The sequence below is a fragment of the Serratia sp. 2C06 genome (assembly GCF_050037615.1).
Lineage (GTDB): Bacteria > Pseudomonadota > Gammaproteobacteria > Enterobacterales > Enterobacteriaceae > Serratia > Serratia ureilytica.
This window is the reverse complement of the sequence record NZ_CP188299.1, coordinates 1,427,100-1,484,770: the sequence shown is the minus strand read 5'-3', so window position 1 is coordinate 1,484,770 and position 57,671 is coordinate 1,427,100. Positions and strand designations below refer to the sequence as shown.

At 59.4% G+C, this 57,671-nt stretch carries 48 protein-coding genes and 1 tRNA gene (1 of these 49 only partly in view); 16 read left to right on the top strand and 33 right to left on the bottom strand.

The genetic code is table 11. From position 1 onward, the window contains the following. The 5 genes from frdA to blc all read left to right on the top strand — a co-directional run. Positions 1-1,763, top strand: partial view of a fumarate reductase (quinol) flavoprotein subunit gene (frdA, locus tag ACP3TA_RS07415; protein ID WP_047573004.1) — the 3' portion only. The gene continues 34 nt to the left of window position 1, outside the view; the window shows 1,763 of its 1,797 coding nt (coding positions 35-1,797); the start codon falls outside the window, past its left edge; the stop codon is at positions 1,761-1,763. Then, positions 1,756-2,490: a succinate dehydrogenase/fumarate reductase iron-sulfur subunit gene (locus ACP3TA_RS07410; RefSeq protein ID WP_033648713.1), complete on the top strand. Its 735-nt coding sequence runs from the start codon at positions 1,756-1,758 to the stop codon at positions 2,488-2,490. The genes frdA and ACP3TA_RS07410 overlap by 8 nt, the downstream gene beginning before the upstream one ends. 14 nt (positions 2,491-2,504) lie before the next feature. After that, positions 2,505-2,897 (top strand): fumarate reductase subunit FrdC, encoded by a 393-nt coding sequence (frdC, locus tag ACP3TA_RS07405; protein ID WP_025305010.1) that lies wholly within the window; start codon positions 2,505-2,507, stop codon positions 2,895-2,897. A 12-nt stretch (positions 2,898-2,909) separates the two neighbouring features. Beyond that, complete coding sequence (gene frdD, locus ACP3TA_RS07400; RefSeq protein WP_004929672.1) at positions 2,910-3,269, top strand: fumarate reductase subunit FrdD; 360 nt, start codon at positions 2,910-2,912, stop codon at positions 3,267-3,269. Positions 3,270-3,353: 84 nt separating this feature from the next. Next, positions 3,354-3,887: an outer membrane lipoprotein Blc gene (blc, locus tag ACP3TA_RS07395; protein WP_047025073.1), complete on the top strand. Its 534-nt coding sequence runs from the start codon at positions 3,354-3,356 to the stop codon at positions 3,885-3,887. On the opposite strand, the gene sugE is transcribed toward blc, so the two are convergent. From sugE to efp, 4 genes are all read right to left on the bottom strand, one after another. Then, positions 3,881-4,198 carry a quaternary ammonium compound efflux SMR transporter SugE gene (sugE, locus tag ACP3TA_RS07390; RefSeq protein ID WP_004929669.1) on the bottom strand — a complete coding sequence of 106 codons (318 nt, stop codon included), beginning with the start codon at positions 4,196-4,198 and terminating at the stop codon, positions 3,881-3,883. The genes blc and sugE overlap by 7 nt on opposite strands. A 192-nt stretch (positions 4,199-4,390) precedes the next feature. Next, a complete protein-coding gene (locus ACP3TA_RS07385; RefSeq protein WP_004929668.1) occupies positions 4,391-4,522 on the bottom strand; it encodes an entericidin A/B family lipoprotein in 132 nt (43 codons plus the stop codon). A 120-nt stretch (positions 4,523-4,642) separates the two neighbouring features. Next, positions 4,643-4,774 (bottom strand): entericidin A/B family lipoprotein, encoded by a 132-nt coding sequence (locus ACP3TA_RS07380; RefSeq protein ID WP_004929667.1) that lies wholly within the window; start codon positions 4,772-4,774, stop codon positions 4,643-4,645. 70 nt (positions 4,775-4,844) lie between these two features. After that, positions 4,845-5,411: an elongation factor P gene (gene efp / locus ACP3TA_RS07375; protein WP_004929666.1), complete on the bottom strand. Its 567-nt coding sequence runs from the start codon at positions 5,409-5,411 to the stop codon at positions 4,845-4,847. A 42-nt stretch (positions 5,412-5,453) separates the two neighbouring features. Here efp and epmB point away from each other — a divergent pair, with 42 nt between their 5' ends. Continuing rightward, positions 5,454-6,482 carry an EF-P beta-lysylation protein EpmB gene (gene epmB / locus ACP3TA_RS07370; protein WP_042783506.1) on the top strand — a complete coding sequence of 343 codons (1,029 nt, stop codon included), beginning with the start codon at positions 5,454-5,456 and terminating at the stop codon, positions 6,480-6,482. A gap of 90 nt (positions 6,483-6,572) precedes the next feature. On the opposite strand, the gene ACP3TA_RS07365 is transcribed toward epmB, so the two are convergent. The 5 genes from ACP3TA_RS07365 to ACP3TA_RS07345 form a co-directional block, all read right to left on the bottom strand. Next, a complete protein-coding gene (locus ACP3TA_RS07365; protein WP_025305007.1) occupies positions 6,573-6,917 on the bottom strand; it encodes a DUF4156 domain-containing protein in 345 nt (114 codons plus the stop codon). Between the two features lie 303 nt (positions 6,918-7,220). After that, positions 7,221-8,846, bottom strand: a complete 1,626-nt coding sequence (locus ACP3TA_RS07360; RefSeq protein WP_060660045.1) for a methyl-accepting chemotaxis protein — start codon at positions 8,844-8,846, stop codon at positions 7,221-7,223. Positions 8,847-9,072: 226 nt separating this feature from the next. Beyond that, positions 9,073-10,719, bottom strand: coding sequence for a chaperonin GroEL (groL, locus tag ACP3TA_RS07355; protein WP_004929662.1), 1,647 nt, complete (start codon positions 10,717-10,719; stop codon positions 9,073-9,075). Positions 10,720-10,763: 44 nt separating this feature from the next. Continuing rightward, positions 10,764-11,057 (bottom strand): co-chaperone GroES, encoded by a 294-nt coding sequence (locus ACP3TA_RS07350; protein WP_004929661.1) that lies wholly within the window; start codon positions 11,055-11,057, stop codon positions 10,764-10,766. Positions 11,058-11,246: 189 nt separating this feature from the next. Then, entirely contained in the window at positions 11,247-11,735 is a 489-nt protein-coding gene (locus ACP3TA_RS07345) for an FxsA family protein (RefSeq protein ID WP_069100392.1), read from the bottom strand. A gap of 369 nt (positions 11,736-12,104) precedes the next feature. On the opposite strand from ACP3TA_RS07345, the gene aspA reads away from it, so the two are divergent. From aspA to ACP3TA_RS07315, 6 genes are all read left to right on the top strand, one after another. Beyond that, a complete protein-coding gene (gene aspA / locus ACP3TA_RS07340) occupies positions 12,105-13,541 on the top strand; it encodes an aspartate ammonia-lyase (protein ID WP_004929659.1) in 1,437 nt (478 codons plus the stop codon). A gap of 249 nt (positions 13,542-13,790) precedes the next feature. Then, complete coding sequence (locus tag ACP3TA_RS07335; RefSeq protein WP_046897952.1) at positions 13,791-15,092, top strand: anaerobic C4-dicarboxylate transporter; 1,302 nt, start codon at positions 13,791-13,793, stop codon at positions 15,090-15,092. Positions 15,093-15,201: 109 nt separating this feature from the next. Further along, positions 15,202-15,525: a divalent cation tolerance protein CutA gene (cutA, locus tag ACP3TA_RS07330; RefSeq protein ID WP_206196397.1), complete on the top strand. Its 324-nt coding sequence runs from the start codon at positions 15,202-15,204 to the stop codon at positions 15,523-15,525. Continuing rightward, the gene (locus ACP3TA_RS07325; protein ID WP_206196398.1) at positions 15,501-17,216 is read left to right on the top strand and encodes a protein-disulfide reductase DsbD; all 1,716 of its coding nucleotides are present in this window, start codon (positions 15,501-15,503) and stop codon (positions 17,214-17,216) included. The genes cutA and ACP3TA_RS07325 overlap by 25 nt, the downstream gene beginning before the upstream one ends. 42 nt (positions 17,217-17,258) lie before the next feature. Next, the gene (gene dicD, locus ACP3TA_RS07320) at positions 17,259-17,834 is read left to right on the top strand and encodes a division control transcriptional repressor DicD (RefSeq protein ID WP_015376374.1); all 576 of its coding nucleotides are present in this window, start codon (positions 17,259-17,261) and stop codon (positions 17,832-17,834) included. 160 nt (positions 17,835-17,994) lie between these two features. Beyond that, positions 17,995-18,070: transfer RNA gene (locus ACP3TA_RS07315), tRNA-Phe, on the top strand. A gap of 967 nt (positions 18,071-19,037) precedes the next feature. Here the strand turns inward: ACP3TA_RS07315 and ACP3TA_RS07310 are convergent. The 10 genes from ACP3TA_RS07310 to ACP3TA_RS07265 form a co-directional block, all read right to left on the bottom strand. After that, positions 19,038-19,322 (bottom strand): hypothetical protein, encoded by a 285-nt coding sequence (locus ACP3TA_RS07310; protein WP_046688092.1) that lies wholly within the window; start codon positions 19,320-19,322, stop codon positions 19,038-19,040. 137 nt (positions 19,323-19,459) lie between these two features. Then, positions 19,460-20,005 carry a helix-turn-helix transcriptional regulator gene (locus tag ACP3TA_RS07305; protein ID WP_071845104.1) on the bottom strand — a complete coding sequence of 182 codons (546 nt, stop codon included), beginning with the start codon at positions 20,003-20,005 and terminating at the stop codon, positions 19,460-19,462. Between the two features lie 138 nt (positions 20,006-20,143). After that, the gene (locus tag ACP3TA_RS07300) at positions 20,144-21,106 is read right to left on the bottom strand and encodes a hypothetical protein (RefSeq protein ID WP_128868668.1); all 963 of its coding nucleotides are present in this window, start codon (positions 21,104-21,106) and stop codon (positions 20,144-20,146) included. Positions 21,107-21,332: 226 nt separating this feature from the next. After that, complete coding sequence (locus tag ACP3TA_RS07295) at positions 21,333-21,860, bottom strand: fimbrial protein (protein ID WP_033641600.1); 528 nt, start codon at positions 21,858-21,860, stop codon at positions 21,333-21,335. A gap of 11 nt (positions 21,861-21,871) precedes the next feature. After that, complete coding sequence (locus ACP3TA_RS07290; protein WP_050594395.1) at positions 21,872-22,459, bottom strand: fimbrial protein; 588 nt, start codon at positions 22,457-22,459, stop codon at positions 21,872-21,874. Further along, entirely contained in the window at positions 22,452-23,066 is a 615-nt protein-coding gene (locus ACP3TA_RS07285; protein WP_033641599.1) for a fimbrial protein, read from the bottom strand. Before ACP3TA_RS07285 ends, ACP3TA_RS07290 begins: the two co-directional genes overlap by 8 nt. A gap of 49 nt (positions 23,067-23,115) precedes the next feature. Continuing rightward, positions 23,116-23,865 (bottom strand): fimbria/pilus periplasmic chaperone, encoded by a 750-nt coding sequence (locus tag ACP3TA_RS07280; RefSeq protein ID WP_033641598.1) that lies wholly within the window; start codon positions 23,863-23,865, stop codon positions 23,116-23,118. Positions 23,866-23,922: 57 nt separating this feature from the next. After that, positions 23,923-26,454: an outer membrane usher protein gene (locus ACP3TA_RS07275; RefSeq protein ID WP_050594394.1), complete on the bottom strand. Its 2,532-nt coding sequence runs from the start codon at positions 26,452-26,454 to the stop codon at positions 23,923-23,925. 29 nt (positions 26,455-26,483) lie between these two features. Then, positions 26,484-27,029, bottom strand: coding sequence for a fimbrial protein (locus ACP3TA_RS07270; protein ID WP_033641596.1), 546 nt, complete (start codon positions 27,027-27,029; stop codon positions 26,484-26,486). An 85-nt stretch (positions 27,030-27,114) separates the two neighbouring features. Then, complete coding sequence (locus ACP3TA_RS07265; RefSeq protein ID WP_033641595.1) at positions 27,115-27,675, bottom strand: fimbrial protein; 561 nt, start codon at positions 27,673-27,675, stop codon at positions 27,115-27,117. Between the two features lie 414 nt (positions 27,676-28,089). On the opposite strand from ACP3TA_RS07265, the gene ACP3TA_RS07260 reads away from it, so the two are divergent. Beyond that, positions 28,090-28,845 carry a winged helix-turn-helix domain-containing protein gene (locus ACP3TA_RS07260; protein ID WP_033641594.1) on the top strand — a complete coding sequence of 252 codons (756 nt, stop codon included), beginning with the start codon at positions 28,090-28,092 and terminating at the stop codon, positions 28,843-28,845. A gap of 67 nt (positions 28,846-28,912) precedes the next feature. Here the strand turns inward: ACP3TA_RS07260 and ACP3TA_RS07255 are convergent, their stop codons facing one another. The 11 genes from ACP3TA_RS07255 to fes form a co-directional block, all read right to left on the bottom strand. Further along, complete coding sequence (locus ACP3TA_RS07255) at positions 28,913-29,404, bottom strand: hypothetical protein (RefSeq protein WP_046688087.1); 492 nt, start codon at positions 29,402-29,404, stop codon at positions 28,913-28,915. Further along, positions 29,385-30,119 carry a winged helix-turn-helix domain-containing protein gene (locus ACP3TA_RS07250; protein ID WP_332105416.1) on the bottom strand — a complete coding sequence of 245 codons (735 nt, stop codon included), beginning with the start codon at positions 30,117-30,119 and terminating at the stop codon, positions 29,385-29,387. Before ACP3TA_RS07250 ends, ACP3TA_RS07255 begins: the two co-directional genes overlap by 20 nt. A gap of 326 nt (positions 30,120-30,445) precedes the next feature. Next, entirely contained in the window at positions 30,446-31,066 is a 621-nt protein-coding gene (locus ACP3TA_RS07245) for a DUF2238 domain-containing protein (protein ID WP_050594393.1), read from the bottom strand. Between the two features lie 121 nt (positions 31,067-31,187). Further along, positions 31,188-32,252 (bottom strand): YncE family protein, encoded by a 1,065-nt coding sequence (locus tag ACP3TA_RS07240; protein WP_089195375.1) that lies wholly within the window; start codon positions 32,250-32,252, stop codon positions 31,188-31,190. A 61-nt stretch (positions 32,253-32,313) separates the two neighbouring features. After that, a complete protein-coding gene (locus tag ACP3TA_RS07235) occupies positions 32,314-33,174 on the bottom strand; it encodes an isochorismatase (protein WP_046898181.1) in 861 nt (286 codons plus the stop codon). Between the two features lie 3 nt (positions 33,175-33,177). Then, positions 33,178-34,806 (bottom strand): (2,3-dihydroxybenzoyl)adenylate synthase, encoded by a 1,629-nt coding sequence (locus ACP3TA_RS07230; RefSeq protein WP_089197596.1) that lies wholly within the window; start codon positions 34,804-34,806, stop codon positions 33,178-33,180. A gap of 7 nt (positions 34,807-34,813) precedes the next feature. After that, a complete protein-coding gene (locus ACP3TA_RS07225; RefSeq protein ID WP_046688082.1) occupies positions 34,814-36,019 on the bottom strand; it encodes an isochorismate synthase in 1,206 nt (401 codons plus the stop codon). 212 nt (positions 36,020-36,231) lie between these two features. Then, a complete protein-coding gene (gene entS / locus ACP3TA_RS07220; RefSeq protein WP_206196399.1) occupies positions 36,232-37,488 on the bottom strand; it encodes an enterobactin transporter EntS in 1,257 nt (418 codons plus the stop codon). 176 nt (positions 37,489-37,664) lie between these two features. After that, a complete protein-coding gene (locus ACP3TA_RS07215) occupies positions 37,665-41,609 on the bottom strand; it encodes an amino acid adenylation domain-containing protein (protein ID WP_206196400.1) in 3,945 nt (1,314 codons plus the stop codon). 32 nt (positions 41,610-41,641) lie between these two features. After that, positions 41,642-41,848: an MbtH family protein gene (locus ACP3TA_RS07210; protein ID WP_033644173.1), complete on the bottom strand. Its 207-nt coding sequence runs from the start codon at positions 41,846-41,848 to the stop codon at positions 41,642-41,644. Beyond that, complete coding sequence (gene fes, locus ACP3TA_RS07205; RefSeq protein WP_089195372.1) at positions 41,823-43,202, bottom strand: enterochelin esterase; 1,380 nt, start codon at positions 43,200-43,202, stop codon at positions 41,823-41,825. The genes ACP3TA_RS07210 and fes overlap by 26 nt, the downstream gene beginning before the upstream one ends. A gap of 282 nt (positions 43,203-43,484) precedes the next feature. Here fes and ACP3TA_RS07200 point away from each other — a divergent pair, with 282 nt between their 5' ends. Next, on the top strand, positions 43,485-45,767 hold the full coding sequence (locus ACP3TA_RS07200) for a TonB-dependent siderophore receptor (RefSeq protein WP_206196401.1): 2,283 nt from the start codon (positions 43,485-43,487) through the stop codon (positions 45,765-45,767). A gap of 220 nt (positions 45,768-45,987) precedes the next feature. Here the strand turns inward: ACP3TA_RS07200 and ACP3TA_RS07195 are convergent, their stop codons facing one another. The 3 genes from ACP3TA_RS07195 to ACP3TA_RS07185 all read right to left on the bottom strand — a co-directional run bounded on the left by ACP3TA_RS07195 (position 45,988) and on the right by ACP3TA_RS07185 (position 52,349). Next, positions 45,988-47,220 (bottom strand): YncE family protein, encoded by a 1,233-nt coding sequence (locus tag ACP3TA_RS07195; RefSeq protein ID WP_206196402.1) that lies wholly within the window; start codon positions 47,218-47,220, stop codon positions 45,988-45,990. Between the two features lie 47 nt (positions 47,221-47,267). Beyond that, on the bottom strand, positions 47,268-50,177 hold the full coding sequence (locus ACP3TA_RS07190; protein ID WP_206196403.1) for a condensation domain-containing protein: 2,910 nt from the start codon (positions 50,175-50,177) through the stop codon (positions 47,268-47,270). 78 nt (positions 50,178-50,255) lie between these two features. Beyond that, the gene (locus tag ACP3TA_RS07185; protein ID WP_033641581.1) at positions 50,256-52,349 is read right to left on the bottom strand and encodes a TonB-dependent receptor; all 2,094 of its coding nucleotides are present in this window, start codon (positions 52,347-52,349) and stop codon (positions 50,256-50,258) included. A 535-nt stretch (positions 52,350-52,884) separates the two neighbouring features. Between ACP3TA_RS07185 and ACP3TA_RS07180 the strand changes: the two genes are divergently transcribed. Continuing rightward, a complete protein-coding gene (locus ACP3TA_RS07180) occupies positions 52,885-54,495 on the top strand; it encodes a condensation domain-containing protein (RefSeq protein ID WP_206196404.1) in 1,611 nt (536 codons plus the stop codon). 64 nt (positions 54,496-54,559) lie between these two features. Continuing rightward, complete coding sequence (locus ACP3TA_RS07175; RefSeq protein ID WP_206196405.1) at positions 54,560-57,655, top strand: amino acid adenylation domain-containing protein; 3,096 nt, start codon at positions 54,560-54,562, stop codon at positions 57,653-57,655. The last annotated feature ends 16 nt before the right edge of the window (positions 57,656-57,671 follow it).

Here is a 57,671-nt window from a genome sequence, read left to right as displayed (position 1 = left end):
GGGCCGGGGGCGCTGGTTTACGTGCAGCAATAGCCGCAGCGGAAGCCAATCCCCAACTGAAAATCGCGCTGATCTCTAAGGTCTACCCGATGCGCAGCCACACGGTCGCCGCCGAGGGGGGCTCCGCCGCCGTCACCCAGGATCACGATACCTTCGACTATCACTTCCACGACACCGTCGCCGGCGGCGACTGGCTGTGCGAGCAGGACGTGGTCGATCACTTCGTGCATCAGTGCCCGCGCGAGATGACCCAGCTTGAGCAGTGGGGCTGCCCGTGGAGCCGTAAACCGGACGGTTCGGTCAACGTGCGGCGCTTCGGTGGCATGAAGATCGAACGCACCTGGTTCGCCGCCGATAAGACCGGCTTCCACATGCTGCACACCCTGTTCCAGACCTCGCTGAAATACCCGCAAATCCAACGCTTCGACGAGCACTTCGTGCTGGATATCCTGGTGGATGACGGCCAGGCGCGCGGCCTGGTGGCGCTCAACATGATGGAAGGCACCCGCGTGCAGATCCGCGCCAACGCGGTGGTGATGGCCACCGGCGGCGCCGGGCGCGTTTACCGCTACAATACCAACGGCGGCATTGTGACCGGGGATGGCATGGGCATGGCGTTCCACCACGGCGTACCGCTGCGCGACATGGAGTTCGTGCAGTATCACCCGACCGGCCTGCCCGGTTCCGGCATCCTGATGACCGAGGGCTGCCGCGGCGAAGGCGGCATTCTGGTGAACAAAGACGGCTACCGTTACCTGCAAGACTACGGCATGGGCCCGGAAACCCCACTGGGCGAGCCGAAGAACAAATACATGGAGCTGGGCCCGCGCGATAAAGTGTCCCAGGCCTTCTGGCACGAATGGCGCGCCGGCCGCACCATCGCCACCCCGCGCGGCGACGTGGTCTACCTCGATCTGCGCCACCTGGGCGAGAAAAAGCTGCTGGAGCGGCTGCCGTTCATCTGTGAACTGGCCAAAGCCTACGTCGGCGTCGATCCGGTGAAAGATCCGATCCCGGTGCGCCCTACCGCGCACTACACCATGGGCGGCATTGAAACCGACCAGAACTGTGAAACCCGCATCAAGGGGCTGTTCGCGGTCGGCGAGTGCTCCTCCGTCGGCCTGCACGGCGCCAACCGCCTCGGCTCCAACTCGCTGGCGGAACTGGTGGTGTTCGGCCGCGTCGCCGGTGAGCACGCGGCGCGCCGCGCGCTGGAAACCGCGCCGGCCAACGGCAGCGCGCTGGATGCGCAAACCCGCGACGTCGAAACCCGCCTGGGCAACCTGATGAAGCAGGAAGGCAACGAAAACTGGGCGAAGATCCGCGACGAAATGGGGCTGTCGATGGAAGAAGGCTGCGGCATCTACCGCACGCCGGAGCTGATGCAAAAAACCATCGATAAGCTGGCCGAGCTGAAAGAACGTTTCAAGCGCGTCAAAATCACCGACAACACCAGCGTGTTCAATACCGATCTGCTGTACACCATCGAGCTGGGTTATGGTCTGGACGTCGCTGAATGCATGGCGCACTCCGCATTTAACCGCAAAGAGTCGCGCGGCGCCCACCAGCGCCTGGACGAAGGCTGCACCGAGCGTGACGACGTCAACTTCCTCAAGCATACGCTGGCATTCCACAATCCGCAGGGCGCGCCGCGTCTTGAATACAGCGACGTGAAAATCACCAAGCTGCCGCCGGCCAAACGCGTCTACGGCGCAGAAGCCGAAGCGCAGGAGAAAAAGAATAAGGAGCAGGCAAATGGCTGAGATGCAAACCCTGAAGATCGAAGTCATGCGCTATAACCCGGAAAGCGACGCCGAGCCGCATTTCGTCACTTACGCCGTGCCTTACGACGAACAGACCTCGTTGCTCGATGCGCTGGGCTACATCAAGGATAACCTGGCGCCGGACCTCTCCTACCGCTGGTCTTGCCGCATGGCGATCTGCGGCTCCTGCGGCATGATGGTCAACCGCGTGCCGAAGCTGGCGTGCAAAACCTTCCTGCGCGACTACGTCGGCGGCATGAAGGTCGAAGCGCTGGGCAACTTCCCGATCGAGCGCGATCTGGTGGTCGACATGACCCACTTCATCGAAAGCCTGGAGGCGATCAAACCGTACATCATCGGCAACGATCGCAAACCGGAGGATGGCCCGAACGTGCAGACTCCCGCGCAGATGGCCAAATACCACCAGTTCTCCGGCTGCATTAACTGCGGCCTGTGCTATGCGGCGTGCCCGCAGTTCGGCCTCAACCCCGAGTTTATCGGCCCGGCGGCGATCACGCTGGCGCACCGCTATAACCTGGACAACCGCGACCACGGCAAGAAACAGCGCATGCCGCAGCTCAACGGCCAAAACGGCGTCTGGAGCTGCACCTTCGTCGGCTATTGCTCCGAAGTCTGTCCGAAACACGTCGATCCCGCCGCCGCTATCCAGCAAGGCAAGGTGGAGAGCGCCAAAGACTTCATGATCGCCATGTTGAAGCCGCAATAAGGGAGAAAATTGCCATGACAACTCAACGTAAGCCCTATGTGCGCACCATGACGCCCACCTGGTGGCAAAAGCTCGGCTTCTACCGTTTCTACATGCTGCGCGAAGGCACCTCGGTGCTGGCGGTCTGGTTCAGCATCGTGCTGCTCTACGGCGTGTTCGCGCTGAAGGGCGGCGCCGAGAGCTGGGCCGGCTTCGTCGGTTTCTTGCAGAATCCGCTGGTGCTGTTAATCAACGTCGTCGCATTGCTGGCGGCGGCGCTGCACACCAAAACCTGGTTCGATCTGGCGCCGAAGGCCGCCAATATCGTGGTCAACAGCGAGAAAATGGGACCGGGCCCCATCGTGAAAGGGCTGTGGGCCGTCACGATCGTCGTCAGCGTGGTCATCCTGGCCGTGGCCCTGTTCTAATCCGGAGGAAACATGATAAATCAAGCACCTAAACGCTCCGACGAGCCGGTTTTCTGGGGATTGTTCGGCGCCGGCGGCATGTGGGGCGCGATCGTCGCGCCGGCTATCGTACTGCTGGTCGGCATTCTGCTGCCGCTGGGGCTGTTCCCCGGTGAAGCGCTGGGTTACGAGCGCGTGCTGGCGTTCTGCCAGAGCCTGATCGGCCGCCTGTTCCTGCTGCTGATGATCATTCTGCCGCTGTGGTGCGGCCTGCACCGCATCCACCATGCGATGCACGATCTGAAGATCCACGTGCCGGCCGGCAAGTGGGTGTTCTACGGTCTGGCGGCAATCCTCAGCGTCGTCACCGTCATCGGCGTCGTCACTCTGTAAACCGCTCGGGTGGCCAACGCCCGTTGGCCGCCCTTTTCTCATCGGCTACACTGTCTACTCGCCCCCGGTAAACAGGAGTCACCGATGCGTTTATGGTCAAAGCTTTGCGTCATGCTTTCCGCACTGCTCTCCGTCGCCTGCAGCGTCTCCCCGCCTAAAGACATCAAGGTCGTGAACAATTTCGACAGCCAGCGCTATCTCGGCACCTGGTATGAGATCGCACGTCTGGATCATCGTTTTGAACGCGGTTTGCAGCAGGTGACCGCCCATTACAGCCCGCGCGCCGACGGCGGGCTGAAAGTTATCAATCGCGGCTTCAATCCGCAAAAACAGCAATGGCAAGAAAGCGAAGGCAAAGCCTACTTTATCGGTTCACCGCAGGTCGCGGCGCTGAAAGTGTCGTTCTTCGGCCCCTTCTATGGCGGCTACAACGTCATTGCCTTGGATCCGGCGTATCGCTACGCGCTGGTTTGCGGCCCGAACCGCGACTATCTGTGGATCCTGTCGCGCACGCCGACGCTTGACGCCGCCGTGCGCGACCGCTTATTGCAGACAGCCAAAGGCTACGGTTTCGCCACCGACAAGCTGATCTGGGTGCAGCAGTCCGCCGATCAGTGACTGCTGAACTTCAACCCGAGTATGCCGACCACGATCAGGCACAGGCTGATGATGCGCGCGATATTGGTCGATTCGCCCAACAGCACCATGCCCATGATGGCCGCGCCCACCGCGCCGATGCCGGTCCACACCGCGTAGGCGGTGCCGGCGGGCAGCGTTTTCATGGCGTTGGCCAACAGCAACATGCTGACCACCATCGCGGCGATGGTGATGATGCTCGGCGTCAGCCGGGTAAAACCGTGGGTGTATTTCAGACCGATAGCCCAAACCACTTCGAGCAAACCGGCGATAAGCAGAATAATCCAGGCCATGAGACGGCCTCCCTACCACTGGGGTCGTCCCCGATAAAATGACGCGTAAACGGGTCGTCCCGTTTAGCGAGGTGATGCATGACGGGTAACCTCACCCGCACTGCGGCAGGATAGCAGCAGCGTTAACGCTCAGGCAAGGGATAGAAATGTGGCGGCTCTCCGCAGCCGGAACGCCGCCGGGTGGAATGCGGATTATTCCGCGCTGCGCTGAATAGCCTTGCCGCCGGCCTGAATGTCTTCACCCACACCGCGGGTGGTATTGCAGGCGGTCAGCGAGCTCAAAATCATCAAAGAGAAGATCGCGATAATACTTTTCTTCAGCATAAGAAAGTCCTTATTTGTCGTTGATGAAAAAGTACGGCTTTCTAAGCGTAGTCAAAATTGACGGAGGGTGTGGGATCGTGACCGGCTTTGTGGCGCAAATACATCGGGTTAAAGGCGGGATCAGCTGGCCGTGCGGGAGATGGCGCCGCCGAGATGCTGAACGTCTTCGCCGAAACCGCGAAACGTATTGCAACTGCTGAGGGAGAAAAGGAACAACAGGGAGAGCACGGCCAACAGCGTTTTCTTGAACATGCGGATTTTCTGCCAACGAACGGGGATGGGATAAAACAGAGGAACCGCGGGGGTTCCTCTGTTTTGAAACTTACTTAACGCGAGAGACGTATTCGCCAGAGCGAGTGTCAACCTTGATCACTTCGCCGATCTGGACGAACAACGGCACTTTTACCACGGCGCCGGTGCTCAGGGTAGCCGGCTTGCCGCCAGTCCCTGCTGTATCGCCTTTCAGGCCAGGATCGGTATCGGTGATTTCCGCTTCGATGAAGTTTGGCGGCTGAACGGCGATTGGACGGCCATCCCACAGGGTGATGATGCACTCTGCGTTATCCTGCAGCCATTTGGCCGCGTCGCCGACGGTTTTGCCGTCAACCTGATGCTGTTCGAAAGACTCAGGGTGCATGAAGTGGTAGAACTCACCGTCGCTGTACAGGTAGTTCATGTTGGTGTCCATCACGTCTGCGCCTTCGCAAGAATCGGTAGACTTGAAGGTTTTTTCCACGCGGGTGCCGGTCAGCAGACGGCGCATTTTCACGCGCGCGAACGCCTGGCCTTTGCCCGGCTTAACGAACTCACTGGCTTCGACGGCGTAAGGTTCGCCCTCGAACATGATTTTAAGACCCGGACGGAAATCGTTGCTAGAATAAGTCGCCATGATGGCCCTCTGAATATTTGAACTGGTAGCTTAGCCAAAAAAATGGCACACATTATAACCCAAAGTACGGCACATAGAGAAGATTGGTTGCATCAACTCGCCGATGTTATTACCGATCCCGATGAATTACTGCAGCTTTTGTCACTGAATACGCACCCGGAACTGCCGCAGGGGCGCGATGCCCGTCGGCTGTTTGCCCTGCGCGTGCCGCGCGCCTTCGCTGCGCGCATGCGCCCCGGCGATGCCAACGACCCGCTGCTGCGCCAGGTGCTGACCGCCAGAGAGGAGTTCATCAACGCCCCAGGGTTCACCACCGATCCGCTGGATGAACAGCGCAGCGTGGTGCCGGGCCTGCTGCACAAATACCGCAATCGCGCGCTGCTGCTGGTCAAAGGCGGCTGTGCGGTCAACTGCCGTTACTGTTTCCGCCGTCACTTCCCCTATCAGGATAATCAGGGCAACAAGAACAACTGGCGGCAGGCGCTGGATTATATCCGCCAACACCCGGAACTGGACGAGATCATTTTTTCCGGCGGCGATCCGCTGATGGCCAAAGACAGCGAGCTGGAGTGGCTGGTCGGCGAGCTGGAGGCCATCCCGCACCTGAAACGCCTGCGCATTCACACCCGTCTGCCGGTGGTGATCCCGGCGCGCATTACGCCGGCGCTGTGCCGCCTGCTGTCGGCCTCGCGCCTGCAGGTGCTGATGGTCACGCACATCAACCACGCCAACGAAATCGACCGCGAGCTGCAGAGCGCCATGGCCCAGCTGCGCCTCGCCGGCGTCACGCTGCTCAACCAGAGCGTGCTGCTGCGCGACGTCAACGACGATGCCGATACGCTGGCGGCGCTCAGCAACGCGCTGTTCGACGCCGGCATCCTGCCCTATTACATCCACGTGCTGGACAAGGTGCAGGGCGCGGCGCATTTCATGGTCAGCGACGATGAAGCGCGCGTCATCATGCAGGCGCTGCTGAGCAAGGTGTCCGGTTATCTGGTGCCGCGCCTGACGCGTGAAGTAGGCGGCGAACCGAGCAAAACGCCGATCGACCTGCGCCTGATGCAGGAGTGACGCGCGCGCCACAGGGCTCGACGAAACGAAAAGAGGAATGCCGTGGCATTCCTCTTTTTTTATCTCTTCGCGGCGTTAGGCCTCAGCGCCTTACGGGCACTTGTAAACCTGGCCGACCATTTTGCTGTCCAGCGGCGCGAAGCTGGAGAGCAGGTTCTGGCTTGGGCTGTTGGCGCCGTAAATGACGTTGCCGCCCATCGCCGCTGCCTTGTTGCGCAGATCGTTGGCCGCACCGCGCATGGAGCTGCCTTCACCGCCGTTGCCGGACAGCCAGTTGCTCTGGGTGCCGGTCACTTCCCCCAGCAGCTGGCATTCCGCCGCCGGCTTGCTGTCGGTGAACTTGATCTGCTGACCCGCAGCGGTCAGTTCATGAGTGGTGCTGCAACCCGCCAGCAGCATCGCTGCCGAAAGACCCAGTAAGGCTTTAATCCGCATCTTGTTCCCCATTCGATGTTGAGAATTACGCAAAATCTTCTACCCGTCGCCTTTCAAGCTGTAGCGTTGTTGACTGCACTCGCTCACCCCAGTTACTTACTCAAGTAAGCGCCTGGGGACTCACGAGCTGGCCGCCTAGCTACAACTTGAAATTCATAGGGTATATCAGAAAGCGATGCCATCTCTTAAGCATCCGTTGCCACGCGAGCGGGCCAACGTCTTGAGCGACAGCTGATGACTTACCAGTTTACCAGCTAAATCGCCCCGGGCGGCAAAAATATCATCAAATACAGTGCGGCGGCGTTATACCCAACCGGCAACGGCCGCCGATGCCTGCGCCAGCTCTTCGCCCTGACGCGGTTCCCCCTCCGCCAGTTTGAATACCGCCACCGCCTGCGCCAGCAGGGCCGCCTGTTCCTCCACGCCGACGGCGGTGGTCGCCACCTCCTCCACTAGGGCGGCATTCTGCTGGGTCACCTGATCCATCTGGGTCACCGCTACCCCGACCTGCTCGACGCCTTTGCTTTGCTCTTCCGACGCATAGGAGATGTTATCCATCAGCGACGTCACCTGGTTCACCGAGCCGACGATGGCATTCATCGTCTCGCCCGCCTGTTCCACCAGCCGCACGCCGGCGGCGATATCGCCGGTTACGCCGTCGACCAGACCGCTGATCTCCTTGGCCGAAGTCGCGCAGCGCTGCGCCAGATTGCGCACTTCGCCAGCTACCACCGCAAAACCCCGCCCCTGCTCCCCAGCACGCGCGGCCTCGACGGCGGCGTTCAGCGCCAGAATGTTGGTCTGGAAGGCGATGCCGTCGATCACGCTGGTGATATCCCCCACCTGACGCGCGCTGTCGTTGATCGCCCGCATCTTGTCGACCGCGCTGGCCATCAGCGTTTCGCCGTTGCGGGCAATGGCGGCGGTCTGATTGACCATGCCGGCGGCCTGAGTGGCGTTATCGGCGTTTTGCCGCACCGTGGCGGTGATCTGCTCCATGCTGGCGGCGGTTTCCGTCAGCGCGCTGGCTTGTTCTTCGGTGCGGCTGGAGAGATCGGCGTTGCCGACGGCGATCTCGTGCGTACCGTGGTTGATCGACTCCACACCGTCACGCACCTGCTGCACGGTGGCACTCAGCTCCTGCTGCATCGTCCGTAGGCTGGCGAACAGCATGCCGATCTCATTGTTGTTGCGTACCGCGATCTCGCTACGTAGATCGCCGCGCCCAACCTTTTGCAAATGTTCGGCGATCTGGCGCAGCGGCAGAATCAAGCGCCGGCGGAAATCACGCTGCACGGCGACCAGCAGCAGCAGGATCGCCGCCAGGGTGCCGCTCAGCAGACGGGCGAAGACTTTTTGGGTCTGCTCCGCCTCTTCCACTGCCAGACGGTGGGCGGCCACCGTGGCCCGCATGTAGTCGGCAAACTGGTTATCCAGCCGCTGGCGCACCTGGCGCTTCTCTGCCGCCATGGCGTGCAGCCGCTCGATCAGCGCCGCCTGCGGCGTGTCGGCCAACAGCGTCAGTTCTTGCTTCAGCACCGCCTGCTGCGCCAGATAGACCTTTTTCATCGCCTCGCCCAGATCCGGGCGCGATACCGTCAGGCCCGGCGTCTCCCAAAACAGATTGAAAGCGACGTCGGCGCTGCGCAGCTCACCGCGCGCCTCATCGATACCCTGTTGAATATCGGCTCTGCTGGTCTGCGCCCAGCGCTCGAACGCCATGTTGTCGATCAGCGTCTGCGTTTGCAGCAAAGCACGCCAACTGCGGTTCAGCGCCGCTTCCTCGTCGGAGAAGGTGCTCATCCTGTCGATGCTGTGGCCGTTTTGCTGCATGAAATAGAAGGCGATGGCGCCGGTTCCCATGGGCATCAAGCCCAGCAGCAACAGCATTAACATCAGCCAGGTGGCTATTTTCATATTTTTCAGCATAAGTCGTCTCCGTTGACAGTCACACCGGCGAGGGGAAATTCCCCGCTCGGTAAGGGCTATATCGGTACGAAACGACAACGGTTTAGGGTAAAAGAAAAATAATGCAATAATTCATTCAGTGAACTAATAACAAGCTAAATAAACATTCTTTTTATTGATTTTTAAGCTAAAAAAAAACCCCGGTCATTTGACCGGGGCCTTCAGCACACAAGCGTGTGGGGGATGATTACATCATGCCGCCCATACCGCCCATGCCACCCATGCCGCCTGCTGCGCCCAGATCCGGTGCGTCAGCCTTCGGCAGGTCGGTGACCATGCATTCGGTGGTGATCATCAGGCCAGCCACGGAAGCCGCGTACTGCAGAGCAGAACGGGTCACTTTGGTTGGATCCAGGATACCCATCGCGATCATGTCGCCGTATTCTTCAGAGTAAGCGTTGTAGCCGTAGCTGCCTTCGCCCGCTTTCACCTGGTTGGCGATAACGGAAGCTTCTTCACCGGCGTTGACCACGATCTGACGCAGAGGGGCTTCCATTGCGCGCAGCGCAACTTTGATACCCACGTTCTGGTCTTCGTTGTCGCCTTTCAGCGCGGCGATTTTGCCTGCAACGCGGATCAGCGCTACGCCGCCGCCGGCAACCACGCCTTCTTCCACTGCGGCGCGGGTCGCGTGCAGGGCGTCTTCAACGCGGGCTTTCTTCTCTTTCATTTCAACTTCAGTGGCTGCGCCAACCTTGATAACGGCAACGCCGCCGGCCAGTTTCGCTACGCGCTCCTGCAGTTTTTCACGATCGTAGTCAGAGGTCGCTTCTTCGATCTGCTGACGAATTTGAGCAACGCGGCCCTGGATGGTCGCTTCGTCGCCCACGCCATCGATGATGATGGTGGTGTCTTTGTTGATGACAACGCGTTTCGCCTGACCCAGGTCTTCCAGGGTGGCTTTTTCCAGCTCCAGACCGATCTCTTCAGAGATAACGGTACCGGCAGTCAGGGTAGCGATGTCCTGCAGCATGGCTTTACGACGGTCGCCGAAGCCAGGCGCCTTAACGGCAGCCACTTTCACGATGCCGCGCATGGTGTTGACCACCAGGGTCGCCAGCGCTTCACCTTCAACGTCTTCAGCGATGATCAGCAGCGGTTTGCCTGCTTTGGCAACGGCTTCCAGCACCGGCAGCATTTCGCGGATGTTGGAGATCTTCTTGTCAGCCAGCAGGATGAACGGGCTTTCCAGCTCAACAGAACCGGTTTCCGGCTTGTTGATGAAGTATGGGGACAGGTAACCGCGGTCGAACTGCATACCTTCAACCACGTCCAGCTCGTCTTGCAGGCCGGTGCCTTCTTCAACGGTGATGACGCCTTCTTTGCCCACTTTCTCCATCGCTTCCGCGATCAGTTTACCCACGGTTTCGTCGGAGTTGGCGGAGATGGTGCCGACCTGAGCGATAGCTTTGGAATCGGAGCAAGGTACGGACAGTTTTTTCAGTTCCTCAACCGCAGCGACAACCGCTTTGTCGATGCCGCGCTTCAGATCCATCGGGTTCATGCCTGCAGCAACCGCTTTCAGGCCTTCGGTGATGATGGATTGAGCCAGTACGGTTGCAGTGGTGGTGCCGTCGCCCGCCGCGTCGTTCGCTTTGGAGGCCACTTCTTTCACCATCTGTGCGCCCATGTTCTCGAACTTGTCTTCCAGTTCGATTTCACGCGCAACGGAAACGCCGTCTTTGGTGATGGTCGGTGCGCCGAAAGATTTATCCAGCACTACGTTGCGGCCTTTCGGGCCCAGGGTCACTTTTACTGCATCAGCGAGAACATTCACGCCGCGGAGCATTTTCACGCGAGCGTCATTGCCGAATTTTACGTCTTTAGCTGCCATTGGTATTTCCCTTCAACTCGTTCAGTTCAGAAGATAAAGCGCAATTACGCTTCAACAATTGCCAGAATGTCGCTTTCGGACATGATCAACACTTCTTCATTGTCGATCTTCTCTGCTTTCACGCCGTAGCCGTCGTTGAAAATCACGATATCGCCAACTTTCACATCCAGCGGTTGGATGTTGCCGTTTTCCAGCACACGCCCTTTACCCACTGCAACCACTTCACCGCGAGTGGATTTACCCGCAGCAGAGCCAGTCAGGACGATGCCGCCAGCAGATTTTGATTCAACTTCTTTGCGCTTGACGATAACGCGGTCATGCAATGGACGAATACTCATTGAACGCTCTCCTGTAAGAAGGTCTCTATCAGATTTAGGGTTGTACACCGGATGGTTGTTATTACCGGCCTCGTGGCATTTGAGATGGGGGCGTTCCAGCCCCCTTCAAGGGGGCGAACAAAAAAAATTTCGCATTTTTGGTCCGACGAGTGCCGCAGAGATGAAAAACGCGGCCAGAGCCGCGTTTGCTTAACGATCGTGAGGTTTGCGACCCTCGTCCGGGCGGTGTTCCAGCACCGGGCGTTCATCGTCCTTGCGCTGGAATTCGCCGTCGAAGGTATTGCCGTTGGCGGCGTCACCGCCCGTCCAACCGCCGGGGCGATACACCGACAGGTGCGGCATCAGTTTCAGCGTCAGCGATTTTTGCACCGGCGGCAGCAGCAGCAACAGGCCGAGGAAATCGGTGAAGAAACCCGGTATCAGCAGCAGGAAGCCCGCCAGCACCAGCGAAACGCTTTTCACCATTTCCGCCGCCGGGCTTTCGCCGGCCGCCAGTTTTTGCTGCATCTGCACGAAGGTTTTCATGCCCTGATTGCGCACCAGCGAAATGCCGACGCAGGAGCTGAACACCACCAGCAGCAGGGTGACAGCCACGCCGAGCACGGCGGCGACTTTGATAAAGATGGATATTTCTATGTAAGCCAGCAGAAATATCAGCAGTAGCGGTAACCAGCGCACCTGGTTCTCCTATCGGTAGGTAAGGCACGGCCGCCACGGGGCGACGGCGCGAAAAAAGAGGCCGTAAACGGCCGACACTATTACAATGAGGGCATCCCCCCACCATTTCAACCGAGAGCCGGTTTTTATTGCTAAAGTTCACAAACGTGAAAGAAGTCACAGAACCGAAAAAGGGCATATCCTTAAACACCATAAGGTGATCTGGATTCAGTCATTTCTTACCAACCAGCATATGATCTGGGCAGCTACGGGCGATTTGGTTAATCGTTTCACGCCCCAAGCCTTCGGCAATATTAATTTAGGCTGTGCCCTTACTAGCCTTGACCTGACAAATTATTAATTCGGCAGCAACACATAGAGAAGGTTCTCATGTCAAACAACATTCGTATCGAAGAAGACCTGTTAGGAACACGTGAAGTCCCCGCAGACGCTTACTACGGAGTTCACACTCTGCGTGCGATTGAAAACTTCTACATCAGCAACAGCAAAATCAGCGATGTCCCCGAGTTCGTTCGCGGCATGGTGATGGTGAAAAAGGCCGCGGCGATGGCCAACAAAGAACTCAAAACCATCCCGCGCAAAATCGCCGACGTGATCATCCAGGCCTGCGACGAGGTGCTGGATAAAGGCAAGTGCATGGATCAGTTCCCGGTGGACGTATTCCAGGGCGGCGCGGGCACCTCGCTGAATATGAACACCAACGAAGTGCTGGCGAACATCGGCCTGGAGCTGATGGGCCATCAAAAAGGCGAATACCAGTACCTGAACCCGAACGATCACCTCAATAAATGCCAGTCCACCAACGACGCCTACCCGACTGGGTTCCGCATCGCGGTGTACGCCTCCAACCAGAAACTGATCGACGCCATCAACCAGCTGCGCGAAGGCTTCGATCGCAAGGCGAAAGAGTTCGAAACCATCCTGAAAATGGGCCGCACCCAGCTGCAGGACGCGGTGCCGATGACCCTCGGCCAAGAATTCCACGCCTTCAGCGTGCTGCTGAACGAAGAGACCCGCAACCTGCACCGCACCGCGGAGCTGCTGCTGGAAGTGAACCTCGGCGCCACCGCCATCGGCACCGCGCTCAACACCCCGGAAGGCTACCAGCCGCTGGCGGTGCAAAAACTGGCGGAAGTCAGCGGCCTGCCGGTGGTGCCGGCGGAAGACCTGATCGAAGCCACCTCCGACTGCGGCGCCTACGTGATGGTGCACAGCGCGCTCAAACGCCTGGCGGTGAAACTGTCCAAAATCTGTAATGACCTGCGCCTGCTCTCCTCCGGCCCGCGCGCCGGCCTGAACGAAATCAACCTGCCGGAGCTGCAGGCGGGATCGTCCATCATGCCGGCCAAAGTGAACCCGGTGGTGCCAGAAGTGGTCAATCAGGTGTGTTTCAAGGTGATTGGCAACGACACTTGCGTTACCATGGCGGCCGAAGCGGGCCAGCTGCAGCTGAACGTGATGGAGCCGGTGATCGGCCAGGCGATGTTCGAGTCGATCCACATCCTGACCAACGCCTGCTACAACCTGCTGGAAAAATGCATTAACGGCATCACCGCGAATAAAGAAGTCTGCGAACACTACGTCTTCAACTCGATCGGTATCGTCACCTATCTGAACCCGTTCATCGGCCACCATAACGGTGACATCGTCGGGAAGATCTGCGCCGAAACCGGCAAGAGCGTGCGCGAAGTGGTGCTGGAACGCGGCCTGCTGACCGAAGCCGAGCTGGATGACATCTTCTCCGTGGAGAACCTGATGCACCCGGCCTATAAAGCTAAACGCTATACGGATGAAAATGAACAATAACAGACCTACCCGGTAGCCCTGAAAGGCACGCTAAATCCTCTGGATAGCGTGCCTTTTTACTTTTAGGCGCCCACAAAATTTTAACGTTTTATTTTCAATTTACACCCTAAATCATTGGGACTGCATCAAGGCGGCAAGAGCGCAAGTCCCCAGGAGCTTACTCAAGTAAGTGACTGGGGTGAGCGCTCGCAGCCAACACCGATGCAGTTTCAAGGATGACGGGAAATCTCATTTTAAGGAGTAAACACTATGCTAGCCGTAGAATTGGTTATCGTTCTGCTGGCCATCTTTTTAGGGGCCAGGTTGGGCGGTATCGGTATCGGGTTCGCGGGGGGACTGGGCGTATTGGCGCTGGCGCTGATCGGCGTCAAACCGGGCAACATTCCCTTCGACGTCATCTCCATCATCATGGCGGTGATTGCGGCGATCTCCGCCATGCAGGTCGCCGGGGGGATGGACTACCTGGTGCAACAGACCGAAAAACTGCTGCGCAAGAACCCCAAGCACATCACCATTCTCGCCCCTATCGTCACCTACTTCCTGACCATCTTCGCCGGCACCGGCAACATCTCGCTCTCGGCGCTGCCGGTGATCGCCGAAGTGGCGAAAGAACAGGGCATCAAGCCTTGCCGCCCGCTGTCGACCGCCGTGGTGTCCGCCCAGATCGCCATCACCGCCTCGCCGATCTCAGCCGCGGTGGTGTACATGTCTTCGGTGATGGAAGGCCACGGCGTCAGCTACCTGCACCTGCTGATGGTGGTGATCCCGTCCACCTTCTGCGCGGTGCTGGTGATGTCGCTGCTGGTAACCTGGCTGTTCGACTCCAAACTGTCTAACGATCCGGTGTACCTGAAACGCCTGGAAGAAGGCCTGATCACCCTGCGCGGCAACAACGCGCTGGCGATCAAACCACGCGCCAAAACCTCGGTGCTGCTGTTCCTGCTCGGCGTGCTGTGCGTGGTCGCCTACGCCATCATCAACAGCCCGGGCCTGGGTCTGGTGGCCAAGCCGCTGATGAACACCACCAACGCCATTCTGATCATCATGCTGAGCGTCGCCACGCTGACCACCCTGCTGTGCCGCGTCGACACCGACATGGTGCTGAACTCCAGCACCTTCAAGGCCGGCATGAGCGCCTGTATCTGTATCCTCGGCGTCGCCTGGCTGGGCGATACTTTCGTCCAGGCCAACATCGATTGGATCAAAGAGACGGCCGGCAGCGTCATTCAGGCGCACCCGTGGCTGCTGGCGGTGATCTTCTTCTTCTGCTCGGCGCTGCTGTACTCGCAGGCCGCCACCGCCAAGGCGCTGATGCCGATGGCGCTGGCGCTGAACGTGTCGCCGCTGACCGCCGTCGCCTCCTTCGCCGCCGTTTCCGGCCTGTTCATCCTGCCGACCTACCCGACATTGGTCGCCGCGGTGCAGATGGACGATACCGGCACCACGCGCATCGGCCGCTTCGTGTTCAACCACCCGTTCTTCATTCCCGGCACCATGGGCGTGATTTTCGCGGTGGTATTCGGCTTCCTGCTCGGCAGCGTCATGCTGTAAGGCGTAGACCGGGGCTGCGGCCCCGGTTTTCTTTCTGGCGATAAACTCGCCTTCTAGCCAATCCGCCTTCAGGGTATAGTGCCCATTCGAACCGATGAGAGGGCTGAAGATGTCTGATTGCGAAGCTGTCGTCATACTCTGTACCGCACCCGATGAAGCCAGCGCCCAGGAACTGGCGGCGCGGGTCCTGGGCGATAAGCTGGCGGCCTGCGCCACGCTGCTGCCCGGCGCCACCTCGCTGTATTACTGGGAAGGGAAACTGGAACAGGAATACGAAGTGCAGATGCTGTTCAAAAGCGATCGCCGCCGTCAGCAAGCCCTGCTCGACACCCTGAAACAACATCACCCAAACCAGACGCCTGAGCTGCTGGTCTTGCCGGTGATGGCCGGAGATAAAGACTACCTGTTATGGATCAACGCTTCATTAAACTGATTTTGCTGCTGTGCAGCCTGTGCTTCCTGCCGCAGGCGGCGCAGGCTTCGCTGTTCGCGCCGAAGGGCGGCAGCCAGTTCGTACCCGTCGATCAGGCCTTCGCCTTCGATTTCAAACAGCAAGGCGGCCAGGTGACGCTGAACTGGCAGATCCGCCCCGGCTATTACCTGTATCGCCAGCAGATCAAACTGGTGCCGCAGCAGGCGACGCTCGGCGCCTTTACCCTGCCCGAAGGGCTGAGCCACAAGGACGAGTTCTTCGGCGAAGTGGCGATTTTCAAACAGCAGCTGAATCTGCAGGTGCCGCTGCAACAGGCGGCGGCCAACGCCAGCCTCAGCGTCACCTATCAAGGCTGCGCCGAGGCCGGCTTCTGCTATCCGCCGGAAACCCGAACCATCCCGCTGGACGCGGTCAGCGCCACCGCAGCCGCGCCGCTCTCGGCCTCTGCACCGGCTGAAGCCCCCGCCGCACCGGCCAGCCTGCCGTTTTCGCCGCTGTGGGCATTGCTGATCGGCATCGGCATCGCCTTCACCCCGTGCGTACTGCCGATGTATCCGCTGATCTCCGGCATCATCCTCGGCCGAGACCGGCCGCAAAGCAGCGGCCGCATTCTGGCGCTGGCGCTGGTTTACGTGCAGGGCATGGCGCTCACCTACACCCTGCTGGGCTTGGTGGTGGCCGCCGCAGGATTGCAGTTCCAGGCGGCGCTGCAGCATCCTTACGTGCTGATTGGCCTGTCGGCGCTGTTCATCGCGCTGGCGCTGTCGATGTTCGGCCTCTATTCCCTGCAGCTGCCCTCGGCGCTGCAAACCCGGCTGGCGAGCTGGAGCAACACCCAGCGCGGCGGCTCACTGACCGGCGTATTCCTGATGGGCGCGCTGGCCGGGCTGATCTGTTCCCCCTGCACCACCGCGCCGCTCAGCGCCATCCTGCTGTATATCGCCCAAAGCGGCAATCTGTGGGCCGGCGGCGGCACGCTGTACCTGTACGCGCTGGGGATGGGCATTCCGCTGGTGATCGTCACCCTGTTCGGCAACCGCCTGCTGCCGCGCAGCGGCCCGTGGATGCAGTACGTGAAAGAGGCCTTCGGCTTCGTCATTCTGGCGCTGCCGGTGTTCCTGCTGGAACGGGTGATCGGCGATCTGTGGGGCATGCGCCTGTGGAGTCTGCTCGGCCTGGCGTTCTTCGGCTGGGCCTTTGCCCTGAGCCTGAGAAGCGCGCGCGGCTGGGCGCGCGCCCTGCAACTTCTGTTGCTGGCGGCGGCGGTGATCGCCGCACGGCCGCTGCAGGACTGGGCTTTCGGCGCCGACCAGGCGCACCTGGCGCCTCAGCCGCACCTGGCCTTTACCCGCATCAACAACGTCGAACAGCTCGATCTCGCGCTGCAACAGGCGCGGGGCAAGCCGGTGATGCTGGATCTGTACGCTGACTGGTGCGTGGCCTGTAAAGAGTTCGAAAAATACACCTTCAGCGACGCCGCGGTGCAGGCAAGCCTGGCCAACGCGGTGCTGCTGCAGGCGGATGTGACCGCCAACGGTGCGGAACAGGCGGCGCTGCTGAAACACCTGCAGGTGCTGGGGCTGCCGACGATCCTGTTCTTCGATCCGGCGGGCCGCGAGCTGACGGCCGAGCGGGTCACCGGTTTTATGAAGGCAGAAGCCTTCAACGCGCATTTGCAGAAAGTGATGTGATAACTGACACTGAAGATCGGAAGCGAATGGGAGGAAGCACAAGTGCAACGTGAACACGTCCTTGATACCGCGCTGGGCCTGTTGGAACAACAGGGCCTAGCGACCGCCACATTAGAGATGCTGGCGGAAAAACTCGACGTTCAGCCCGGCGATCTCAAACGGTTCTGGCCGGATCGCGAAGCGCTGCTGTACGACTGCCTGCGCTACCACGGCCAACAGATCGACACCTGGCGCCGCCAGCTGCTGCTGGACGAAAACCTGAGCCCGCAGCAAAAGCTGCTGGCGCGCTATGACGTGCTGGCGGAATACGTGCAGCAAGACCGCTACCCCGGCTGCCTGTTTATCGCCGCCTGCAGCTTCTTCCCGGAAACGGATCATCCGATCCACCAACTGGCGGAGCAACAGAAGCTGACCTCGCTGGAGCTGACCCGCGAGCTGCTGCGCGACATGGATGCCGACGACGCCGACATGGTGGCGCAGCAAATGGAGCTGATTCAGGAAGGCTGCCTGAGCAAACTGCTGGTAAAACGCCAGCTCCAGGACGTATCGGTCGCCAAACGGCTGGCGGAAGACATCTTGCAGGTGGCGCAGTGCCGCCGCAACGGGGCGTTGAGCTGAATCGGCAGGGTTGGCAGCGCCACCAACTCGAGGCGATAGCCCCAACAGGCGCATTTTTTGCGCCCTTTGCCTGAAAAGCCAGCAACCGGAGGCATTTTCGCGTATTTCACGCATAAAGCCGTTGACGGCTTTCGGCTAATACGGTTTAATGCTGCCCGTTGCCCGGATAGCTCAGTCGGTAGAGCAGGGGATTGAAAATCCCCGTGTCCTTGGTTCGATTCCGAGTCCGGGCACCACTATTTAGAGAACCCAGCCTATGGCTGGGTTTTTGCTTTTCAGGGACTGGACTCTCCATCGAACTGCGTTCGATTATTCGGCCTAAAGGCCTCACCCTACGGGCCAGCGCTAAAGCGCTGTTCAACGCGGCGCCAGCGCCGGTTGTCCGAGTCCGGGCACCATCTTCAGAAGAACCCGCCTATGGCGGGTTTTTTGCTTTCTGAGATACGGACTCTCCATCGAACTGCGTTCGATTATTCGGCCTAAAGGCCTCACCCTACGGGCCAGCGCTGAAGCGCTGTTCAACGCGGCGCCAGCGCCGGTTGTCCGAGTCCGGGCACCATCTTCAGAAGAACCCGCCTATGGCGGGTTTTTTGCTTTCTGAGATACGGACTCTCCATCGAACTGCGTTCGATTATTCGGCCTAAAGGCCTCACCCTGCGGGCCAGCGCTGAAGCGCTGTTCAACCCGGCGCCAGCGACATAGGGCGAATGTTCCCTTGCCTACTTGGCTCCCTCCCCCCACACAAACGTTGGCTTCAAGGATAACCGGGTTACCGTATTCTCGGCATTAAGCGTGAAAGTGGCGGCACCAGGCGAGTCGTGCCCAATTTCGTTGAGGCGGAACTCACTCTCTGGTAAAAATGCTACGCCATACATTTCCGAAGCGACGTCAATGATGACGTCGTAATGCCAACCACCTGGAAGCATGGCCGTAGCCTTGAATAGACAACTGCCTTTTCTTCATATGCTGCGCATGTTTGTAGAATGAATACATGCTTAAGCAGAATAAAAATATCGCGAAATAAAACAAATTCACTTCACCTTTCCCTTGGTGTAGATAATGCCCAGCGAAAATGACGCAAGCCACCATCACTGCCAACGAAAAAATTCACCGAGCTTATGGTCTTAGTCGAAACAACAGGCCATTTAGTCAATGAGCACAAAAAAAGCAGGGGATACCCCTGCTTGTCATTTAAAATCAATATTACTGGCATATCGGTGAGTATTTTTTCATAAACGGCGATTCGCAGATCGCATTCACGATATCACCTTTATCTTTCTCTTTTGGCTTGGCGCTTGAGTTGGTATTGCCACCACATTGCCCGCCATTTTTCCCCTGGCCATTGATGCATTGGCCAAAGTCGCTATTGCCGGCACCGCTGGCGTTGCCATTATTGCCCTGCACATTCTGATTACCGTTAAAACCGGCGTGCGCGTAAGACGCCATCATGATGCAGGCGCCGAGAAGCAAAGTTGCTGTCTTTTTCATACTTTTCCCTTTGTGTTATTTAGCAATTGAATAAAACAAGATTTAATATTCCCTTGGGGAATATTAATCATAATCCATTATCTTTTAGCATTATAAAGATAGCAGATGAGAACAACTAAAATTATTCCCCATCACGGTTAGGAATACTCTGCCTCTGGGGATAGCAGCCAATAAATAAAATCATGGCTGCGGTTTAGCATCAGCTTACCCATTACCGAACGTTTATGGCTGTGCACCGTTTTAACGCTCACCCCCATTACCCTGGCGGTTTGCGATTGGTCAAACCCTCTTCTAAGATAGTTCACTACCTGACGCTCGCGACGGGTTAGAGGCTGATATACAAATCGCGTTGTGGCTCGGCTATCACTCAGTATTTTTGCCAACAGTACGAACAATTTATCAATGCTATCCGTTCGATACAGCACGCGGGAAACTTCATCAGAAATAATCGGCCTTTCCTTTATCATGACGACAGGCGTGCACCCATTTTCATGCGCCGCGCTTCGCCAACGATGAGCAATTCGTCTTGATGAAACGAATATCACATCAGGTCGGGTTACTGCATCCTGATTTAAAAAACAAAGCACCTTATTATTGGCTTGAGCATACTGATTTAAACTGCTTTTCAGACCAGCAGAAAAATAACGATTGTCATCATCGATGATAATATTGATAACCTTCATCTTTGCCTCAAAAAATCATATGCCGATATGCCCTACAAAAATTGCAGGGCACTTTCGCTTGTCGTTATTAATGCCTAATCAATTAATTAAAGGATAATCGGCCGTCTTACTTTAGCCAATTACGCAAAAACCATATAATTAATATGAATTAATGATAAGTATGGCATTACCACTGAATGGCCCTTCCTCAACATTTCCGGTGGTGTGCAAGGTCGATTCCAGATCAATAGCGACCCCACCAGTAGGAATGTTGATTTTCTTGCCAGTGATGCCGGGAACACCATCGATAGTGACGGTCGAGAAAAGACTCCCGTCAGCTTTTAGCTCTATTTTCTCACTGGCATTATTGCTCACCACAGAAATATCCGCGTTAGCCGGATAAGTACAAGAAAGCCTCACGCTCTCTTTTTTCTTATGGCCATTAACTTCGTCAGTACTTAACTGACCGTGATCCAGTGTTACCGCCCCTGCATCGATGTTGCATTCATTATTTGGCGGCGTGGGACCAATGCAGCTTTGCCCAGGGAAAGCATTATAATATACAGATGACGAAAACTGATAAACAAGCGCATAGCACAGTTTTGAGTAGGCCTCCCATTTTTTTTTAATAATACAAAATGAGGGGCTATAATCAGGATCGCAATAATAACTAAAATTAGGGTACCCACGTGCATTAAACCCAACATCTATGGGGTTTTTAACTTTTTTAGTTATAATTTTATATAGCTCCCCCATTGTCCAGGCGGTGTTCATCTCAGGATAAAGAGTTGCTTGCCATGTAGGAGATAAGGATGTCCCTACATAAGGGGCTAGGAATTGATTGAAATTGGTAAAGACCCCAATAGTGACTATACAAGAGCGCTGAAAACAAGGGTTCTGCGTCTGATCATTAACATCAATGCTCACAAGCCGGCCTGAGGCGCCTGCACCAGCATAATTCCCGGAGTTAATAAGCCCATTCACAATAGGCGCATTGGTGGTTTCCCACACCATACCTGCATTTGCTTTGCAGATATAAATAAAAACCAAAAGGGAAGACAAAATAGCACGTCTCGCCCATGGGAATTTATTTTTAAAAAAAACCGCTTTATAATTAACCATAAATTCTCTTTGCACTCATGGACGTATTAAAAATAATAAAAAAATGACATTAGTTCACACGAAAAAAGCGCTTGCTATCTTCGGTTAAGCACAGAAATAAAAAACATTACCCATCAACGGCATACCGATTTTACAATGAAGTAACGTATTGGCTTCTTGTTAGTTTAACGCTGCTGCCTTTGTTTCCTGCAACCGGGCTTTGCCCACCCAGTTGCAGAAACCCTTATTATTCATACTCCGCCGTTAACGTCGCGGTTCCAGTAAAATCTGCCCCCACCAGCATGGTTCCTGGCCGCGCAATAGGCACCGCGTAAAGCTTAGTAGGGTTGGCAGCGTCAATAATTAATTTGGTATCGCTGACGTAAGTGGTGTCGCCTGTACCTTGTGTAATACGCAAGCCAAGGTTACCCACGCTTGACTGCAGCGGTTTGCTGTCCCCCCAGGACACCGGTGCAAACCCCAGTTTGACTTTCAGATCGCCGTATCCCGCAGAACCGCCGTTACAAGATACGCTATACGGAATTTCCATTTTTTTGTACGCGACGCCGTCTATTTTATTGATGGCTACGTTGGCAAAATCCACGCTAATATCTTTACCCTCATTCAGCGTACACGTGGGTTGCTCAACCAACTTTCCGGTAAACTTTACATTTACCGCTTGCGCAGCCCCCATGGTTAGTAACCCCACGCAGATCATGGCGGCCAAGCCTGAGCCACGCACCATATTCATTTTTTCCATATTCATTATCTTCATTTGCATCTCCTTTATTGAACCTCTACGAGCAATGTGGCGGAACTGGAAAAGTCCCCTCCTCTCAGCGTGGCGCCGCTGCGCTTCACCGGTACTGCGTATAACTTTGGCGTAAGCGGATAAGTAAAATTCATCCAGGCATTCAACCTCAGCTGTTGACCATTCTCTTGCAGTAGCTTAATCGCCAAATCGTTATTGTTGGTGTGCAGCAAACCATCCCCAAAGTCCGGCGATAACCCTTGCAGGCTCACTTTCAACAACCCGGCGTTGCCGGACATATTGCCGCTACAGCTAACCTCGTAGGGGATAAGCCTTTTACCGTATTTTTCGCCATCAATTTTTGTGGTGATCAGTTCATTGAAGGACACAAAAATATCCTGGCCGCCGTTAATTTCACACTTGGGCTTGGCAACCACGGCACCTTTGACTGTAACCGTCGCCGTCGCTGCCCAACCAACCTGGCTCACCAACAACACTCCCGATAAGGTTAAGGCCGAGGTTACCGTCATAGTGGCCGCTAAGGAGAGAGAGAGCAGTAGGCTTGTCCCCACCTTTCGCCACATACAGCGCCATAACTTGCCCATTGCTTTCGCCTCAGTCATAGTTCATCCGAAAATCAATTGCGGCCTGATAGGCTCCTGCCACCATAGGCGCACGCGTGCGTTCCGCCATCACGTAAAAATTCAACGCGTCGCTTCCTATCGCCAACAACTGAGGCCGGCTACGGTGCCCCAGACGTACATCTTTTTTGTCACTGTCCAATAATCGCAACGCTATCCCGCCAGCGCCTCGTACCTTCACCAAGCGCGGATTGTCCGCATCCGCAGGGGCGTTGAAACTCACGCTCACTGCTGGCTGATAAGCATCCCAAACTTTATTGCCCCTGCGTTCGTCCTGCATGGCTGCCCCAGTACGCAAGCAATCTCGTAGGCGAAGCTGGAAGGCGACCGGCTCTGTACGCTCCCCCACTTTGGCCAGGTTGCCGGTCGCCGTTTCCCCCAACCAAACGTCCTGGCGCGCCGACACCATATCCAGCCGGCAAGCCCCCTCGGTCAATGCACCATGAACAAACAACACACCGTGATTTCCGTCTTCTGCTTTCGCAGAATTGGCCGCCAGCAAGACCAACAACAGCATGGAGACCATGCCTGCTTGACACGCCAAAGATCTGCCCTTCAGATTGCTGTAACCGTTGTCCATTTTTTGCATGACTTCTTCCCCGCTCGCTTCAACCGGTAAAACGTACCGCCGGTTTCTGTTATCCTTTTGCGTCAGGCACGACCTGGCAATCACTGGCGCCGCATTTGAATGTCAGCTCTGGGCGGCCACCGTAATCATTGATGTAGGTCAGCACCGGTGCATTGCCTAACCCAGAGGCACCCAGCGCAATGCTTCCCTTAGGCGGCACCATTAACGGTTCAAAACCCTGTGCCGTTTTTCCCTTCTTGCTGTTGCTGGCATCAACCAGCGTGATGTAATAAGGCGTTGGATTATTCACCTGGAAGCCCGTCCCCTGACGAGTCAGCGTTAACTGCTCCTGCCACGGCGTAAAAGCACTGCCTTTGCCTGGCGTAATCGCCGCCGGGCGATAGAACAGCTTGATGCGCGTCTGCAACGCTATTTGTAATGTGTTGGCTTTCTCGCTTTTAGGCGGTATTTCTCGCAGATTGAAATAGAACAGCGTCTCCCTATCCTGTGCCAACAAATTCACTGCTGGCGTCGACTGCACTTTTATTTGGCTCTGTGTTCCAGGTTCCAGCCGCTGCACCGGCGGCAATACCACTAGCGGGCTGTTAATCTTCTTGCCTTCGGCATCTTCCAACCATCCCTGCGCCAGATACGGCAGTTGAGTATTTTTATTGCTGATATTCAGACTCACCGATTTCTCGGAACCGTTAAAAATTACGCGAGTACGATCCAGCGCAATAGCGGCTTGGGCTTGACTGCTCAATACCATTGCCGACAACACACCGGCGACTGAAAATATTTTTACCATGTTCTTTTGCATAAAATTGTTCCGTCTTATAAAGCTTGCTCTTACTAAAATAGTCATGGGTTCGGCGGCTTATTCCGCTCTCGCCTCAGTATTCACGCGGCATGGCAACAGTAAGTTGCTCAACATAATATCCGTTCGAATTGTCGGTAATGTGATCCGGCATTGGGCCTTACCATCCCAATTCACTGTCATTTCAGTATTGGGTTTAATTCCGCTCAGATACACACTCCCGCCATCATTCACCAGGCCGGTCTGTTGCTGCCGACTGTTGTAGACCACCGCACCAAACGGCGGGGCGCTGCCGTCGGCCAGGCTAATCACCGCCATCGCCTTTTGCCCGGCAATCACATTAAAGCGCCGATAGCCAATCGCCCCCTCGGTTAATGTCGCCTGTACCACCGACTGCGTAGCGTCAACGTTATCCGGCAACGTGTTGAGATCGATACTCGCCTTGCTGCGGTAATAACTGTTGATATCCGCCACTACCGCTTTACCGAACATATTGGTGCGCGCCGTCGCCCCAAATCCACGCACCGGCACATCGCCCACGCCTTCGGTATCTAAAAGCAACCGCGTCCCGCCCAAAGTACTGTTGCGGTGTAGCGCCGCGCCCTTGGCGGTGGCCGTCATCCCACCTTGCAATGAGAACCCCATGGATGAGTAACTTCCCCCCTGGTAACTGGCGTTGGCGCCGATGCGCGCGTTATCACCCTCATGGGTATAAAAGCCACTTGCTGAACCTCCCCGGCGTGAAAGCCCGGTGCTCAACTGATAGTTATTGTGTTCGTCCAGCCTTTCGTAATAACCAAGCCGCTGCGTATTTTCATTACGGTTCCACGAACTGCTGTAACTGAAGTTAGAATTAACCCCCCACGGTAAGGTAAAGGATAAATACATGCCATCATCCTTGGCACCCTGAAATTTATTCCGAAAAGCCGTGAGTGACGCACTGATATTTTTCATGGCTCCCAAATCGAAATACCGCGAAAGAGCCAAACTATAACGTTCGCTAACAGGCTGGTCCCAATAAGTCTGATGACTGTAGTTGAGATAGGTACTTAACCCTAAATCGCGAAACTGCTTATTCAGCGTGATGGTATACATTTCTCGGCTTTTCCCGAGGCGACTTTCATCATAACGGGCGTCGAGGTATTCACTCATCGTCATAAAGTTCTGTTCAGAGAAACGATAACCAGCGAAGGTGATTTGGCTATCATATTCATCAAAACTCTTCGAATAACTTACCCGATAGGAGCCGCCGGTTTTGGTGCCGCCCTGTTGGGGTAATTCCGCTCGCGATTGCGTGGAGTCAAAAGACAACGCGCCAAATGCCAATAGATCGCGGCCTAGCCCCATAGATAACGCTTTATAATCGCCCCCACCCAAAGCGCCGCCATATAATGACCACCCGTTGCTCACACCCCAGGAAAACTCACCAGTAGCGAACAGAGGACCACGCACATGATGATTCCAATCAGAAGGTTTACCACCCGCGAATTTGAAACGCACCGTACCAGGGCGTGTCAGATAAGGAATATTTGCGGTATCTACTTTAAACTCCTGCACGCTGCCATCTTGCTCTTCTACCCGAACATCCAGCTGCCCGTTGATGGAATCATTAATATCCTGAATGCGGAATGGACCCGCCGCAACCCGGGTTTCATACAACACACGGCCCATCTGACTAATAACGACCTTGGCATTGCTTTTGGCTATCCCCGTCACTTCTGGCGCATAACCGCGAAGATTGGGCGGCAACATATTGTCATCCGAAGTCACGCTAAAACCGGTATAGCGGAAACTGTCGAAAATATCCGTCGCCAGATAATCCTCACCCATAGTCAAGCGAGCACCCCACTTAGGCAGCGCGCGGAAAGCATAATATCGACTCCAGTCAAAATCTTGCTGCGTTGGTAAGCCTGTGCCGGTTTGATGATTGATATTCATCTGCCAGTCAGCACGTAAACGCCAAGCCCCCAGATTGGCCCCCGCTGTTCCGTTCCCGCTTAGATTATAGGATTGTTGGCTATTCTGCTGGGTGCGCTGCACCTGTGAATTTAGATTATAATCCAGCAACAACCCTGGAATACCTTCATCCCATCGAGATGGAGGATCCCAATCCGGCGATGAATATTCCAGGTAGGCCTGCGGAATATTCAAATACAAGGTAGATGACGCCAGATCGCCTTTGGCTTCCAGACCATTAAGGCTGCCGAGATCCAAACACTGCCCGTCATGCCACCAACGTAATTTCGCTAAGGCATCTGACTTAAGCCCGAGTTTTTCAACCAGTGTTGGCGAAATACAGGCCACGCTTCCCTTGCCCTCATCTTCCGGCGCATAGAATGCGACAGGTTCTTCAGGCAACACCAGTGTGTTCAGATTAACCGACATGATATATTTCCCAGGCATAATAAAACCGCCGTGCGAAAATTGGCTCAGATCGATATTTTTCCTGTCATTTAAATCTAACACGTCGATGTTAAACTGTACCCCGTCACTTGCCTGCAACTGAGCAGGCAAACTATATATCGCCAAAGAAATGCACATTCCCAGCAGGCTTAACAGAGGCGTTTTCGATTTGTTCGCGTTCGATTTCATGGCTCCGCCAACCTTTAACTTATTTATAATCAGTAGTAATTCAATTTAAATCGAATAGCGGTTCTATAATCCCCGGCACGTAACACTTGGCGATTAGCTACCAGTTGCATGGAATAATTTAAGTAGCTCTCATTGATGATGGTACCGCCTATTGGCATAGCTAAACCTGGGTAAATCACATTACCGAGGCTATCTGAAATACGTAATGCAATTCCTTTTGCCTCCCCCGTCACCCCAAAGAATTCACTATCGACTCGACCATCAAACGTCATTTGAAAATGCTGGCGGCCTGGTTGCACTTTGTCCATGTCTGCCAAACTGCAATTTAAAAGCCGCAGACTGAATGGCTTAGTCAAGCCATGGCCGTCCCGGGCAATTTGTTCTATCGGTAATGTTTGCATATCAATCGTTTGATCACGGCTTGCCGATTCAATGGCACAGGCGGCATTAACAATAGCGCCTTCCATATTGACTCTTCCCCAGCCAATAACCGCCGCCGCTGCCGGCATCGTCTGAGCTATAAAAAGCATGGCCAATAGGGAAGGCGCCACTCTATTTTTTTCAACGGGAGCCATATGCGTTGTCCATTATAATTAAGATTCCATACTGGGAAAAAGCATGCGGGATATCCCGCATGCCGGCATTAATGGAGTAAAACGATTACTGGTAGCTCAGCGCGAAGTTAACCACGCTGGTGAATGCACCAGGAATGATGGTATCCAGAGTGCCGCCGTTCCCTTTCAGGAAGGCTTTGAATGCCAGTTCGGCACCAGTATCACCAATTTCGATCTTCTGCCCGGTGGTCGCTGTGCCCAGCTCTACAACGGCGTTAGAATTAAGGGTATCGGTAATAACAATGCTCGCACCTTTGGCGGTGCTGCCGCTGCCCAGGGCAATCATCTTCTTATCGGTACCGGCGGAACCACCGGCCTCACCGGTAAAGGTCGTCTTGACGGTTTGTGCCGTAGCATTAGTGCAGTCTTCCAACTTAATGCTGAATGGTTCTTTGACTTCAGACTCGCGGCCGTCTTTCAGGCTCAGGTTGGAAATCTGACCCAGTGGAACGGTTTGATCGATGTTGCCCGGTGCAATAGAGCATGGCGCATCAATGATTTCACCCGTGAAAGTGACAGTACCGCTACCCTGATTTGCCGCCTGCGCCATCATGGAAGAAGCACCAAAGGCCAATACCGCTGCAATCATAATTTTATTCAGTTTCATAGAAGTCCCTTACATTCCTTAGTAAGAAGTGGAGTAAATTAAATTCTTAAGTCACGCATGCAATGCAGCAGCTTTATTCCTGAGCGTTGTATCCGTGGCTAATACGCTGCGTTTCCGCGTTCCGTATCAGTGGGAACAAATTTACACTCCCCGAGCTTTTTTGAAACGTTATGTCGAAAAAAGACAAAAACACAGGATTATTATCGATAAAATAATAATTAAATAGATTTTAAACCCAAAAAATAGAAGTTAATTATCACTATTTATATAAAAAAACTTGTAAGCAGATAAACATTTCATGTCAATTATACGGATAGAGAGAAAAATCCTATTTACACACAGAGTGAAGGATTGAAAAAAGCCGCATCAGGTCTCAGAATAATCCCTCGACAGGAAAGTTGATGGGTAAATGAAATGATTTTTATCATAAATGAAGACATCCTCTTTAATGAGGATGAGGGCACGCTGTCGCATGTCGATAATGCCAGTAATAAAATAGCGTTACTTAAACCGACCAGCAGATTGCTTTCGTTGTTTATTCGCAATAATGATAAGCTGCTGCTGCGAGAGAGGTTGCTTAATGACGTCTGGGTTGAACATGGGCTCAAAGCCTCCAATAACAACCTGAATAATTACGTTTCCGGCCTGCGTAAGTCATTGGCGCAGTTCGGCGTGGAAGATATTATTGTTACCTATCCCCGTCAGGGGTTTAAATTTAGCGCCGCAAGCATTCAGCTGATGGATATAAATACCGATGAAGTTAATAATAATGATTATAGCGAAACCGAAATAGCTTCAACGCCGCCACCGGTTGCACGAACGCCGAACTTTCGTCGCTCTGTTCAGCGCTTAATTATGATTATGGCCGCTTGTTTAGTGCCGTTTGCCGCGATTGTGCTTTACCAAAACAGCACGCGCATCAGCGTTTATCCGTTGGGCAATGAGCAAAATTGCCAAATTTACACCATGCGATTAGGCAGCGGTGAGTTGGCAAACATTAAGCGAGAGATACGGCAAGCCGGCTTCAACTGCCAATACCGGGCGGATATCTATTACTATGACAACATTCGCAATGAGGGCGCAGAAAAGGACGAACAGTGGTTGACCTATTGCCCGCGGGCGAGCAATAGCCCCTGCATTAACAATTACATCAATAATAAACAACCATAACATTGCGCCATTTATCCCCAGGGCCAACGAAAAACAATCCCCCGGCGTTGCCGGGGACATTCTCCGCTCAGGAAGCCGTGGTGCACACGAACAGCGGCGCATGGTTACCACTGAACAGATAGTGACGCTCATCAACTTTTTCAATTCGCCAATGGATCAATGGCGCCGACATAGGCAAACGGCGGTTAAGCGCTTCATTATCCAAATTGTCTTGCGACTTTCTGACCGCTTCCTTACGGCGCAGCGTGTAATTACTCCCCTGCCGCTGATAGTCCATGATCATTGCCCGCTCGATGGTATAACGCGTATCGCCGTCAAAAAAGCTGCCGCTCAGCAACAGGGTCACGCTCCGCGCGCCCTCAGGCACGACGCTGACCAGCAACACGCGCTGCATCAATTGGTCAGGCAACTGATCGGTTGAACGCAGTACCGCACGGCACTCCGGGATTTGCGGTTTGAAAAACAAGAAATAGGCGGAAACGCCGCAGCCTGCGATCGCCATCGCGCCTAACAGCGCGTAACGGTAGCGCCAGAGGCGCTTACTTAACCCGGCTTTCATAATAGTTCTCGCATTGCACTTTGCCCGCGGCCATTTCCGCCTGTGGGCAATAGAAGTAATAAGAAGCCCGGGCTCGCCCAACGGCCCCCGACAACACCGATCCGCTATCGTAGTACAGCAGCGTCGCCGGTTCCGTACACCGAACCGACTTATCTTGCGCCAACATATTTTTCAAATGCGCCAGATCGGCCTCACCGGGTCCCACCTTATGGTAAGAAGCCACAAACTTCACCTCACAGCTGCCGATGTTGCCTACGCTTACCGTGCTGATCGGCGCATAGCCGGCGTCCTGCCAGGCCCACAGGCCGCTCCCCGCCGCCAGCAGCAGCAACGCGGCTAGTCCGAGGCGCTTAAATCGCAACGTTAGCAGCGGCCTGGTCGGCAAGGCGTTTTCTGCCGCCGCCGGGATCGGCATCTCCGGCAAACTCTCCGCCAGGCTGTCCGTCGTTTTCAACGAAGCGGCGGTAAACATGAATCCCTGACGCGGCAACGTGACGATAATGTCGTCCTCGCCCAGGGCGGCGAACATCTTGCGCAGGATGGAAATGGTGTTATTGAGGTTATTGCCGGAGGCCACCTGGCCGTGCGCTTCCCATACTTGCGTCAGCAGGGTATCGCGGGAGAGCACCAGGTTATTGTTTCTGACCAACGCGGACAGCAGGCGGTTCAGGGTGGCGGTGAGCGGTTGAGGCGGCAGCTCAGCGTTGAGATCCACCAACTCTGATCTATCCTCATGATATTTAATCTTATTATTAATTACGTATCTCATTGTTCCCCGCTCAAAAAACTAATTAATAATAATTAGCCCTTGTTAAACATGAGAATAGTAGCACACGGCATGAGTTAAGAAAATTCCTAGAAAAACGCATAAAAAGCTAAATAAACATAAATATAGGAAATAACATTGCGCTGTCTCACAGGGCGCCAAACATTTAACTGATGATTGTCGATTTTTATCATGTCGATATTAAAAATGCCGCCCGGCAAATACCGGGCGGCACGAGAAATATCCATTTTCACCAGGCTCAACCGCCGCCGGGCTTACGCCTTTAAACGCCGCAGTTGCCGATCCTGCCAGCCACCGAACAGCCATTGACCGGCTATCGCGCCAAGCAAGGCGCAGAACATGTCGGACTGCGTGTCCCACGGGTCGCCCTGGGTGCCGAGAAACTCATCGGCGCCCTGGCCCAGCGCCAGCGCCGCCCACCACTCGATAAGCTCATACACCGCGCTGATCGCCAGCGCGATACAGCACACCACGAAGCCCAGCATTTTGCGGCCCCGCACATAACCGCCGCGCAGCAGGATCTCGCGCGCCGCCAGCGCCGGCACCAGCCCCTGGAAGAAATGCCCCAGTTTGTCGTACGGGTTGCGGCCAAGATCCAGCCACTGCTGCACCTCAAACCCCAGCGGCACGCGGGCATAGCTGTACATGCCACCGAAAATCAGGATCAGCGCGTGGAAGAAAATCAGCGTATAGAGCAGCGGCGTCAGCGGATAACGGCGATGGGTCAGCCACAGCAGCGGCAAAACAATCAATACCGGCGCCACTTCCATCAGCCAGGTGGCGCGATCGTAAGGGCTGATGCCGCTGTGGATCAGCGCGGCCAGCAGCAACAGGGTAATAACGGACAACAACAACGGCGTGCGTGAGACGGGCATAACCAACGTTCCTTCGGGTCAATAGGGCAATCCCCTCTTTATACCGCAGATCGCACGGCGAAAAAAAACAGGCGGAGCGTCGCCGCTTCGCCTGTTCGAGGGGTGCTTACCCTGCTCGGGATTACTTCAGCGCTACGCGGATCACGTCGTCCGGCGCGGTCGCTTCTTTCTCGCGGCTGGAAGCCTGCTTGACGCTGACGTACAGCGTCTGGCCGTCCGGCGACAGCGCCAGGCTGTTCGGGTGGGTCGGCGTCTTGATGGTGTTCAGCACCTTGTAGCTCTTGGCGTCAATCACGCTCACTTCGCCCGCCTGGCGGTGGGTGACGTAGACTTCATTGCGCGCCGGGTTGAACAGCACCGCCAGCGATTCCGGCACGTCGATCTTGCTCAGGATGTTGCCGTTGCGGGTATCCACCACCAGCACCTGCGGCTGCTTGGAATCGGTGATAAAGGCGCGATGGGTGGCAGTATCCAGGCTGAGGTTCAGGAAGAAGTGCTCTTTGGACGCATCCAGCTTCTTGCGCGACAGCACCTTGTTGCTCTGGGTATCGATGGTCACCAGCTCGCCGTCGGCGTTGGTGACGTACAGGCGCTTGGCGGCGGCGTCCAGCGCCAGGCCGGTGCCGTATTTGCCGGTGTCGGCCACGGTGGCGCGCAGGGTCAGATCCTTGCCGTCCACCACCCACACCACGCTGGATTCACCCAGCCCGGTGATATACAGGGTATCGCTGTCGGCATCCGCCACCAGCTCGCGCGGCGCCAGCGGCTTGACGGTCTCGGAGCGCTGGCGCGCGTCCAGCACCAGGCGGCCTTTCACGTCACCGGTCTTGGCGTCGATGGCGGTCACCGAGTTATTGACGGTGTTGCCGAAGAACAGCGTGCCGGTCTTGGCGTTGATGGCGGCGCCAAACGGCTTGATGTCGTTATGAATAATCTGGGTCACGTCCAGCGTGGTCGGATCCAGGCGGTAGACGATGCCGCCCTTATCCAGCTTGCGGCTCTGCGACGTCGCCAGGTAAAGCGCGTTCTCGCTCGGGCTGTAGGCCATTTCATAGGCGCCCTTGCCAACCGGCTTGCGCAGCACTTCCGGCGCGGTCTGCGCCAGCAACGAGTTGGAGAACAGCAGCGTGGACAGCAGCATCAGCGGAAATGCCGCCCGTTTTCCCTTGGTGATCAAAGCATTCATCAAAATCTCCTTATAGAGCTAACGGGGCGACCGCGCGGCCGCCCTCTTTTCATTATTAAAATCAGGCTTTCTCTTCGGAAAGCAGCGCCCACCAGCTGTCGATGGTCGGGTTGCGCGCCAGCGCGATAAAGTCGATATCGCCGCGGATCTTGCGCCAGCGGGTCGCCAGCTCCATGATGCGCACCGAATCCAGACCGTAATCGATCAGGTTTTCATCGTTGCCCATCTCTTCGCTGTCTTCGTCCAGCAGCGGCAGGATTTGCTGACGCAACGCGTCGATGCTGGCGATGCCGGCCGCCGGCAGCAGAGACGCGGTGGTCACCACCCGGCCGCAGCGGCCGGCGGTGTAGCGCAGCGCCATCAGGTGTTCGTCACGCGAGAAGTCCGCCAGGCCGTCGGCCACCATGAAAGGCTGGATGTTGCGCATGAAGGCGTCGATGGCGGTGGTCAGGCAGCCGATGTGCGCATACACGCCGCAGATGATCAGCTGATCGCGGCCGGACTCCTGCAGGATCTCCTGCAGCGGTGAGCGGTGGAAAGCGCTGTAGCGCCATTTCACCAGCACCGTGTCGTCTTCGTCCGGCGCCAGCGCGGCGGTCACCGCCTGCTGCTCGGGGTGTTTGTTCAGGCCCGGCCCCCACATGTCGTTCAACAGCGCGCGATCTTCATCGCTCTGCTGGTTCGGCTGCGCGGTATAGAACACCGGAATGCCCTGCTGTTTGCAGTAGCGACGCAGATTGGCGATGTTCTCCACCACCTGTTTAATCAGCGCGCTGTCTTCGCCCCAGAAATTGAGGAAATACTGCTGCATGTCGTGGATCAGCAGCGCGGCGCGCTGCGGTTCTACCTGCCAGGTGACTTTATTTTGCGGCAGTTCGTCCGCCGTCGGCAGCGCGTAATCATTAAGTTTTGGAATGGCCATCAATTAATCTCCCTGAGCCTGAGTCTGTAGTTGCGCGTCGAGCTGCTCGCGCAGCCGTTTTTTGTCCACTTTGCCGACCGGGGTCAGCGGCAGGCTGTCCACCTGAATAAAGCGATCCGGCAGTTTGAAGTCCGCCACGCCCTGTTCGCGCAGGTGGCGACGCAGCACCACCGGCTTCAGCGGCGCGTTGGCGATGATATAGGCGCAGCTCTTCTCCCCCATCAGCGCGTCCGGCATCGACACCAGCGCGGCGTTGATCACGTCCGAATGACGCAGCAGCAGGTTCTCGATCTCCTCGGCGGCGATCTTCTCTCCGCCTCGGTTGATCTGGTCTTTCTGCCGCCCCTGCACGGTGATGTAACCGTCTTCGCTAATGCTGATCAGATCGCCGGAGCAGTAGAAACCGTCGGCGTCGAAGGCGTCGGCGTTGTGCGCCGGGCTCTGGTAGTAACCGCGAAAGGTGTAAGGCCCGCGCGTCATCAACCGCCCGATCTCACCCGCCGGCAACGGATTGCCGTCGTCGTCCGCCACCCACACTTCGTCGTCCGGCGACATCGGCCGCCCTTGCGTCGTCAGGATGTGGCGTTCGTCGTCGTCCAGCCGGGTGTAGTTCACCAGCCCTTCCGCCATGCCGAACACCTGCTGCAGTTGGCAGCCGATTTCGTTCTGAATGCGCGCCGCCAGCGTTTCGCCCAGCTTGGCGCCGCCCACCTGCAGCAGTTTCAGGCTGGCGAGCTGGGCATTGCCGCCCCACTCTTCGATCGCCTGCAGCCACAGCGTGACCGCCGGCGGCACCAGCGCCGTCACGTTGATTTGATGCTGTTCGATCAGGCGGAAGCACTGCGCGGCGTCCGGATCGGCGGCGAACACCACCAGCCCAGCGCCATAAAACACGCCCAGCACGCCCGGCGAACTCATCGGGTAGTTGTGCGCTACCGGCAGCGCGCACAGATAGCGGGTCTGCGCGTCGAAACGGCATATCTCCACGCTGCGGCGAATGCTGTAGTAGTAATCGTTGTGGGTGCGCGGGATCAGCTTCGGCGTGCCGGTGCTGCCGCCGGAAAGCTGGAAGAACGCCACCCGATCGGCCGCGGAAGGCTGCGCGACAAAGCCGTCGCTCGCTTCTTCCAACCAGGCGGCCAGCGCCAGCTCGCCCTCGGGCTGACTGCGCAGCGCCACGGCACGCAGCGAAGGATGCGCATCGCGGAAGGCGCTCAGGAATTGATCGTCGGCAAACAGCGCGTGCCGGCGATCGGCGATCAGCAGCGCCGGTTTGATCTGCTCGGCATAGGCGTTCAGCTCGCTGCGCTGATGGCTGAACAGCGCGTTGACCGGCGCCACGCCAATTTTCAGCAGCGCGAAGAACACGATATAAAATTCCGCCACGTTGCCCAGCTGCACCAGCGCGGTGTCGCCGGATTTCACGCCGCGGCGCAGCAAAGCGGCCGCCAGGCGATCGGAGCGCTGCTGCAGCTCGCGGTAGGTCAGGCTGCCCTGGGCGTCGATAATCGCCGGAGCGTCGTTGTTGGCCTGGCGGTCGAGGATCTCGGTCAGCGGCTTGTCAATCCAGTAGCCGCGCTCGCGATAGCGGCTGGCGAACTCCGCCGGCCAGGGGGTAAAGGCAATGCTCATCTTGTCGTTATCCTTGATTCATACCAAAGGCACGCAGAATGGTGCTGAGTTTGGTACCTGTTTCATGCCATTCAGATTCGGGTGAAGAGTCTTCCACAATGCCGGCGCCGGCGAACAGCCGTACCCGGTTGCCGTCAACGGTGCCACAGCGGATAGTCACAACCCACTCGCCGTTGCCTTCGTCGTCGCACCAGCCGACGATGCCGCCGAACAGGCCGCGATCGAACGGCTCCAGCTTGCCGATCAGGGCGTGCGCCTCGGCCGTCGGCATGCCGCACAGCGCCGGCGTCGGGTGCAACAGGCAGGCCAGCGACAGGGCGTTTTCGTCCGGAGACGCCGCCTCGCCGTCGATCGGCGTGGAGAGATGCCACAGCGTGGTGGTGGTCAGCAGTTCAGGGGTGTGCGGCACGTTCAGGTAGCGGCAGCGGCCGGCCAGCACGTCGCGCATGCTTTCGGTGACGATGCGGTGCTCGTGGCGATCTTTCGCCGAGGCCATCAGCCGCTCCCCCACTTCGCGATCGCGCTGCGGATCGGCCTCGCGCCGGGCGGAACCGGCCAGCGGGTTGGAATAGAAACGGCCGCCGTCCTGACGCAGCAGCAGCTCTGGGCTGGCGCCCAACAGTGCGCCCTGCTCCAGCGGCACATGGAAGTGAAAACCGTGCGGGTTCTGGGCGATCACGCGCGCCATCAGCGCATGGCGATCCACCGGCTGGCGCGTTTCGATCTCCAGCAGGCGCGACAAAACCACTTTATCCAGCTCACCGGCCTTCATCGCGGCAACGGCGTCGCTGACCATGTTCATGAACGTCTGCTGCGGCGGCAGCTCCGTCACCCCGGCCAGTTCAGGGCCGTTCGCCGAAGGCCGAACGCCGGCCATAAAGGCGGCGCGGTCGAACCAGCGGCTCTGCTGGGGAACAAACAGCGCCGAAGGCTGCCGGGTATCGAACGGAATGGCGCCACACAGCAGCGGCTTTTTGATGCCGGCCTGACGGGCCTCGGCAAACGCCTGCCGCACGCGGCGCTGGAACTCGCCGTTCAGATCTGCGCCGTCCGCGGCCGGCAGGCGAATGCGGCTGAAACAACCGGTGGTGGTCAAGCTGCGGTAAGGGGAGGTAAAGAAGAAGCCCGACGCCGGAGAAAAATCAGCGGCGAACCGGTGTTCTTCGCGCTCCTGCATTTCCTTTCGATTGATGTCGTTCACGGCAGTAACCATCGCTTCGCCCTCAAGAATTTGAAGTGATAACCAATATAATAATGATTATCATTTGAGTTGATTCCGCGCTAAATTACTCGCCGATATTTGCTATGTCAATAAACGTAAGCACTTCTTTCATTTCGAAATCATGACATAAACGCTGTGGGTTTTACGCATGCCGATGATAAGCATTGCTATTTGATCCCACAGCGTTGTTTTAACGCGTTCGACTACTTTTCTGTGGCGGGCTGCGGCTCCGGTTTGTGCAGCGTAACCTGGCGCAAACCGGTCATGGCGAACAGCAACAGGATGCCGAGCAGCGCCGCGCCGAAGCCGAAACCGCTGGCGCTCATTGCCGGCAGCATAAAGGCGCCCATCGCCCCCAGCAGCAACGCGCCCAGCGCATCGCCCACCACGTTCTGCGCCGTCCACAGGCCGTTGATGCGGCCAAGGAAATTGTCCGGCGTCAGGCCCTGGATCAGGCCGTATTGCAGCAGCGAGTTCAGCGCGCTCAGGTAGCCGAACGCCACCAGGCACAGCAACGCCAGGCTGTACCACGGCATCAGGCCGAACAGGCCAATAGAGGCGAAAGCCGCGATCGCCGTCAGCAGCATCACCCAACCGGGGCGCGCCACGTGCGCCACGCGCCCGCTGGTGAACGCACCAATAGTCGCGCCGAGCGGCACGGCGGCGTACATATAACCGAGGTGGGCTGCGTCGATGCGCCAGCTTTCCACCATCGCCGGGTACAGCACGCGCACCGCGCTGGCCATGGTCAGCAACGCGCCGATCAGCGCCACCATGCCGATCACCTTGTTCTGGAACAGGAAGGCGAAACCGCCCGCCAGCGCGCGCAGCGGATGTTCCCGCGGCTGCGGCGGCGGCATCAGCTGCGGCAGGCTCAGCAGCGGCAGCAACGTCAGCAGGGTGCCGAACGCCGCCAGGCCGTAGTTCCAGGCGATGCCCATATGGGCGATCACCAGGCCGCCGATGGCCGGGGAAAGAATCGAGCCGAAGCGCACCGTCAGCATGCTGATGGCGCCCGCCTGCACGATGTTTTCGCGGCCCACCAGCGCCGGCGTGGCCGCCAGCAGCGCCGTCACCCCCACGGCGCCGAAGAAACCGTCCCACACCGCCAGCAGATAAATGGCCGCCAGCGAAGGTGACGGCAACAGGGCGTTGAGGCACAGGCCGACGAACCCGATGCCGCAAGTGGAGCGCGCGAACAGGATCAGCCGGCGCCGCTCATAGCGATCGGCCAATACGCCGCCCATCAGCAGCCCGGCGAACATGCCGCCGCCGGCCAGCGTCACCGCCAACCCGACCTGCAGGGTGGAACCGGTCAGCGCCTGGATCTGCACCGGGATGGCGATCGCCATCAGCCCCAGCGCCACAATGGAGATGAAACGCGCGCAGAATACCGCGCGAAAGGCCCGGTGGGTTTTCAGCAGGCTAAAATCAAGCAGGATGGAGGGTTTGCTACTCATCGGTTGTTCACCACATCTTTAAACGGGGATTCTGCAGTTGCGGAGCGCTATGCTAGCACAGATAACGAAATCAATAATGATAATAGAAATCATTGATATTCAATTGTGAGCGGACGCAAGAAACGCCGCCAAACGCGGGGCAATCCCCGTGCCTGGCGGCGAGATGACGGGCGTTATTACAGCGTGCGCAAAATCCGGTTCAGCAGCGGCCCCAGCACTTTGAACGACGCCGGCGAAACGATATCGACATGCGCGCAGTCGAGTTCGTGCGCCTGCAGCGCATCGACGTACTGCGACCAGGTCTGCTGCACGTCCATCCCTGCCTGCAACGTGCGTTTGGCGACGAACAGCGTCGCCTGGCCGTGGAAGCGGGCGGTCCGCGTGTGCGACAGCAACCGCACCGAATCGGCGTAGTTGGCTTCGATGTTGTCGAACATCAGGGTGCGCGTCTCGCCCAGCGCCGGATCGAGCGTATCCTGCGACACCGCCAGGAACTGTTCGCGCTCGCGCTGCACTTCCTTCAACACGTTGTCGTCCAGCATTACGTCCCAGTTTTGGGTCTCCGGCGGATAGGTATCCAGCAGGCCGAGGAACGCCACCTGCTCGCCGCGCGCCTGCAGCCGGGCGGCGATGCCCTGGGCCAGCGTGCCGCCCAGCGAGTAGCCGATGAAGTGGTACGGCCCGTGCGGCTGCACCTGCAGCACCGTCTGCAGGTGCGCCTCCACCACCTGGTCCATGTCTTCGCTCAGCGCCAGCGGGCCGTCCGGCCGCGGCGACTGAATGCCGACCAGCGACCAGTGCTGATCGAGATAGCGCGGCAATACGCTGAACTGCCAGGAGAAACCGGACGCCGGATGCAGACAGAACAGCGTCGGCCCCTCGGTGACGCGCAGCGGCAATACGCTGTCGAAGCCACTGCGATCGGCCTCTTCCTGCGTGCGATCTTCCGCCAGCAAGGCGGCCAGTTGCTCGACGCGCGACGCCACCATCACCTGGCCGACGGACACCGCCTTGCCCAGATCGCGGCGCAGCTCGGCCGCCAGACGCATCGCCAGCAGCGAATGGCCGCCCAGCGCGAAGAAATCGTCGTCGGCGAACACCTGCTCGCGCTGCAGCAGGCGGGCAAATACCGCGGCGATCTCGCTTTCCAACCCGGCCTGCGGCGGACGCCCTGCCTTGCGCTCACCGCCCTGCGGCTGCGGCAGAGCCTTGCGATCCAGCTTGCCGTTGGCGCTCAGCGGCAAATCGCGCATTTCCACCAACGCCACCGGCACCATGTGCGGCGGCAGGCGGTCGGCCAGCGCCGCGCGCAGGGCTTCCGCATCCCAGCTCGCGCCAGGCTGCATCACCAGATAACCCACCAGCTGGCGCGCATCGCCGCCGGCGTCCACCGGCGTGCCCTGCAGCACCAGCGCGTGCGTCACCGCCTGGCGCACGCCCGGCAGCGACAGCAGGGCGTGGTCGATTTCACTCAGCTCGATACGCTGCCCGCGGATCTTCAGCTGATCGTCGCTGCGGCCCAAATATTCCACCGCGCCGTCCGGCAGCCAGCGCGCCACGTCGCCGGTGCGGTACATGCGCCCCCCCTCACCGAACGGATCGGCGACAAAGCGGCTGGCGGTCAGATCCGGCCGGCCAAGGTAGCCGTGCGCCAACTGGACGCCGGTCAGATACAGATCGCCCGCCACGCCCGGCGGCACCGGCCGCAGACGCGCGTCCAGAATGCGCAGCCCGGTGTTCCACACCGGCAGGCCAATCGGCACGTTGGCGCCGGTCACCTTCGCCAGCGCCTCGCCGTAGGCCGGATGCCAGGTCACGTCCACCGCCGCTTCGGTCGGGCCGTAGAGGTTGTGCAGCGGCACCGCCGTGCGGCTTTGCCACAGGCGGCACAGCTCCGCCGGCAGCGCTTCGCCGCTGCAGAACACCTGGCGCAGCGCGGCGCAGCTCGCCACCGCCGCGTCGTCGTCCAGGGCGGCAACGAAAGCCGCCAGCATCGACGGTACGAAGTGCATCGTGGTAATGCGGTGTTGAGCGATCAGCTGTTGCAGCTGCTGCGGATCGCGGTGCGCCTCCGGCGGCGCCATCACCAGCCGGGCGCCGACCATCAATGGCCAGAAGAATTCCCACACCGAGACATCGAAACTGCACGGCGTTTTCTGCAGCACCGCGTCGTCCGCCCCCAGCGGATACTGGTGTTGCATCCACAGCAGGCGGTTGACGATCGCCTGATGGCCGACCAGCACGCCTTTCGGGCGCCCGGTGGAGCCGGAGGTAAAGATGATATAGGCCGCATGGTCCGGCGTCGGGCCCGCGATCGCCACCCCGGCGGCGTGATCGGCCGCCAGCGGCGCGTCATACAGCAACATGTCGCCCTTGTCGGCGAAACGCGCCTGCTGCGCCGGGTGAGTGATGATCAAGCGGGGCGCGGCGTCTTCCAGCATCATCGCCAGCCGCTCGTCCGGATAACCGGTGTCCAGCGGCAGGTAGGCGGCGCCCGCTTCGACGATCGCCATCAACGCCAGCGACAGGAACACCGAACGCGGCAGCGCCACCGCCACGATGTCGCCCGGCCGCACGCCCTGCGCCACCAGCTCGCGCGCCAGCGCCGTAACCTGCTCGCGCGTTTCGCGGTAGGTGAAATTGAAATGCGCATCCGCCAGCGCCGGCGCGTCCGGCGTGGTTTGCGCCTGCTGCGCCAGCAATTGGCTCAGCGTGGTCGCCGGCACCGCATGCGCCGTGTCGTTGACCCGCGCCAGCAGCGCGTGATCGTCTGCGGTCAGCATATCGGCTTCGCCGATCGGCAACGTTGCCTGCGCGGCGAACTGCGCCAGCAGCAGCGGCAACCGTTGCAGGTGCGCCTGCAGCTCCTGGCGGCTGTAACGTTCGGCATTGGCCAGCAGCTCCACCTTCAATTGGTGGTGTTCATCGATAAACAGCGCAATCTCCAGATCGCGCACCGGCCCGGAGGCCAGATCGTGGGTAATGCCCTCGATGCCGGCGAAATCCAGCTGGTAATCGAACATTTTGAAGTTGAAGACCGTGCCGTACAGCGGTTCGCCGTCGCCGATGCGCCCCAGATCGCGCTGCACCTGTTCGGCGTCGTAGCGCTGATGGCGGCGCACCGTTTTCAGCTCGCGGCTGATGCGGGCGGCGGCCTCATACAGCGTGGCCTGCGGCTCGAGATGCATCTCCATCGGCAGCACGTTGATCACCGGGCCGGCGGCGCACAAGGCGGCCGAGCCGGTACGGCGCATGAAGATAAAACCGGCGCTGAAGCTCGGTTGGCCGCTCAGGCGCGACACCCACAGCGCCACCAGCGCCACCGCCATATCGGCGGCGTTCAGCTTCTGCTGCGCGCCACGCTGCACCAGTTCGGCGAAGGCCTGCGGATCGCAGCGCTGTTCCAGCCGGTGGATGCGCGGCGTGGGCGTTTGCCCGGCCAGCGGCTGCGGGCAGATCGTGGCCGGCGGCGGCAGCTGCCGCGCTTTTTCGCGCCAGAAATCGGCGTCGCGTTGCCAGGCCGGCGCCTGCCGGTAAGCCTGGTATTCCGCCACCACGTCGCTGAACGCCGTGAAAGGCGTCGGCTCCAGCGCGTCGCCGCGGCAAAGATGGGTATAAATCGCCGCCACGCGGCGAGCGATGGCGGTGAAGCTGAAACCGTCCACCAACAGATGGTGATAGCGCTGATACCAGAACCAGCGATCGTCCGCCAGGCGCATCACCACATGGCGATACAGCGGTGCGCCGCTGCCGGCGCGCAGATCGCTCGCCAGATCGATGTCCATCAGCGCGCGAGCGGCGGCTTCGGGATCCGGCGACGTCGTCAGATCGACCCGTTCCGGCGCGTGCACCGCCAGCGAGTCATCCAGCCATTGCACCGGCACGCCGTCGCGTTCCGCAAAACGCAGCCGCAGCATGTCCACCTCGCCGAGGCCCTGGGTGATGGCCTGCAGCAGGGGCTCCACGGCGACGGGGCCGTTGAGTTCGATGGCATGCGCCACCGCGTAAGCATTGCGATGCGGGGAGATTTGATCGGCGACCCAAATGCCGGGTTGCGCCGCGACCAGCGGCCATTCGCCCGCAAGCGCCGGGCCGCTGAGAGAGTTAGGGGTGTGTGACACTGCTTATTGCTCCCGTGATTACCAGGCGCCGGTCACGCCTTGCGTGCTGCGACCGGCAGAATATCTTGCCAATGCTGTTCCAGCCACTCGGCGCACTCGGTGCGCGCCGCCGGGCCAAATACGATCGTCCAATCGGGTGGAATGGCGCGGAAATCCGGCCACAAACTGTATTGTTGTTGTACGTTGCGCAGCACCAGGCTGCGCTGCTGTTGATCATCGAACGGATTCAGGCTTTCCATCCTGCGTTCCTTGTGCCGCCGTCGTTACCGATGCCGGATAAGCGGTGGCGAAAGCGGAAGCCCACACCGCCTGCAGCCCGTCGGTCAGGCCGCTGCGCCAGCACAGCGCGTCGTGCCCGCCTTCCACCACCCGGTAGTGCACCCGATGGCCGGCTTCGCTCAGGCGCGCCGCCATTTGCCCGCTGACCTGATGCACCAGCTTTTCCTGCGTACCGGCTTCCATAAATACCTTCAGCGCGCCGTGGTTGCCCAGGCCGTGGCGTTCGACCTGTTGCATCAGCCAGCAGGCGTCGTCGGGAATGCTCGGCAGCTGCAGCATGTCGCGCCGCGGCCACCAATAGGAGCCGGACTGGGTGATCACCGCGCCGAAGCGCTGCGGCCAGCGCAGCCCGGCGTACAGAGAGGCCAGGCCGCCAAAGCTTTGCCCCGCCACCACAGTCTCGGCCGGATTGTCGCTGTGCGGCGCCCATTCGGCCAGTTGCGGCATCAGTTCTTCCTGCACCGCCAGCCAGAAATCGTCCTTGCAGGTCAGCTCACGCGCCCGGTGCGGCAGATCGATGATGTCGATCAGCACATACACCGCTTCCGGCAACGCCCCCTCGCGGGTCAGTTGCATCAACGGCGCCCAGACCGGCATTTGCTTCGCCCAGAACTGGCCGTCGAGCAGGATCGCGAGCGGGCGTTCGGCCGGCTTGCTGTCGCCGGTGGTGTAGACCCAGACATCGCGGCTGTTGCCCAGACGCTCGCTCTGCCAGGTATGGCGCTGCAAACGCGCCGGCAGCGGTGGCGTGCAGCGCCCGCTGGCGATCTCATACTCATCGAACGAGCGCCACACCGGCTGCGGCGGCGCATCCGGCATGTGCAGACCGGAAACGCTGTGGCCGCTGGTGCTTTGCCAGGAGCGATAGGGGTTGAGCAGATCGGGAGTGGCGCAGGCGAACACCTGGTGCCACCAGTGACGCAGGTTGTGCATGTTGGCGTGCGCGTCGTCGTCGCTGAACGCCGGCGGCCGCTCGTCAAAACAAGGAATAAAGCAGTAGCTGCCGCGCCAGGCGCCGTTCAGCTCGGTCTGCCAGTACCATACGTCGGTACCGGCCAAACGCAGCAGGCTTTGCGGCGGATTCGGCTGATGGTGGTCGGTCAGGCAGTTGATGTTGATCCACACCCGGCGGTAGGCGGAAGTCAATTCGCATCCCTGCGGATCGCGCCAGAAAAAGGTGGTTCGCCACCGGCCGTTACCCGCCGGTTCTACCCATGGCGTACCGCGTCGTGCCACCGTCAACCACCACCCTGGACTGCCCGCATTGCTGCTGGCCAATAATCTGCTGCTTTCTGACTCTAGTTCTGTATTCACAACGCCTACCCATTTTGTAGTTGGCGGCACCGGGAACGTCGACTTTTCCCTATCGCCGGCCACCGCCCGAACACACTGTAGGCCAAATACTATTGATAATAATTTGCATTTGCAATAGTGTGTAAGGCTTGGAGATCGTGCTGGTATTGCGCGCAACGGACAGGGATCGGGGATACATCAATGGCATCCCTTGCCGCAGCCGATTTTCTATTCCGACTACACAAAAACTACAACCGCCTTTCCCCCATTCGGCGAGGGAGGGCAGCAAGGTAGGACACTCAAATGAAAAGCAAGCTATCACGTTATTCTTTGGCCACTCTTATCGGCTTGGGATTGGGCGCGTCCGCGTTCGCCAACGCCGCGCAGCAGACCGACACCCCCACCACGGAAGAAAACAGCGGCACAGCGGATAAAAAGCCGCGCGGCGAAGACACCATCGTCGTGACCGCCGCCCGGCAGAACCTGCAGGCGCCGGGGGTATCCACCATCACCGCCGACGAGATCAAGAAACGCCCGCCGGCGCGCGACATCAGCGAACTGATCCGCACCATGCCCGGGGTTAACCTGACCGGCAACTCCACCAGCGGCCAGCGCGGCAACAACCGCCAGATCGATATCCGCGGCATGGGCCCGGAAAATACCCTGATTCTGATCGACGGCAAACCGGCCTCCAGCCGCAACTCGGTGCGTCAGGGCTGGCGCGGCGAACGTGACTCACGCGGCGATACCGCCTGGGTGCCGCCGGAAATGATCGAACGCATCGAAGTGCTGCGCGGCCCGGCTGCGGCGCGCTATGGCAACGGCGCCGCGGGCGGCGTGGTCAACATCATCACCAAGAAGGCCGGCGATGCGCTGCACGGCTCGCTGAACGGCTACTTCAACGTGCCGCAGCACAAGCAGGAAGGCGCCACCAAGCGTACCGATTTCAGCCTGTCCGGCCCGCTGAGCGATTCCCTGAGCTTCCGCCTGTTCGGCGGCTACAGCAAAACGCAGGCCGACGCCTGGGACATTAACGAATCGCACAAATCCGAACGCGTCGGCGCCTACGCCAACAGCGTGCCCGCCGGGCGCGAAGGGGTGGTCGATAAAAACATCGACGCCTTGCTGCACTGGGATTTCGCCCATCTGCAGTCGCTGGAGTTCGAATACGCCTATGGCCGCCAGGGCAACCTGTACGCCGGCGATACTCAGAACACCAACACCAACGCCCTGGTGCAGAGCAACTACGGCAAAGAGACCAACCGCATCTACCGTGAAACCTTCGGCCTGACCCACCGCGGCGCCTGGGACAACGGCGTGAGCACCAACAACTACGTGCAGTTCGAACGCACCCGCAACACCCGTATAAACGAAGGGTTGGCCGGCGGCACCGAAGGCATCTTCGATACCAAGAACACCGGTTTCGGCACCACCAAGCTGGATGACTTCCTGGCGCACAGCGAAGTCAGCGTGCCGTTCGATCTGGGCGTCGCGCAAACCGCTACGCTGGGTACCGAGTGGAGCCAACAACGCATGAAGGACGGCACCTCCACCAGCCAAACGCTGATGGGCGGCACCATTCCCGGCATGACGACCGGTACGCGCAGCCCTTACGCTTCCGCGCATATTTTCTCGCTGTTCGCCGAAGACAACATTGAACTGACCGACACCACCATGCTGACGCCGGGTCTGCGCTACGATCTGCATTCGGAATCCGGCAACAACTGGAGCCCGGCGCTGAACCTGTCGCAGGAACTGGGCGACTACTTCACGCTGAAGATGGGCATCGCGCGTTCCTATAAAGCCCCGACCCTGTTCCAGACCAACGGCAACTATCTGCTGTACAGCAAAGGCCAGGGATGCGCCGGTAGCGATACCAGAAACGGCTGCTACCTGCTCGGCAACGACGATCTGAAGGCGGAAACCAGCGTCAACAAAGAGATCGGGCTGGAGTTCCATAACGACGGCTGGCTGGCCGGCGTGACCTACTTCCGCAACGATTACCACAACAAGATTGAAGCGGGTAACTCCCGCATCGCCACCAGCAGCACCGGCACGGCGGTCTATCAGTGGGAAAACGTGCCGAAGGCGGTGGTGCAAGGGCTGGAAGGCTCGCTGAACGTGCCGGTCAGCGAGACCGTCACCTGGAGCAACAACGCCACCTACATGATCGAGAACAAGAACAAGACCACCGGCGATTACCTGTCGGTGATCCCGAAGTTCACCGTCAACTCGACCCTCAGCTGGCAGGCCACGCAGGATCTGTCGATGCAGTCCACCCTGACCTGGTACGGCCGTCAGAAGCCGAAGAAGTACAACTACCAGGGTAAACCGGCCACCGGCGGCGAAACCCGCGAGGTTAGCCCTTACGCCGTCGTCGGCGCCAGCGCGACCTATGATCTGACCAAAAACGTCAGCCTCACCGCCGGCATCGACAACCTGTTCGATAAACGCCAGTTCCGCGCCGGCAACGCGCAGAACGTCGGCGACCCGAACACCGGTGCGATCAACATCGCCGGTGCGGGCGCGGCCACCTACAACGAACCGGGCCGCACCTACTACATGAGCATCAACACCCACTTCTGATGACATGAACCAACGACAAAGGGGTGCTCTGCACCCCTTGAGGTAAATGACAAAGCGGATGACGTTGCCGGGCTTTCATTAGGCGACAGATAGAAAACAAGGAAAATCAATTCATTGATTTTCGGCTGATAACCACAAAGGAGGAAAAACCACGCTTTTTCCTCCTTTGTCAGCCACGAGAAAGGGCGCCGCGGCGCCCTTTTTTTATCTTTCCATTCAGTTATTTGGTGTGTAGCTGAATGCGCACCACGCTTTCGGGTTTGCCGGCCTTGGTGGCAGCGCCGTCGTTTTTCACCGTTACGAACAGCGCATCGCCTTTCGGATCCAACGCCAGGCTGTTAGGGTGCGGCGGCAGGTCTACGGTTTGCAGGCGCTTGAGGGTCTTGGCGTCGAACACCGTCAGCGTCCCGGCGCCGTGATCCACGCGCACGCCCTTGCGGTTGGCGACATACAGCCGCTGGCTGCGCTCGTCGAGCAGCAGACCGATCGGCACTTCATCCGTCAGTTCGCTGGCCAGCACCTTGCCGCTGTCCGCATCCAGCGCAAACACCCGGTGGCCGCTGCTGCGCTTCACGTAGTCGCGCCCCAGATGATGGTTGCGGTAGTCGTCGCGGTCGATGCCCTGATCGACGCCCAACAGGCGGTTGCTCGCCGGGTCATACACCAGGTTCAGCAACTGATCGGCCTGCACCTCGTGCGTGGCGGCGATCGCCAACGTGTCGGCGTTCAGGGTGATCACCTGCCCCTGCATGTTGGAGACGAACACTCTGCGGCCCTTCTCATCCAGCGTGATGCCCACCGCGTTGTAACCGAAGCCCGGGATCACTTTCTCCAGCTTGCCGGCCTTGGTATCGACCACGTACAGCACGCTGTCGACGCCGAAGCCCAGCCCCGGCAGGAACAGGCGGCCGCTTTGCGCGTCATATTTAATCTCGCGGATGCGGTACAGGTAGTCCTCAGTGATCTTGAACTTCTTCAGCTCCGCCAGCAGGAAATCCAGGCGCTTGCCGCTGATGCCCGCCTGCTTGTAGGCCTGCTCCAGCACCGCTTTATCCAGCAGCTTGATGCTGTCGAGCGCATGGTTGGTGGTGGTGTCCACCACCCCGACTTCGCCGTTGAAGGCCTGCGTCAGGTACAAACGGTTGCCCGCATCGTTCAGCGCCACGCCGAAGCCTTTCACCTTCAGCGGGATCTCCGCCTTGATCGCCAGGGTGTTGGGATCCAGCCGCAGCACGCGGGAGCGCGCCTCTTCCTTCCAGTCCGGCGCGCTGACGAACAGCGCCTGTTGCGAGGTGCTGTAGGCCATCTCCACCACCGTCGACGACAGCGCCTCGCGCTTGATGTCCTGCGGTTTGATGCTGACATCGTCCGCCTGCGCGGCGCCGGCGACCACCAGAGAGGCCGCCACCAGCAGCGACAGTAGCGCGCGCGGGGTTGCTAGGGTTCCAGACATCCTTTTATCTCCTTGAAAATCATGCTTTCGGTTAGAGTGAAACAACGTCATGCCTGCGGCCCGGGCGGCAGCGCCGCCAGAGCGATATCGCCAGCGATGTGCTGCGCAAACTGGGTAAAGACGTGCTGAACGCCGTCGGCGATCAGATTGGCCTGCTCCCGGCTGTAGTGGTCCTGACGGTAGGTCATCATCACCCGCAGGGATTTCTTCCCGGCCAGATCGTCTTCCATCACCTCAAACTGCAGGCCGAGCAACGATTCAGCTTTCTCCGGCTCCACCTGACGGTAGGCGATCGCGCTGCCGTCCTGCAGCCGGAACTCGCCGTTCAGCTTGATGCGGCTGTGGATCTGGATGAACACTTCAAACATGTGGTTCTTGCGGTCGGCGTCCACGCCGAACAGCCCTTCCTCCACCAGATCGATCGGAATGTCGGTGTACGGCAGCGAGCCATTGATGGTGTTTTTCACCTGGCTGACCAACCCGGCCACCGTCAGCCCCTCGTCGAAGCGCACGCGGTGCACCACCACGGTGGTGAAATAGCCGACGGTATCGAAGAACTCGGCGTCGTTACGGCCAGAGGTTGAGGTGCCCACCAGCAGATCCGCCGGGCCGCCCAGCAGACGCAGCGCCGAGGTAATCCCGGCATACACCACGTTGAACAGCGAAGCGTTGTTGCGGCGGGCAAGCTGATACAGGCCTTCCGCCACGGCAGGATCGACCTCGAACTCCAGCCAGCCGCCGTTGACGTCCGCCGGCGCCGGCACCGCCGGGTGGGTGGACGCTTCTTGCCGGAAGATCGGTTGGCCGACCGGTGCGCCGCGCAGCGCATCGAGCCAATAGTCCAGATGTTGCTGCTGCACCCCCGAGGCCCGCTGCTGCCGGGCGAAGGTGTGGAACTGCGGCGGCTGCCCGCTCCACTGCGGCGCCTGGCCGACGACGCGATGGCGATAGGCGACGCCCAGCTCGTCCATCATCAGGTTGAGCGACCATTCATCCAGCACCACATGGTGGAACAGCAGCGACAGCAGCTGTTGGCCGTTGTCCGCATCGCGCAGCAGCGTGGCGCGCAGCGGCAGCTCGGCGGCCAGATCGAACCGGTGCTGGCCGGCGTCGGCCAACAGGGCCGCGGCGTTACCCGCCGGCGTCTCGTGAGAGAAGCGGAACCACTGATAATCCGGCAGTTCTGCGGCCGGCACCACCACCTGCACCACCTCGCCCTGCTGCTCGACGAAGCGTGAACGCAGCACGGTATGGCGAGTCATGACGTCGATAAACGCCTGACGCAGCGCCGTTTCATCCACCTCATCGAAGAAACGCAGAGAGAACGGCAGGTTGAAGATCTCGTCATGACCAAAGGCTTCATACACCTTCCACAACGATTCCTGCGCCAACGACAGCGGCGCCTGCGCCCGATCATGATCGTCGGCGGTCGTCGGTGCGGCATTCGGCTGCGCGACGTTCAGGCGTTTGGCGTACCCCGCCAGCCCGCGCGCCGTGGGATGGCTGAACAGATCGTTAATATTGATTTCGATCTGATGCAGGCTCAGCAAGCGGCCGATCACCCGGGTGGCGACCAGCGAATGGCCGCCGCGATCGAAGAAGTCTTCATCCAGGGTCATTTCCGGCGCCGCCAGCGCCTCACGGAACGCCTGCAAAATCAGTGATGCAATGCTTTCGTCCGGGTCGCCGTTCGCCGCCGGCGCGGCCATCGCCGGGGAAACGGCCTCAGCCGCCGGCAATGCGACGGCAATCCGCTGCCCGGCCAGGAACGCGCTGAACTGCTCCAGCAGGAAAGGCGCCGCGTGCGGAGACAGACGCGGATCGGTGACCAGCTCCAGCGTCAGCGTTTCCGCCTCGGGCGAGCTCAACAGCAGCGCCAGTTCAAACGGCGTATGCAGCGGCGGCAGCAACAGGCGTTCGGCGTGAACGCCTTCCAACCGCCACTCTGCAGCCAGATCGTCGCGCCAGGCCACCAGCAGTTGCGCCCGCTGCGGATCAGGCTGTTCAGCCACGGTCTGCGCCAGCAGCCGTTGCCCGGCATCGCCGTCGCCGTGACGTACGGTCAGGCGCATCAGCGGCGCTGCCGTCAGGCCCAACTCCAGGCCGACGCACTCCGCCGTTTCTGCCGCCGGCACGCACAGCTGCACCGCTTGGCCGCCGGCCTGCGCGGCGACGAACTCGGCAAAACGCGCCGCCACCGCCGCCATCAACGCCCGCGGCGTGTCGTTGGCGGGCAACAGCGAGCGCGCAATGCGCGTGACCACGCGCGCGCCCACCGGTGGCAACGCTTCAACACGCTGCGCCGGGCTGCGATAATCCTGCAGCGCGACCGCCTGGCGCGCCCAGGGCAGCTGTGGCTCCGGGGTTTCCGGCGGCTCGACCGGCTCCGCCGCGAAAGGCAGAGGCATCGCATCTCCGTTATAACGGGCGGACAACATCGCCGGCAGGTGGCGCCACGGCAGCGTTTCCGCCAGGATGTCATGCAATACCGCGCCCAACATCACATCACCGCCCGGCGTGAGCAACAGCAAGAAGCGCAGCGGCGCTTCGCCTTCCAGTTCAAACGGCGCCGCCTGCGCCTGCAGCAGGCAATCCATGGCGTGTTGTTCATCCGCCACCTGACGCAGGCTCACCGGCAACGGCGCCGAATCGGCGGCGCGTTTAATCAGACCGTTTTCGTCATCAAAAACGTAATGCACGTTCACGCCCGGCGTTTCCCGCACCAGCGCCTGCAGCGCCGCCGTCAGTTGGGCGATATCCACCTCTCCCGTCAGGCGCCAGGCTAGCGCCCGCTGCCCGCGTGCGTCACCCTGCTGCAGATGGGCAAACCATGCCCGCTCTTCGGCTTCGCTTACCGGCCGCTCGCCGTTCGCCGCCCCCGCGCCCAGCGCCTGAAACGCGCTCTCCAGCCGCTGGGCCTCTTCATCGCTCAGAATGCTGTCAAAATCACCGATCACTGCGTTATCTCCTTTGCCCGGCCGTGCCGGGATAGCGCATAAAACGGGGGACATTCGTCCCCCGTCACCGCGATAGCGTTAGAAAGTCAGCTCAACCGCTGCGCCGACCAGGCGGCCTCGCTGGAGCGTCGCCGTGTAAATGTCATTGCTTCTGACCATCTCGCGGCGGTCGGAATCAAACAGGTTTTTCGCATACAGCGTGGCGCGACCGTAGTCGAAGGTGTAAGCCAGCTGGGCGTTGGCCGTCCAATAGGAGCCGATGCGCCCGCGCGAGTCGTTGTCGTATTGCGAATAGTAGGAGTCGGTAAACGCCACATTGCTGCTCAGCTCCCACCCTTTCAGGAACTGATATTTGGCGCCCATGTTGGCGGTGTAAGCCGGCGCGCGCGCCAGCTCATGCCCTTCCACGCCGCTGCCCGAGAACTTCTTGATGTCGGTTTTCAACAGGCCGAGGTTGCCGAACAGTTCGAAATCCCAGCGCGGCTGCCAGGTAGCGCCGATTTCCGCGCCGTAGGTTTCCACCTTGTCGGCGTTGCGGATCACGCTGGAGTTCTCACCCAACGAGTAAGGCAGCTGCATATCCTTGTAATCGTTGTAGAAGATGTTACCCGTCAGCACCACATTGGCGTCTTTCAGGTGATGGCGGGTGTACAGCTCGTAGTTCCAGACATACTCGGAACCGTAGGTGTAGCTGACCACCGGCGTGCCGATCGTGATGCCGCCGCCGCCGGCGTTATAGCCGCGTGCGATCTTGGCGCCGTAGGTTTGGGTATCCGTCGGTTTCCAGGCCACGTCCAGCTTCGGCAGGAACACGGTGTAGGTTTCATCGAAATCGATGCGCACCGCCTGGCTGCCGCCGTCTCGGCGACGATGTTCGCGCTCCAGACGGCTGGCGGCGGTCACGTCCACCTGCGGCGTCAGCGCATAGGTCAGCTCGGCGAACGCCGAATGGGTATCGGTCTTATCCTTGAAGGTCGAGCCGCCGAAGATGTTGACGAACTCATCCTGCGTGCCGTGGAAGTAACGCAGCCCCGCCAGCCCGTGCAGGCGGCTGTCCGCGCCGCCGAAGCGCACTACCGGCTCCACGTGAACTTCCTGGCCGTCGATCTCGGCGTATTGGATGTTGTAAGCGGTCGGACGGTTGATGTTGAAGTCGGTGTAAATAACGCGGTTTTCCAACGTCAGTGCGTCGGACTGCTCCCAGGCCAGATCCCAGATGGTGCTGTTCATGTTGCTTTTGAACACGGCGCGGCGCGGATCGTGGCGCGGGTTGGTCGGATGCGGCTGAGGGTTGAGGCTTTCGTTCTGCGGCGCGGTGCTGCCGAAGTGGTTGAAGGTCAGCTTGGTGGTCAGATCGCGCAGGCCGGCCGGGTTGAACAACAGCTTGGCGCGGGCGGTGGTGGCTTCCACTTCGCGCGGATCGCCCACCGGCGCATAGGCCGGCAGATCGGCTTCGCTGCGGCGGCGCTGGCGATCGACGCTGACGCGGAACGCCAGCTGATCTTCCACCAGCGGGCCGGACGCCATGGCCGCCAACTGTGAAGAGTGCTGGTTGCCGGCCCCGCCCTTGAAGGCGCTTTCCCACTCGAAGGTCGGATCCTTACTGGCCATGACGATGGCGCCGGCGATGGCGTTGCGCCCCTGGATGTAGCTTTGCGGGCCGAGGAACACTTCGACGCGATCCAGATCCCACAGCGACTGCGGACCGAACGCCTGTTCGTTATAAGTCAGCGAACGGCCGTCCAATGACAGATTGAGGCGCGGGCGGGTGCCGCTAAGGAAAGCGTTGGCGCCGACGTTCGGGCCGGAACCGTCGATGCCGCGCACGGTCGGCAGTTCGTTGCCGATGCCCAGATCCACCACGTTGGGGGTCATGCGCAGCAGATCGGGGATCTGCACCGCATCGGGCATCGAGGCGATGCGGTTGCTGTCGAACACCTGCACGCTGGAGCCGGTGTCGAAAATGGACCGTTTGATCTTCTCACCGGTGACCAGCAGCGTTTCCGCGTCCTGGTAGGTTTCGTTGCTCTTCGTTTCCGCCGCGTTGACGTTACCGATCGCCAGTGAACAAACCCCTAAAAATACGGAGGAAAATGCCCCAATGGCTTTCAACCCCGCCTTTTCCCCGTTTCCTACGCTTTCATGCCGTTGAGCCGCAAAATGCTTGCCCATAGATGTCTTCTCCTTTCATCCCAGAGGTGCACAAAATTTGATTTTTTTTTACACAACCTACATCGACACTCACACAGATCATGACGCTGCGGCCTTCCCGGCCTTGCTGTTGCTTATCCCTGCGGCAAACCCATGTCTTTCGCGGCCGAACGGGCGCGGCCCCGTCCACGGCCAAGCCGCCGGCGGAGCGGCCGGCAGCTTGTATAAAAACGTAAAATAATGTTAAGAATGATAATATTTTGCATTTTCTAATGCAAATCATTATCAATAAAGGTGTGAAGCCTGACAAGATAACCGCCAGAAACCCTTATACTTTCGCAGGAAAAACGAGCGCTGTAATAACAAGCAATCATTTCAATGCTAAGAATAATATAGATAAATTACTCACGCCCAACGCCCTCTCTGCTCAGTATTGCTAAAACGCCTTATAGATAGCACCCATGCGCCAAATGGATCAAATAATAATAATTTTCATTCCTATTAACATTTGGATATATTCTTGCAGTCTCGTTGGCTGAATCAAAATGGATACCCGATGAAAGCGTTAACCACGATGCAGGCCGCCTATTGGGTAGGCCGACAGTCCGCTCCCCCTCTGGGCGGCATGGCCGCCCACCTGTATGCGGAGTTCGACGGCGGTGAGCTGGATGCCGCTCAGCTCCGCCAGGCCGTAGAGATGTTGTACCTGCATCATCCGCTGCTGCGCCTGCGCATTACCGACGATGGCCAACAGACGATCGCGCCCCCCGGTCCCCGGCATACCTTGCATCTCGACGACTGGCGACACGCCGATGAAGCGACGCTGGCGGCCGCGCTCGCCGCCAAACGCCAGGCGAAAAGCACCCAGCTGCTGCCGCTGGAACAGGGCGTTCCCTGCGATATCAGCCTGAGCCTGCTGCCGGAAGGGCGCAGCCGCTTGCACGTCGATCTCGACATGATCGCCGGCGATGCCATGAGCTTTCGCCTGCTGATGGAGGATCTGGCGGCGTTTTATCACCAGTGTCCGGCGGCGCCCTCCCATGACGCGCCGCCGGCCTACTTCGATCACCTCGAACGACGCAACGCCGACGAGGCGCTGCGCCAGCGGCGCGAACGCAGCCAGCGTTGGTGGCGTGCTCGCCTGGCGCAGGTGCCGCCGGCGCCGCGCCTGCTGCGCACGCCGGACCGCTGCCGCAGCGATCGTTTGGCCATCCAGCTGAATGCAGAAGAAAGCCGCGCGTTGGAGAGCGTGGCCAAGCGGCACCACACCTCCCTCTCGACGCTGTTTCTGGCGCTGTTCGCGCTGGCCGTCGGCCAGGGTTGGAACATGACGCGCTTCCGGCTCAACGTGCCACTGTTCCACCGCGAGAGCGAACGGGAAGACGCGCATCGCCTCGTCGGCGACTTCTCTAATCTGGTATTGCTCGGCGTGGAATTGAACCCGACGGAAAACCTGAACGCCTTCTGCCAACGCCTGATGGCGCAGCTGGCGGAGCTGATCGAGCATGCGGATTATCCCGGCGTCAGCGTGATGCGCGATCTGTCACGCCTGCACGGCAGCCTGCAGCCTTCGCCGGTGGTGTTTACCGCCGGTTTCGGCATCCGCGGCAAGACGCTGTTTTCCGAACGGGTCGCCGACACCTTCGGCCCTCTCGGCTGGGTCATCTCTCAGGGGCCGCAGGTCGCGCTGGATGCGCAGGTCGCCCACGTCGACGACGGCATTCTGATCAACTGGGACGTGCGGCTGGACGCGTTTCCCGAGCACGTGTTGCCACGCCTGCTGGCCTGTTACCGGGCGCTGCTGCACCTGGCCGCGCGGCAAGCGGGGGCGTTCGATCGCCCGCTGTCGCAACTGCTGGCGCAGTGTACCCCCGACGCGCTGGCGCAGCAGGCGCCGGTGCGCCAGGTGCTGCACCGGCTGCTGGAGCGGGTGGCTCCCGAGGCCGGCTTGCACGACCACGACGATATCCACCGCTTGGCCCTGCCGGATGCTGGGGTGAACGCGCTGCTAACGGTGCTCAACAGGTATCTGGCGGCGGCGCTGACGGTGCAGGATCTGGCGGCGCATCCCTCTCCGGCGGCGCTGGCGGCATTGATCTGCCAACGCTCGCCCGAGGCAGGACGGCATGCGAAAACGCTGCTCGCCGCGCTGGCGCCGCAGCACTGAGATCGGTTTCCGGGCGCGCGACGTCCGGCACGTTTTAATCGGTTAGCGACTATAGGGAAGCACCATGGAGACACCATTAACCGCACTGCAGCAGGCCTATCTTCTCGGCCGCAGCGATCGATGGCCGCTCGGCGGCGTGGCGATGCACGACTTCCGCGAATACCGCGCCCGGCAGCGGGATGTGCTGCGCCTTGAAGCGCGCCTGGCCGAGCTGGTACAGCACTACCCGGCGTTGCGCACCTGCATCGATGTGCAGCGCGGCACGCAGCACGTGCGCCCGGAAATCACGCTGCATCTGGATCGCCACGACCTGAGCTCGCTGGATGACGAAGCGGCGCAGCGCCAGACGGAACAACTGCGCGAGCGTTACTCCCACCAGCGCCACGATCCGAGCCAACCGCTGTGGCGCATCGCCGTGATCCAACTTGCCGAACAGCAGGATCCGACGGGATCGCCGTACGATACGCTGATCTTTACCAGCTTTGATGCCTTGATCCTCGACGGCCAAGGGATCTCCGCCGTGATCGCGCGCCTGTTCGACGATCGCCCTCTGACGCCGACCGCCGCCGCGCTGCCGCCCCCTGCGGCATCGGCGGCGCAACGCCAGGCCGATGCCGCCTATTGGCGCGAGAAGCTGCAGGATGTCACCACCCCGTCGGCGTTGCCGTGGCACGCCCCGCTCGCCAATCTCACCGCATCACGCTATCGCCGCGCCACCCTGACGCTGCCGCACGACACGGTCAAACAACTCGGCCGCCTGGGATCGCCGCATGCACTGCTGCGCAACAGCCTGCTCTCGGCGCTGATCCTCGATACGCTGGCCCACTGGACCACCGACGGGGAGCTGTGCGTCGGGGTGCCGGTGGCGTTCCCCGCCGCCGACGGCGCGCTGGGCAACGCCTCCAGCTTCGTGGCGGTGCGCTATTCGCGCTATGGCGAAGACTTTATCCAGCGCGCGCAAGCCTTGCAGGACGATGTGCTCGGCGCGCTCGATCACCTGGCGTTTTCCGGCGTCGATCTGGCGCGTCAGTTGCTCGGCCAAAGCCAGGGCGGCCCGGCGCTGCCGGTGATCCTGACCAACTGTTTGGGTTGGGAAACGCTGCCGGCCGAGGCGCCGGTGCGCTTCCACGATGGCCTGACCCAAACGCCGCAGGTCGCCATTGATATCCGTCTGACGCTGGACAGCGAAAAAAACCTGCAGCTGTGCGTGGATTACGCCGAGCAGGCGCTGCACGGCGAGCAGGTAGCGGCCATACTGGCGGCCTTGCAGCGGCGCATCCTGCACAGTTGCCAACGCGCCGATCTGGCGATCGCCCCGCGAGATTTCATCGATCTGGCGCATTACCGCCACAACGACAGCGAAGCGAATTACGCGCCTTATCCTTATCTGGCGCAGCTGACCGAGCGGCTGTTCGGCGCGCATAACGGCGGCAACGCGCTGATCTGCGGCGAGCAGACGCTGACCTATCGCGAGCTGGGCCAGCGGATCGCCACGGCGATCGCCAACCTGCAAAGCCGCGGCGTACAGCCGGGCAACGTGGTGGCGCTGTATTTGCCGCGCAGCCCGGAACAGATCATCTTCAGCCTCGCCTGCGCCCTGCAGGGGGTGATCTGGGTGCCTATCGACATCAACTCGCCGCCGGAGCGCACCGCCTACCTGCTGGAGAACTGCCGGCCGACGCTGGTGGTGCACGGCGGCGATCTGGAGACGCCGATCGGCGTGACGCCGGCTACCCTGCTGACGCCGACGGATCGCGCGCCCGCGCTGCCGGATGGACAGGCGTTGACGGAACGCAGCGCCAGCCAGGCCGCGAGCTATTACCTGTATACCTCCGGCACCACCGGTAAACCCAAGTGCGTGGTGCTCAACAACCGCGCTACCGCCAACGTCGTGCACCAAACCCAACAGCGCTGGAGAGTCACCGCCGACGACGTCTTTATTTCCGTGACGCCGCCGCACCATGACATGTCGATGTTCGATCTGTTCGGTTCGCTGTGCGCCGGCGCCACGCTGGTACTGCCGGCGCCGCATCAGGAAAAAGACGCCATCAGTTGGAACCAACTGGTGGAAAAACATCGGGTCAGCCTGTGGTGCTCGGTGCCCGCCATTCTGGAGATGCTGCTCACCTGTAAAACGGCCGACAGCCTGCGCTCGCTGCGCCTGGTGGCGCAGGGCGGCGACTACATCAAGCCGGCGACGGTGCAAACCCTGCGCACCTTACGCCCGGATCTCGCGCTGTTCTCACTCGGCGGGCCGACCGAAACCACCATCTGGAGCATCTGGCACCCGATCGCCCCGCAGGAGAGCGGCACCGTGCCTTACGGCCGCCCGCTGCCGGCCAACCGCTATTTCATCTGCCATGACGACGGCAGCCACTGCCCGGCCGGCGTGGTCGGCCGCATCCATACCGCCGGGGTCAACCTGGCGTTAGGCTATCTGGAGCAGGGGGAGCTGAAGCAGCACGACTTCGTCACCCTCGCAGGGCCGGACGGGCAGCCGCTGCGCGCTTTCCGTACCGGCGATCAGGGCTATTACCGTCCGGACGGCAACATCATGTTCGCCACCCGGGTGAACGGCTATGTGAAGATCCGCGGCGTGCGCGTCTCGCTGCCGGAAATCGAAGACGTGCTGCGCCGCCATCCGGCGATCCGGGATATGGTGGTGGTGGATTATCCCAGCGGAGAGAACAACGAGGCGGCGCTCGGCGCCCTGTATCTGACCCGCGACGGCAAGCCGCTGCCGCTGTCCGAGATCCGCGCCTTTGCCACCGGCTATCTGCCCTGTACCCATATTCCCACGCGCTTTATCCACGCCGAGGCGCTGCCGCTGTCTGCCAACGGCAAAACCGACCGCCATCGTATCCGCGCCGACCTGAGCCAGCGGCAAACCGCGCCGGCGCTGAACGCCTGCGCAGCCCCGCCGCCGAACGCGCCTTTGGCGCGCAGCGCAGAGATCCTGACCATCTATTGGCAGGCGATCGGCGTGACGCCGCGCCCGGAATGGGGAGAAGAGACGGCGTTTATCGCCATGGGGCTGAAGCTGCCGCATATCAAACAGGTGGCGGAGCGCCTCAATGACGCTTTCGGCACCCGGCTGGTAAGCAGTGCGCTCTTGCCGTGCAAGAATGCGCGCGAAGTGGCGGCGTTACTGACCAGCTGAAGCCACATCACTCGGG

Excerpts from the sequence above, each read along its gene's own strand:
- ACP3TA_RS07410 (WP_033648713.1), top strand. The coding sequence starts at position 1,756 with ATGGCTGAGATGCAAACCCTGAAGATCGAAGTCATGCGCTATAACCCG.
- frdC (WP_025305010.1), top strand. The coding sequence starts at position 2,505 with ATGACAACTCAACGTAAGCCCTATGTGCGCACCATGACGCCCACCTGG.
- frdD (WP_004929672.1), top strand. The coding sequence starts at position 2,910 with ATGATAAATCAAGCACCTAAACGCTCCGACGAGCCGGTTTTCTGGGGA.
- blc (WP_047025073.1), top strand. The coding sequence starts at position 3,354 with ATGCGTTTATGGTCAAAGCTTTGCGTCATGCTTTCCGCACTGCTCTCC.
- sugE (WP_004929669.1), bottom strand. The coding sequence starts at position 4,198 with ATGGCCTGGATTATTCTGCTTATCGCCGGTTTGCTCGAAGTGGTTTGG.
- ACP3TA_RS07385 (WP_004929668.1), bottom strand. The coding sequence starts at position 4,522 with ATGCTGAAGAAAAGTATTATCGCGATCTTCTCTTTGATGATTTTGAGC.
- ACP3TA_RS07380 (WP_004929667.1), bottom strand. The coding sequence starts at position 4,774 with ATGTTCAAGAAAACGCTGTTGGCCGTGCTCTCCCTGTTGTTCCTTTTC.
- efp (WP_004929666.1), bottom strand. The coding sequence starts at position 5,411 with ATGGCGACTTATTCTAGCAACGATTTCCGTCCGGGTCTTAAAATCATG.
- epmB (WP_042783506.1), top strand. The coding sequence starts at position 5,454 with ATGGCACACATTATAACCCAAAGTACGGCACATAGAGAAGATTGGTTG.
- ACP3TA_RS07365 (WP_025305007.1), bottom strand. The coding sequence starts at position 6,917 with ATGCGGATTAAAGCCTTACTGGGTCTTTCGGCAGCGATGCTGCTGGCG.
- ACP3TA_RS07360 (WP_060660045.1), bottom strand. The coding sequence starts at position 8,846 with ATGCTGAAAAATATGAAAATAGCCACCTGGCTGATGTTAATGCTGTTG.
- groL (WP_004929662.1), bottom strand. The coding sequence starts at position 10,719 with ATGGCAGCTAAAGACGTAAAATTCGGCAATGACGCTCGCGTGAAAATG.
- ACP3TA_RS07350 (WP_004929661.1), bottom strand. The coding sequence starts at position 11,057 with ATGAGTATTCGTCCATTGCATGACCGCGTTATCGTCAAGCGCAAAGAA.
- aspA (WP_004929659.1), top strand. The coding sequence starts at position 12,105 with ATGTCAAACAACATTCGTATCGAAGAAGACCTGTTAGGAACACGTGAA.
- ACP3TA_RS07335 (WP_046897952.1), top strand. The coding sequence starts at position 13,791 with ATGCTAGCCGTAGAATTGGTTATCGTTCTGCTGGCCATCTTTTTAGGG.
- cutA (WP_206196397.1), top strand. The coding sequence starts at position 15,202 with ATGTCTGATTGCGAAGCTGTCGTCATACTCTGTACCGCACCCGATGAA.
- ACP3TA_RS07325 (WP_206196398.1), top strand. The coding sequence starts at position 15,501 with ATGGATCAACGCTTCATTAAACTGATTTTGCTGCTGTGCAGCCTGTGC.
- ACP3TA_RS07310 (WP_046688092.1), bottom strand. The coding sequence starts at position 19,322 with ATGAAAAAGACAGCAACTTTGCTTCTCGGCGCCTGCATCATGATGGCG.
- ACP3TA_RS07305 (WP_071845104.1), bottom strand. The coding sequence starts at position 20,005 with ATGAAGGTTATCAATATTATCATCGATGATGACAATCGTTATTTTTCT.
- ACP3TA_RS07300 (WP_128868668.1), bottom strand. The coding sequence starts at position 21,106 with ATGGTTAATTATAAAGCGGTTTTTTTTAAAAATAAATTCCCATGGGCG.
- ACP3TA_RS07295 (WP_033641600.1), bottom strand. The coding sequence starts at position 21,860 with ATGAAGATAATGAATATGGAAAAAATGAATATGGTGCGTGGCTCAGGC.
- ACP3TA_RS07290 (WP_050594395.1), bottom strand. The coding sequence starts at position 22,459 with ATGACTGAGGCGAAAGCAATGGGCAAGTTATGGCGCTGTATGTGGCGA.
- ACP3TA_RS07285 (WP_033641599.1), bottom strand. The coding sequence starts at position 23,066 with ATGCAAAAAATGGACAACGGTTACAGCAATCTGAAGGGCAGATCTTTG.
- ACP3TA_RS07280 (WP_033641598.1), bottom strand. The coding sequence starts at position 23,865 with ATGCAAAAGAACATGGTAAAAATATTTTCAGTCGCCGGTGTGTTGTCG.
- ACP3TA_RS07275 (WP_050594394.1), bottom strand. The coding sequence starts at position 26,454 with ATGAAATCGAACGCGAACAAATCGAAAACGCCTCTGTTAAGCCTGCTG.
- ACP3TA_RS07270 (WP_033641596.1), bottom strand. The coding sequence starts at position 27,029 with ATGGCTCCCGTTGAAAAAAATAGAGTGGCGCCTTCCCTATTGGCCATG.
- ACP3TA_RS07265 (WP_033641595.1), bottom strand. The coding sequence starts at position 27,675 with ATGAAACTGAATAAAATTATGATTGCAGCGGTATTGGCCTTTGGTGCT.
- ACP3TA_RS07260 (WP_033641594.1), top strand. The coding sequence starts at position 28,090 with ATGATTTTTATCATAAATGAAGACATCCTCTTTAATGAGGATGAGGGC.
- ACP3TA_RS07255 (WP_046688087.1), bottom strand. The coding sequence starts at position 29,404 with ATGAAAGCCGGGTTAAGTAAGCGCCTCTGGCGCTACCGTTACGCGCTG.
- ACP3TA_RS07245 (WP_050594393.1), bottom strand. The coding sequence starts at position 31,066 with ATGCCCGTCTCACGCACGCCGTTGTTGTTGTCCGTTATTACCCTGTTG.
- ACP3TA_RS07240 (WP_089195375.1), bottom strand. The coding sequence starts at position 32,252 with ATGAATGCTTTGATCACCAAGGGAAAACGGGCGGCATTTCCGCTGATG.
- ACP3TA_RS07235 (WP_046898181.1), bottom strand. The coding sequence starts at position 33,174 with ATGGCCATTCCAAAACTTAATGATTACGCGCTGCCGACGGCGGACGAA.
- ACP3TA_RS07230 (WP_089197596.1), bottom strand. The coding sequence starts at position 34,806 with ATGAGCATTGCCTTTACCCCCTGGCCGGCGGAGTTCGCCAGCCGCTAT.
- ACP3TA_RS07225 (WP_046688082.1), bottom strand. The coding sequence starts at position 36,019 with ATGGTTACTGCCGTGAACGACATCAATCGAAAGGAAATGCAGGAGCGC.
- entS (WP_206196399.1), bottom strand. The coding sequence starts at position 37,488 with ATGAGTAGCAAACCCTCCATCCTGCTTGATTTTAGCCTGCTGAAAACC.
- ACP3TA_RS07210 (WP_033644173.1), bottom strand. The coding sequence starts at position 41,848 with ATGGAAAGCCTGAATCCGTTCGATGATCAACAGCAGCGCAGCCTGGTG.
- ACP3TA_RS07200 (WP_206196401.1), top strand. The coding sequence starts at position 43,485 with ATGAAAAGCAAGCTATCACGTTATTCTTTGGCCACTCTTATCGGCTTG.
- ACP3TA_RS07195 (WP_206196402.1), bottom strand. The coding sequence starts at position 47,220 with ATGTCTGGAACCCTAGCAACCCCGCGCGCGCTACTGTCGCTGCTGGTG.
- ACP3TA_RS07185 (WP_033641581.1), bottom strand. The coding sequence starts at position 52,349 with ATGGGCAAGCATTTTGCGGCTCAACGGCATGAAAGCGTAGGAAACGGG.
- ACP3TA_RS07180 (WP_206196404.1), top strand. The coding sequence starts at position 52,885 with ATGAAAGCGTTAACCACGATGCAGGCCGCCTATTGGGTAGGCCGACAG.
- ACP3TA_RS07175 (WP_206196405.1), top strand. The coding sequence starts at position 54,560 with ATGGAGACACCATTAACCGCACTGCAGCAGGCCTATCTTCTCGGCCGC.